Annotated in this window: 45 protein-coding genes and 6 pseudogenes (1 of these 51 running past the window's edge); 26 read left to right on the forward strand and 25 right to left on the reverse strand. The window is 42.1% G+C overall.

Annotated elements, in window-relative coordinates:
• Positions 1-133: 133 nt before the first annotated feature.
• Positions 134-319, forward strand: a pseudogene (locus JIE71_RS07865) (transposase); the annotation flags it as partial.
• A 117-nt stretch (positions 320-436) separates the two neighbouring features.
• Here the strand turns inward: JIE71_RS07865 and JIE71_RS07870 are convergent.
• Both JIE71_RS07870 and JIE71_RS07875 read right to left on the reverse strand, forming a co-directional pair.
• Positions 437-1,093, reverse strand: a complete 657-nt coding sequence (locus JIE71_RS07870; RefSeq protein ID WP_045455674.1) for an IS1595 family transposase — start codon at positions 1,091-1,093, stop codon at positions 437-439.
• A 405-nt stretch (positions 1,094-1,498) separates the two neighbouring features.
• Entirely contained in the window at positions 1,499-1,735 is a 237-nt protein-coding gene (locus JIE71_RS07875; RefSeq protein ID WP_199508187.1) for a hypothetical protein, read from the reverse strand.
• Positions 1,736-2,476: 741 nt separating this feature from the next.
• Between JIE71_RS07875 and JIE71_RS07880 the strand changes: the two are divergent.
• Positions 2,477-3,169, forward strand: a pseudogene (locus JIE71_RS07880) (IS5 family transposase).
• An 18-nt stretch (positions 3,170-3,187) separates the two neighbouring features.
• On the opposite strand, the gene JIE71_RS07885 reads toward JIE71_RS07880, so the two are convergent.
• From JIE71_RS07885 to JIE71_RS07895, 3 genes are read right to left on the reverse strand one after another with little or no spacing between them, the layout of a single operon-like run.
• Complete coding sequence (locus tag JIE71_RS07885; protein ID WP_199508188.1) at positions 3,188-6,442, reverse strand: site-specific integrase; 3,255 nt, start codon at positions 6,440-6,442, stop codon at positions 3,188-3,190.
• Positions 6,435-8,759 (reverse strand): hypothetical protein, encoded by a 2,325-nt coding sequence (locus tag JIE71_RS07890; RefSeq protein ID WP_199508189.1) that lies wholly within the window; start codon positions 8,757-8,759, stop codon positions 6,435-6,437. The genes JIE71_RS07885 and JIE71_RS07890 overlap by 8 nt, the downstream gene beginning before the upstream one ends.
• Positions 8,759-9,322: a hypothetical protein gene (locus JIE71_RS07895; RefSeq protein WP_199508190.1), complete on the reverse strand. Its 564-nt coding sequence runs from the start codon at positions 9,320-9,322 to the stop codon at positions 8,759-8,761. Before JIE71_RS07895 ends, JIE71_RS07890 begins: the two co-directional genes overlap by 1 nt.
• A gap of 894 nt (positions 9,323-10,216) precedes the next feature.
• On the opposite strand from JIE71_RS07895, the gene JIE71_RS07900 reads away from it, so the two are divergent.
• From JIE71_RS07900 to JIE71_RS07925, 6 genes are all read left to right on the forward strand, one after another.
• On the forward strand, positions 10,217-10,702 hold the full coding sequence (locus tag JIE71_RS07900; RefSeq protein ID WP_199508191.1) for a hypothetical protein: 486 nt from the start codon (positions 10,217-10,219) through the stop codon (positions 10,700-10,702).
• A gap of 69 nt (positions 10,703-10,771) precedes the next feature.
• Entirely contained in the window at positions 10,772-11,338 is a 567-nt protein-coding gene (locus JIE71_RS07905) for a hypothetical protein (protein ID WP_199508192.1), read from the forward strand.
• 350 nt (positions 11,339-11,688) lie between these two features.
• On the forward strand, positions 11,689-12,711 hold the full coding sequence (locus JIE71_RS07910) for an HNH endonuclease family protein (RefSeq protein WP_199508193.1): 1,023 nt from the start codon (positions 11,689-11,691) through the stop codon (positions 12,709-12,711).
• Between the two features lie 2 nt (positions 12,712-12,713).
• Positions 12,714-15,860: a type I restriction endonuclease subunit R gene (locus JIE71_RS07915; RefSeq protein WP_199508194.1), complete on the forward strand. Its 3,147-nt coding sequence runs from the start codon at positions 12,714-12,716 to the stop codon at positions 15,858-15,860.
• Positions 15,860-16,588: a M48 family metallopeptidase gene (locus JIE71_RS07920; RefSeq protein WP_199508195.1), complete on the forward strand. Its 729-nt coding sequence runs from the start codon at positions 15,860-15,862 to the stop codon at positions 16,586-16,588. The genes JIE71_RS07915 and JIE71_RS07920 overlap by 1 nt, the downstream gene beginning before the upstream one ends.
• A gap of 364 nt (positions 16,589-16,952) precedes the next feature.
• On the forward strand, positions 16,953-17,285 hold the full coding sequence (locus JIE71_RS07925; protein WP_199508196.1) for a YnfA family protein: 333 nt from the start codon (positions 16,953-16,955) through the stop codon (positions 17,283-17,285).
• A 353-nt stretch (positions 17,286-17,638) separates the two neighbouring features.
• Here JIE71_RS07925 and JIE71_RS07930 read toward each other — a convergent pair whose 3' ends face one another.
• The 15 genes and pseudogenes from JIE71_RS07930 to JIE71_RS07995 all read right to left on the reverse strand — a co-directional run bounded on the left by JIE71_RS07930 (position 17,639) and on the right by JIE71_RS07995 (position 31,940).
• Complete coding sequence (locus JIE71_RS07930) at positions 17,639-19,120, reverse strand: leucine-rich repeat domain-containing protein (RefSeq protein WP_199508197.1); 1,482 nt, start codon at positions 19,118-19,120, stop codon at positions 17,639-17,641.
• A gap of 110 nt (positions 19,121-19,230) precedes the next feature.
• A complete protein-coding gene (locus tag JIE71_RS12560; RefSeq protein ID WP_416232024.1) occupies positions 19,231-19,461 on the reverse strand; it encodes an ion channel in 231 nt (76 codons plus the stop codon).
• Positions 19,462-19,777: 316 nt separating this feature from the next.
• The gene (locus JIE71_RS12430; protein ID WP_226945081.1) at positions 19,778-20,107 is read right to left on the reverse strand and encodes a DUF6122 family protein; all 330 of its coding nucleotides are present in this window, start codon (positions 20,105-20,107) and stop codon (positions 19,778-19,780) included.
• Between the two features lie 101 nt (positions 20,108-20,208).
• A complete protein-coding gene (locus tag JIE71_RS07940; RefSeq protein WP_199508199.1) occupies positions 20,209-21,501 on the reverse strand; it encodes a hypothetical protein in 1,293 nt (430 codons plus the stop codon).
• A gap of 175 nt (positions 21,502-21,676) precedes the next feature.
• Entirely contained in the window at positions 21,677-22,510 is an 834-nt protein-coding gene (tatC, locus tag JIE71_RS07945; protein ID WP_198336786.1) for a twin-arginine translocase subunit TatC, read from the reverse strand.
• Positions 22,507-22,836, reverse strand: a complete 330-nt coding sequence (locus JIE71_RS07950; RefSeq protein ID WP_416232022.1) for a twin-arginine translocase subunit TatB — start codon at positions 22,834-22,836, stop codon at positions 22,507-22,509. The genes tatC and JIE71_RS07950 overlap by 4 nt, the downstream gene beginning before the upstream one ends.
• 284 nt (positions 22,837-23,120) lie before the next feature.
• Positions 23,121-23,282, reverse strand: a pseudogene (gene tatA, locus JIE71_RS07955) (Sec-independent protein translocase subunit TatA); the annotation flags it as partial.
• Between the two features lie 84 nt (positions 23,283-23,366).
• Positions 23,367-26,003, reverse strand: coding sequence for a copper-transporting P-type ATPase (locus JIE71_RS07960; protein ID WP_199508200.1), 2,637 nt, complete (start codon positions 26,001-26,003; stop codon positions 23,367-23,369).
• A 290-nt stretch (positions 26,004-26,293) separates the two neighbouring features.
• Positions 26,294-26,758, reverse strand: a complete 465-nt coding sequence (locus JIE71_RS07965) for a DUF305 domain-containing protein (protein WP_226945083.1) — start codon at positions 26,756-26,758, stop codon at positions 26,294-26,296.
• A 57-nt stretch (positions 26,759-26,815) separates the two neighbouring features.
• Positions 26,816-27,949, reverse strand: coding sequence for a copper resistance protein B (locus JIE71_RS07970; RefSeq protein ID WP_199508201.1), 1,134 nt, complete (start codon positions 27,947-27,949; stop codon positions 26,816-26,818).
• Positions 27,950-27,971: 22 nt separating this feature from the next.
• Positions 27,972-29,669 (reverse strand): copper resistance system multicopper oxidase, encoded by a 1,698-nt coding sequence (locus tag JIE71_RS07975; protein WP_198334103.1) that lies wholly within the window; start codon positions 29,667-29,669, stop codon positions 27,972-27,974.
• A 67-nt stretch (positions 29,670-29,736) separates the two neighbouring features.
• Positions 29,737-30,366: a DUF411 domain-containing protein gene (locus tag JIE71_RS07980; protein WP_071001781.1), complete on the reverse strand. Its 630-nt coding sequence runs from the start codon at positions 30,364-30,366 to the stop codon at positions 29,737-29,739.
• A gap of 139 nt (positions 30,367-30,505) precedes the next feature.
• On the reverse strand, positions 30,506-31,075 hold the full coding sequence (locus JIE71_RS07985; protein WP_199508202.1) for a c-type cytochrome: 570 nt from the start codon (positions 31,073-31,075) through the stop codon (positions 30,506-30,508).
• A gap of 125 nt (positions 31,076-31,200) precedes the next feature.
• Positions 31,201-31,479, reverse strand: a complete 279-nt coding sequence (locus JIE71_RS07990) for a hypothetical protein (protein ID WP_199508203.1) — start codon at positions 31,477-31,479, stop codon at positions 31,201-31,203.
• A gap of 134 nt (positions 31,480-31,613) precedes the next feature.
• Positions 31,614-31,940 (reverse strand): hypothetical protein, encoded by a 327-nt coding sequence (locus tag JIE71_RS07995; protein WP_093068413.1) that lies wholly within the window; start codon positions 31,938-31,940, stop codon positions 31,614-31,616.
• 227 nt (positions 31,941-32,167) lie between these two features.
• On the opposite strand from JIE71_RS07995, the gene JIE71_RS08000 reads away from it, so the two are divergent.
• Together JIE71_RS08000 and JIE71_RS08005 are read left to right on the forward strand one after the other, a co-directional pair.
• The gene (locus JIE71_RS08000) at positions 32,168-32,902 is read left to right on the forward strand and encodes a heavy metal response regulator transcription factor (RefSeq protein WP_025645672.1); all 735 of its coding nucleotides are present in this window, start codon (positions 32,168-32,170) and stop codon (positions 32,900-32,902) included.
• On the forward strand, positions 32,892-34,445 hold the full coding sequence (locus JIE71_RS08005; RefSeq protein ID WP_199508204.1) for an ATP-binding protein: 1,554 nt from the start codon (positions 32,892-32,894) through the stop codon (positions 34,443-34,445). Before JIE71_RS08000 ends, JIE71_RS08005 begins: the two co-directional genes overlap by 11 nt.
• Positions 34,446-34,731: 286 nt before the next feature.
• Here the strand turns inward: JIE71_RS08005 and JIE71_RS08010 are convergent.
• Positions 34,732-34,995, reverse strand: a pseudogene (locus JIE71_RS08010) (transposase); the annotation flags it as partial.
• A 708-nt stretch (positions 34,996-35,703) separates the two neighbouring features.
• Entirely contained in the window at positions 35,704-36,711 is a 1,008-nt protein-coding gene (locus JIE71_RS08015) for a LysR family transcriptional regulator (protein ID WP_199508205.1), read from the reverse strand.
• A 48-nt stretch (positions 36,712-36,759) separates the two neighbouring features.
• Here JIE71_RS08015 and JIE71_RS08020 point away from each other — a divergent pair, with 48 nt between their 5' ends.
• The 3 genes and pseudogenes from JIE71_RS08020 to JIE71_RS08030 form a co-directional block, all read left to right on the forward strand.
• Positions 36,760-37,824 carry a TIGR03571 family LLM class oxidoreductase gene (locus JIE71_RS08020; protein ID WP_199508206.1) on the forward strand — a complete coding sequence of 355 codons (1,065 nt, stop codon included), beginning with the start codon at positions 36,760-36,762 and terminating at the stop codon, positions 37,822-37,824.
• Between the two features lie 17 nt (positions 37,825-37,841).
• Positions 37,842-38,450 (forward strand): FMN-dependent NADH-azoreductase, encoded by a 609-nt coding sequence (locus tag JIE71_RS08025; RefSeq protein WP_199508207.1) that lies wholly within the window; start codon positions 37,842-37,844, stop codon positions 38,448-38,450.
• Between the two features lie 44 nt (positions 38,451-38,494).
• Positions 38,495-38,839, forward strand: a pseudogene (locus JIE71_RS08030) (transposase); the annotation flags it as partial.
• Between the two features lie 86 nt (positions 38,840-38,925).
• On the opposite strand, the gene JIE71_RS08035 reads toward JIE71_RS08030, so the two are convergent.
• From JIE71_RS08035 to JIE71_RS08045, 3 genes are all read right to left on the reverse strand, one after another.
• Entirely contained in the window at positions 38,926-39,879 is a 954-nt protein-coding gene (locus JIE71_RS08035) for a DMT family transporter (protein WP_323126920.1), read from the reverse strand.
• 223 nt (positions 39,880-40,102) lie between these two features.
• On the reverse strand, positions 40,103-41,566 hold the full coding sequence (locus JIE71_RS08040; RefSeq protein WP_199508208.1) for a sodium:solute symporter family protein: 1,464 nt from the start codon (positions 41,564-41,566) through the stop codon (positions 40,103-40,105).
• A 280-nt stretch (positions 41,567-41,846) separates the two neighbouring features.
• Positions 41,847-43,103: a M24 family metallopeptidase gene (locus JIE71_RS08045; protein WP_199508244.1), complete on the reverse strand. Its 1,257-nt coding sequence runs from the start codon at positions 43,101-43,103 to the stop codon at positions 41,847-41,849.
• A 227-nt stretch (positions 43,104-43,330) separates the two neighbouring features.
• Here JIE71_RS08045 and JIE71_RS08050 point away from each other — a divergent pair, with 227 nt between their 5' ends.
• The 13 genes and pseudogenes from JIE71_RS08050 to JIE71_RS08115 all read left to right on the forward strand — a co-directional run.
• Positions 43,331-44,311: a GlxA family transcriptional regulator gene (locus JIE71_RS08050; RefSeq protein WP_199508209.1), complete on the forward strand. Its 981-nt coding sequence runs from the start codon at positions 43,331-43,333 to the stop codon at positions 44,309-44,311.
• Between the two features lie 564 nt (positions 44,312-44,875).
• On the forward strand, positions 44,876-46,225 hold the full coding sequence (gene urtA / locus JIE71_RS08055; RefSeq protein WP_199508210.1) for an urea ABC transporter substrate-binding protein: 1,350 nt from the start codon (positions 44,876-44,878) through the stop codon (positions 46,223-46,225).
• A 229-nt stretch (positions 46,226-46,454) separates the two neighbouring features.
• On the forward strand, positions 46,455-48,170 hold the full coding sequence (gene urtB / locus JIE71_RS08060; protein WP_416232023.1) for an urea ABC transporter permease subunit UrtB: 1,716 nt from the start codon (positions 46,455-46,457) through the stop codon (positions 48,168-48,170).
• A 10-nt stretch (positions 48,171-48,180) separates the two neighbouring features.
• Positions 48,181-49,260 carry an urea ABC transporter permease subunit UrtC gene (urtC, locus tag JIE71_RS08065; RefSeq protein ID WP_199508211.1) on the forward strand — a complete coding sequence of 360 codons (1,080 nt, stop codon included), beginning with the start codon at positions 48,181-48,183 and terminating at the stop codon, positions 49,258-49,260.
• Positions 49,261-49,399: 139 nt separating this feature from the next.
• Positions 49,400-50,161, forward strand: a pseudogene (gene urtD, locus JIE71_RS08070) (urea ABC transporter ATP-binding protein UrtD); the annotation flags it as partial.
• Positions 50,162-50,207: 46 nt separating this feature from the next.
• Positions 50,208-50,906: an urea ABC transporter ATP-binding subunit UrtE gene (gene urtE, locus JIE71_RS08075; protein ID WP_199508213.1), complete on the forward strand. Its 699-nt coding sequence runs from the start codon at positions 50,208-50,210 to the stop codon at positions 50,904-50,906.
• 71 nt (positions 50,907-50,977) lie between these two features.
• Positions 50,978-51,967 carry an urease accessory protein UreD gene (locus JIE71_RS08080; RefSeq protein ID WP_199508214.1) on the forward strand — a complete coding sequence of 330 codons (990 nt, stop codon included), beginning with the start codon at positions 50,978-50,980 and terminating at the stop codon, positions 51,965-51,967.
• 307 nt (positions 51,968-52,274) lie between these two features.
• Positions 52,275-52,577, forward strand: a complete 303-nt coding sequence (ureA, locus tag JIE71_RS08085) for an urease subunit gamma (RefSeq protein WP_025643648.1) — start codon at positions 52,275-52,277, stop codon at positions 52,575-52,577.
• A gap of 32 nt (positions 52,578-52,609) precedes the next feature.
• Positions 52,610-54,754, forward strand: coding sequence for an urease subunit alpha (ureC, locus tag JIE71_RS08095; protein ID WP_228284594.1), 2,145 nt, complete (start codon positions 52,610-52,612; stop codon positions 54,752-54,754).
• A gap of 81 nt (positions 54,755-54,835) precedes the next feature.
• Positions 54,836-55,450 carry an urease accessory protein UreE gene (ureE, locus tag JIE71_RS08100; protein ID WP_199508215.1) on the forward strand — a complete coding sequence of 205 codons (615 nt, stop codon included), beginning with the start codon at positions 54,836-54,838 and terminating at the stop codon, positions 55,448-55,450.
• Positions 55,443-56,279, forward strand: coding sequence for an urease accessory protein UreF (locus JIE71_RS08105; protein ID WP_199508216.1), 837 nt, complete (start codon positions 55,443-55,445; stop codon positions 56,277-56,279). Before ureE ends, JIE71_RS08105 begins: the two co-directional genes overlap by 8 nt.
• Positions 56,280-56,364: 85 nt before the next feature.
• Entirely contained in the window at positions 56,365-57,018 is a 654-nt protein-coding gene (ureG, locus tag JIE71_RS08110; protein WP_199508217.1) for an urease accessory protein UreG, read from the forward strand.
• A gap of 181 nt (positions 57,019-57,199) precedes the next feature.
• Positions 57,200-57,671 carry the 5' portion of a HupE/UreJ family protein gene (locus JIE71_RS08115; protein WP_199508218.1) on the forward strand. The gene runs 227 nt beyond the window's last position, so only the first 472 of its 699 coding nucleotides appear in the window; it begins with the start codon at positions 57,200-57,202; the stop codon falls past the right edge of the window.

The raw sequence follows: 57,671 nt of genomic DNA on the forward strand, positions 1-57,671 counted from the left end.
ATTCTTGCCTTGTTCATACTCAGGTTTTGGGTTAAAGTTTCACTAAGTCTGTTAAAGTTTGGCATGGTCTGATTCGTCTTAAAAATTACTATTATGCCTTTGCTTTAACAGACTTTTTTGTTTTTTTGTCGTGTGCAGAGACAAGTTACGGCATTTAGTAGAAAATATGTTTGCAAGGCTTAAACACTTCCGTAGTATAGCCACTCGCTATGAGAAGTTGGCTCGCAACTTTAAGTCTATGCTTTACCTAGCGTGTACCATTATTCATTGCAAGATGAATAATGGTACACGCCCTAGTAAGGTTACAAGCCTGCTTTAACTTCATTTTTGCGTCCTACCAGTCCATGGTTTAAATGCTCTTACAATGTAATTATTTTATTTTTTAAATCCGCCATTCTACTGCCTATTAATATTATGGGGCTGTAGTAGATAAGGATTAAATATCACACCATTTTCTCAAGGTTTTCAGCTGATTAGATGGTGAGCCATAGTTGAATCTAAACTCGCACTCTTTTAAAAACAAATGGAAGTTCTTCTTATTAATCCCATTATACTTTCTGAGTGTTCGTTTGGACTGATTCCAGAAGTTCTCAATGCCATTGATGTGATTGTTCTTACCGCAAATGAACTCTATAGAGTGATTGACTCTGAAATGTTTAAACTCACTCACATCTAATGCATTGTAACTTCGATAGCTATCCGTATAAACAAAGCTGTCAGGCTTGATTTTACGCTTAATAACAGGCATTAGGGTAGTCTGTTTGGTGTCTGCTACGACAATGGTATAAACCTTACCGTTTCGTTTTAGAATACCAAATACAGCGGTTTTACCAGCTGCCCCGCGACCTCTTTTGCCTTTGCGTACACCGCCAAAGTAACTTTCATCTAATTCGACCTCACCATCAAAAAGCTCATCAGCTTCTAATGAGAGATGGTAATCTATCACAAGTCTTATTTTATGATAAAAAAGTGCAGCAGTATTAGGCTGAATATCAAGCAAATCTGCGGCTGTTCTAGCAGTCACTTCAGCCGTAAAAAACTCTAACAGTCGTCTCTGTGCTTTTTTACTTAGTTTACAACGGGTTATCTTCATAAAAGTAGTCTAGCATAGTGCTTATCTACTACAGCCCCAATATTATTAATGGATACTATTTTTATCTTTGCTAAGATGGGGTAATTAATATTAAGGTTTGCACCTTTATACGTGACAACGTGACATGCTATTAGATACATACCTTTCAGCACATTATAAGCTATGGATAGCATTAAAAAGTCACGAATATAAAATGACTGGACGCTATATAGTATATAGCTTGTCACGTTGTCACCCTAAAACTACCTACGTCTACACTTCGCTGCTATCATTACCGAAGACTTAATATTCTAAGGAAATGCAAAACAACAATGATATTAAAAATAAAGCTCAACCCTCTAACCATGAAAGCGATTAGAGGGTTGAGCTTAACGTTTAATCAAACATACAAGTAATTGTTTTGTTTTAAGGTCTGTAAGTTAATCCTATATCTGCCATTTCACCCAAGTATTCTATAGTGCGTGTAGTAAAGTTCGGCCCAATAGGCGCCACCTCTGCATTTAATGCAAACTTTAAAACATCTTCAGCACCTGACGATTCACCTCTGAATTTAAATATGTATCCATCTAGTAGCTGATTACGATATTTTATACCATCTACAAAATCAACGTAATGTTCAACATACTCTGGCCCCTCAATCATTTTTACATTTTTGATGTTATCGCTATGCTTTTGTGACCATTGTGATCTAGGATTTATAAAGTAAGTATAGTCTTTTAACCCTTATAATACTACTAACAGTAAATAAGGATAACTTACATGTTGACTTCATAATACTGGCTCTCGCATGATTAGATAATAGCAAATATTTGCCGATAATTTAACTATTTATCTACTAAAGCTCAACTTTATCTTCGTGATATTTACTTTGTTCTAATTTTGCTGTTTAATCTGAATTTAGTTTTAGTCTTGACTTAAACAAGCCTTTCGTAACATGCCAGCAGATGCATAAAGCGTGCGTTGTGATCATCAAGTACAATATCTAACTAGATAGGATGTTATAGTCATCATTTGTCTCTACACCCTTTTTTACCGTGACAACGTGACAACCCTTATGCTCTATAGCATTCAGAGCAATATTATTCATGACAACCTTTAGGTCGAAAAAGCTAAAAATCAGGTTATAGCCCCTTCAAAATATGACTTGTCGCTCTGTCACATCACTAATAGACTTATTAATGCTCATATGATCAATTCGGATGAGTCAGCTTGATAACTACTACGAGTTACATTCAAGAAAATAGTCATTTAAAATTGTAAAAGGATCTAGGGCGTGTCATCAATTAGCAGAGATATTTCAGAATAAGCTGTAGTATACCTAGAAACTTGAGCTCAACGCCTATGACAAGACGACATGCCCTGCGAGATGACCAATAGAAGAAAATTAAAGGCATCCTACCTAGACAACCCAGTGACGTTGGTGTTATCGCAAAAGATAACTAGTTATTCGTGGAAGCCGTTCTTTACCGCTATAAGATGGTGTTCCTTGGCGTGATCTACTTGAACGCTTCGGTGACTTTAGAGTAGTTAATACATGTTTTAGCCGCTGATTAAAAAAAGAGGTATGGAAGCATGTGTACTCAGCTGTCTGAGGGGTCTGTCAACGAATATGCCATGTTAGATGCCACCATAGTTAAAGCCTATCAACACAGTGCTGGAAAAAAGGGATCAAGCCATTGGACGCAGCAAAGGTGGACTGACGACCAAAATACATACTCGAACAGATGCGCTAGGCAATCCTACTGGCTTTTATCTAACCGGTGGCGCGGCTCATGACCTGTGTGGCTCAGATAAGCTATTAGATGTCAGTATCACTCAGACATGGCTGCCGATAAGGCTTACGATGCGGATGCCCGCGTTATTGAACCGATTGAAGCCGTACAAGGCCATGTAGTCATACCATCTAAGTGTCATAGGCTGCAGCCAAGAGACTTCGATAAAGAACTTTATAAAGAGCGGCATCTGATCGAGAACTTCTTTGCCAAGATTAAGCAGTACCGTGCAATTGCTACTCGCTGTGATAAGTTAGCCAGTTATTTCCTCAGTGCAATTCATCTGGTTTCTTGTGTCATTTGACTTAATTGATGACATGCCCTAGTTTTTAATTAGCACCATTAGTAAGCATCCCAAATATTTTAGCACCCCCGATGATGCATAATAGTGATCAGTGGTAGCCAAGTTTTTGTCAGAGTGTTTACGTTTTTTCTGTACTACCCTTACCTCATAGCCATGAAAACTCTCACGAGCACCGACACGTATTGAGCTATTCAGACTCAAGTCTTTTTTAACATCACTTACAACTTGCTCGCTATATGCCCTGACCTGCCAATGACTGGCATCAATAAGCTGACAACCTACCAGCATAAAACTCTGTAGCATTTCAAGCTGGGCCTCCTTAATACCAAAATGAATCGATGAGTTATTTAAGTTATGTTTATGTGCAAATATTTCAATAAACATTCTCAACTTTTCAGGATCATTTATAGACATCTGATACGCCCTATCTAATGCTCTAATTATTACTTCCTGGTTTTTACTACCTTTAGGCCTACCTAGTAATAGCCTGTCATCGTTGAACAGCTCATTAGCGCGCAGATATAAACATTTAGACTCATTTAGACTTATACCATGTCTAATAGCAATCTCAGGTAACATCTCATCTCGAGAGTTTATGCCTAACTCCTGCAGCTCCTCTAGAAAACCTATGACGTCCGCATATTTAGGATGAATGAAAATTGAATTTGTATTTGACTCATTAAATCCATCCAAATTACTATTTAACAGTTGCTGGCTAGTATTGTTATCAGGTTGATCTATATTCTTAAATAATGGTGTTTTATTAACAGCTGTTTTTTTAAGAAAGTATGATCTTATCTTATTTAACTTTACAGTCTTGGTCGTTGCATCATAAGCAGTTTTGTCTTGCCTATAAATGATAGAGTAATCTAATCCTGTTATTAGCTCTAAAACTGTTATAGGTAACTCTAAGCAAGCTCTGTTAAGCTGCTCCCCTGCCAGCAGATGAGCAGTATGAATATAATGCTCGAAGGTTGTGTCGCACGTTAAATGCCCTGCAAGACTCGCCAGCCCAAACCAGGAGCCTTGATCCTTGTGATAACCAAGGACGCCTTTTATTACTTTTTCGCACTGCTCATTATCATAGTCAGTCATCACCTGTGCCAATGGCGACTTACTTAGTACTAACGCCAGCTGACTAATCGCAGTATGCCTAAAGCTGTGAAATGTGAAGTCATGCTCTCCTAGCAATCTGTCCCAAATTAACTTCATGAGATTACTAAAAACCACACTGGGTAACGGCTGATCACCTGAACCTTGAGAAAACAAGTAACGACGCTTCAATCTTTTCTGCTGATGATATAACTGAGTAAATTGTTTTAGCTCGTCTTTCTTAAGTAGGCAGTTAATCGGTATAAGGCGGCTTGCGCTGCTACTTTTCAACCTCCGATAACGATTCGGTCTTAACCATATTTGTGGCTGTTCTATTCGTTGTCCATGCTCATCAATATAGATGTCCGCTATATCACGAACTTTAACACCGATAAGTTCTTTAATTCGCAACCCTGTTCGATACGCAAGACTTAACACTACTAAGCAAAGGTTTTTCTGTTCATAGTCTAAGTCCGAGTTGACCAGATACTCTTTCATCGCATGATATATCCGAGGTGATATCATGTTCGCATTTACCACTTGGCGTTTATTACCCCATGGGAAATACACAAATGGCGCATTATAGTACGCTCTCTGATAATCATGGAAAGCTCGTAGTCTGCCGTAAGTAAATTTTTGAGTATCTTTGAGCTTATCCAGATATGAAACTTTGTTTTTGTTTATATGCTCATTCTTTAAGCCATTGAGACTACATTGACTTATCACATCGTCTGCACAGCCAACTAAATCATCATCTGTATCTAGATTGTCTTCACCAAAGCCTGAGTTTTTGTTCAAAATAGACCGCTTTCTTCCATCCTTAATCTTACTTTGAATGATCTCCTCATATACAGCTTCAAAGTCCTCACCAGACCATTCATCAAGATTCTCATCCATTGTTAGCATCAGCCAATCCCGACCAATACATCCCAGATATTTACTAATGGTATCTAACCTGTTATTACTATCACTCAACAAGCTATTGACCCATCCTAAAAGACGCGTAGCATTAGGTTGAGTAAACTCCTGCTGCAACAGCTCTAGTTTTACAATAGCTGGGGCTTTACTGCCCTTAAGGGCATCTTGAACCTCTTTAATAAGATTCTTACTAAAACTTGGATACTCCCTACTATTGGTGCCTTTTTCGTCAGATTCTGAAAAGCTTGCTACAAATAACTCTTCCCAAGTAAGCGGCTGTAGATTTGAGTTAATCACCTCTTGATTATAATTAATAAGCTTATTTGTGGTTAAGCCCGTCGTTTTAATCTTGCCCTGTCTAACAATAGCCAGTGCAGTGTCTATATCGCCTCCCTTCATCTGCCGCCAATGATAGTCAGCGTACTTTATTAACTGTGATAAATGCGGTTTACTTTTATCTTTATTTTGTAGTTTTAGCTTCTTACAAATCTCATTAATAATGATTTCAAACGACTTCACATCTTCTTTTTTTAACTTTTTATCTTTTAGCACGTATAAAAAGCAAAGTGTCATATCATCAGGTATGTACTCTACATAGCGCTGTAAGCTTGTAGCAGATACATCCTCTGAGGTATGACTTTGCGTATAAGAACAACCGTAATTGTCATCATCAATACTGAGCAAGATTAGCGCCAAACTCTCGCTGCTGACACCTGAATCTGGTAATTCATCAGTTGCTGGTAGCTGCAATTGATATATGTCACGTTCGCCTAGGAGCCATTGATACAGTGCTTTTAACACATCTATGTCATTCAATCCCCCATACATCACGCTACAGTAGAGCACTGACTCAATCAAATCATTGTTTGAGAACCTTCTTTTCCGTTGCCATATCTCAATTATTTGCTGGCTAGCAAGGCTTACTTGAGCACCACTTACCATCCAATCATAGGATATTGTTAAATGATCACGCTCTGCTATGACTGGCACAACTGGTTCATCCATACTCAGTTCATGAGATTTGTTATAACTCCGTATGTATTCTAAAAATCCTTGTCTGGCTAAGTGATAGCTATGCGCAGTATCAAAATGCACCTCAAGTATGCTACCAATGGTTTGATAGTATTCAGTTAGGTCTGTTCCTGTGAGTATGTGATTGTCATCAACATACGAAGCTATCAAAAATTTTGCCTCATTTTTGATACTCTCATGACTCTTGCTTTTATTTTCTTCTCTTAACTGATGAGCAACGGCATTATCCATATATATTCACCTCAACTTGTCGTAGGTTAAGCTCAACTGCAACTTTCTCTAAGTCAGCGGATAACGCTTTTAGCTCATTAATGGATAATGACGACATGGGATGCATAGCCTCCTGATCTGGATGTTCATGACCATATAGGGCGCAGATCAAATGCTCAGGGGACCTATTCGTTAGTAGTGAGCGTAATTGATGTCTAAGCCAGTTGTCTTGGTGACTAAAAAAGTGTTTTATCTGATAGCGAACCTTACTAGGTTTAATACCGGTAAAGCCTTTGGGATTTTGGCTAAATAGCTGAATGAGTGGCTGACTAGAGTTCAAAATTTTATTTATAGGAAATTGGTCATTGGGATATATAGAATTATGCATGACCGCAAATTGCTTGATATATTTAATATAATTTTGAATCGCTGTGATTAAGAAATCACTAAGAGGAATAAGCCTTCCCTGCCCTTGTCCCTGACGCTCTTCTTTATCCGACACCCATAACAGCCTTTGCCTAAAATCAAATTGATTTAAAAGCCCAGGCGCATGCTTTACGGGTCTAATCCCAGTCTGAATAAAGATGATGTGCCATAACCAGACACCATAAGCATTAAACTGCTCAATATAACGGTCCTGCCTTATGCTTACGTTCCGCTTTAATCGACCGTTATAACTCTCAGTTGCTTCAGCAAGCTCATCAAAAAATCTTTGGCAGATATCAATATTTAAAGTCATGTCACTACCAATATATTTTTTATAACGATTGCTTTTCGTGCTAGACATACTAAGCTGTCGTAGCTCACCTTGGCTGTCCGCAGTACAGTATTCGGTCAATAGTTGTATGGCGCTGTAGTAAGTCTTCTCTAAGCTTATTGTCTCAATACTGGTGTAGTACAAGGGCGAGCTGTGTTTCACATCAACTCCAGTAATCATGTCGGCATGTAATGGCTCTTGCAGCTCATTCTTTATAACTGTATATAAACAAGCGTCAATATGCTGATTTGATAACACCGGTAGCTCTAGTTGCACTTTCAAGCTTGCCAGCACTTCAGACACTTCATCGCCATCCACCGAAAACTTATTTTCAATAACTGCTTGTAGCCTCGCTGGCAGAGGTAATTTAAATTCATTATCATGGCTTTGACGATGTGGCAATAAGTGGCTTCTACGATTTGAAGTTACGTTAATAGTATTACTCATAGCATAACTATCAGCAGCCGAACCGCTTTCATGACTCAACCACTTGCGCTGACTTTTATCCAATGCCAGCTCACAAATCACGTCTTGGACCTTCCGACCACTTAGCATTGATAGTAATATAACGGCATAAACCCGACGCTGTTTATAGCTGACAACGCCAAAAAGCTGCCACACCCGAGCAAATAACATCTGATAGCTCAGTAGACTTAGTTGACGTAAATTAGTAGGAAAATGAAACTGGTTACGGCGGGCATGTCGATATTTATTTTTTAGCTTCCATTGCTGTAATTCTGAGGATTTAGCGGTTGTACTGGAAGGCTTAAAATCATTATCTAAGAGCGCAGGCGGGTCATCATCAGCAATATTCTCAGCGTCCGATACGTTATCATTTTTGTGGATACTACCAAATATTTTGACTTGTATTGGCTCATTAGCACTACTAAGGTATCGCTTATTCGCGTGTTCCTTACTAAGCTCATTGTTTTGTGAGTTGGTATAGGTTTTACCTACAAACGCTTTGTTCTCTGCAACCACCTCATAGGCAAGTCTTATTTGACCAATTTTACCAGCCAACTTTTGATTAACCACTTTGCCTGACTCTTCATCACTTCTTATCTTAGCTTCATATACGCGTAATGCTGCTAGTGCCTTCGTCAGTGAAACATGTTGAGCATGGATATTAATCAGTTTTTTAACAATCTCAGATTGTGGATTATTTTCCTTTAAGCCCATCCTTAGACGCACACTTAGCTGACTGACTTTGGCAGAGTGCTCATCCTTACGTATAGCAATCATAATAATTATTTGCAGATATGCACTCATAAACTGCCACGCTTCATCATCACTACGTGCTTGATCATACCTCTGGTAAAATAAGACCAGCATATAAGTGACTGCCCAATCTTCAATCTTTTTCTCTTTGACGACTTTCCTGGCGATAGCTTCACATTCAGACGATGTAAATACTGGCATATTTAGGTTGGCCTGCTCACCAATATGTAGGCAGAAGCCTGGATTAATATAAAGAGTATTAATAATTAGACTTTGTATTTTTATACAGTACGGTGAATCAAGTGGCACTAGATGATCTAAAACCCTCTGTAATTCGCTGTTATCAAACTGCTTTACATTCATTAGGGTGCACCACTCAACCAGCTCATACTTTGAGGCATACCTAGAACTCGATCTTCTAGTGCAAACTTACATTGGCGATATTCATAACTACTCTGGCTAATACCTGCAAAATGGCAATACTCCTTTACAGTCAGTTGCCTAACCCCCATGAGCTGGCATATAACACTTTGAGGTGCAGTGCTTTTAAGCGCTTTAAACAAATCAGGATGGTGAATACCTTTCAAGAACATCAAGTTTATAACCTCCATCCATGCGAGCTGCTGAACATTTTTAATACTTTCAGGGATTATTAAACATGGGTAATCACTATCACTCTCGAACCTTAAAACCTGATCGACTCTTTGGAAATCATTAAAGAAATAGAAAGCACCGTCTCCTCCATCAACCAAGCGCAGTGGTGGACGGTAGAAGTTATCTAAAAACTTCGTATTGATATAAGTCGTTTTAGGTCTCAATCTCTGCCAAACACATAACGCGGCTCTAGCATACGGATGTACATACAAATCATCCTTACTAGGATTAGTAAGTTTTTGCCCAACCTTAATTTTATTATTTTTCATCATATATAAAATAATAGTGAATATAATTCATGTTATCCAATAAACATATAGGTGTCAAACGCTTTAGTGTTGTGGGGCTTAATATCGCAAAAAAATCAATTCTATTAGATAGTTAAAATGATTCTAAACACAAAAAAACCTCTTAAAGCCATAATCAATATAGCTGTAAGAGGTTCTTACATTTTATATTTTTGTCAGGTACAAAGTACAAACTCGGGGTTTGAATATCACTACAAACCTATAGGTACTATAGAATTATCCACTTCTACTCATTTGTTAATTTACTTAGGTGATGCTGTTAATATCGGGGTTTCCATATTAATGTAGGTAGCCTCGGGTTCAAATATCTGCTAAACAAATAAAGACTTCTCAGTATAGCGATGTATAAGCAAATTACTTTTGCCTAGGACTATAAGTTTTTTTATTGGCTTAAGATTAATATTTTTCATGTTTTATGATTAAATAGTGATTATAATTCATTTTTTCCAGTAATGACTTAGGTGTTAAACGCTTTAATGTTTTGGGGCTCAAAATTGGATAATGGTTATGGATTTTAAATCTTTCAGATTATTTTAAGCACAAAAAACCTATTAAAGCCACAATTAACATAGCTTTAATAGGTCATTATTTTGTAGGATTTTACTAGATGATGAGCTCAAAGATGGGGGCTTGGGGTTTGAATTTTTACTTTAGTATTTTTATTCTTAACCTCTTAAGCTCTGAAACCGACTAATAGCCTTAACTACTAAAAACGGGGATATGCTTTAGAAGTTCAAATTCGATTAGCAACCGTTCGTCAGTTAAGAAAATAACCGGTATTTTAGACGCTATAATCAACTCATCAGCAAAGCACTCATTTACTTTGTCTGAAATTAAAACTCACAAAAGGATATATTTATGAAGCTAACAAAAATACTGATGATTACTCCATTATTATTACTTTCTATTAACGCTATTGCTAGCATGGGTGATGTTAATGGTAGTACCAAATGCACCACCGTTGATTCTATTAGTAAAAAGAAGGCTATCGTAAAAGCTTGTACTTACGATGGCGCAGTAGGAGGAAGTATGAGTTATGCAATTAGCCAACTAAATTTTAAACTGCCTAATGGTAGTACTTATCGTACCGTCAATAATGCTACGTTTGATTTTGATAAAAACGGAAACCTCCAAAATTTAAAAGAAATTATTTCAGTAAATGGTAAAGCAGCAGAAATTGTAAATTTACATCATAAAACATTTAAAAAAATCTCTGACAAAGAAATAGAAAACCGTTATGAAAAGAAAAGTCCTAACTTTTCTGATGTTTTACAATGTTTCAAATACATCAAAAAAGACACTGCTTTCTGCGTACCTTATGAATTTATTAGCAGCATCTCATAACAAGTATTTGAATATAATACGTTCTTTACTCTGTACTTTAACTACCAACATTTATCTACTGGAGCAATTATGAAATCCATATCTATAACTTCTTTGGCCTTATTAGCGACTGCATCTCTACTATCTACTACTACTCTAGCCGCCCCCATCTCTTCTAAAAATATAAGCAGCTACAAAAGCAATGATATGGTTCATGTGTTTGGCTGGATGGAAGATGCTTGTTCTGGTGAAAAGCCACCTTATAAAAAGATTGCTGCTAAAGACACAGCATTTACAGACAGCATCAGAGGCCAAAAAGCTTATGACAATTTCGTAAAGCCAAAAGCGCAGTGGTTATCAGAATATCGAAATATGATAAAAGATGTGAAAATGAAAAAAGGTGAACCATACACTGAATACCGGGTAATTTTTAATAAAGGCGTTACCTACCGCAGTCAGCCTCTAGAGGAGTATATATTCAGCTTTATACCTGAATCATCAGGGGGTGAAACTGTTTTAAAGTTTGCATCGACTGCGACTGTACCTACCATTATGCCGAATTTTCAAACTCGAACCATGGAATACTGGGGTGAAATGGAAAAAAGAGGGGCTGAATACGACTCTAAAAATAAAACGGTCACCTGCGAGTTTTGGTAAATAGGATTTTTGAGTAATGACCTTTGCTGTCAAATCAGTAGACATTAACTTGGGAGATTATAATTTTAAGAAATTTTGATCTGCAGTTTATTTTTATTAAGGTATAGTTTTAAAATTAATATCGATAGCGAAGAATTATTCAATGCTAGAGTAGACCAAATATTAATTTAAACTATACCTTAGCAGGGGGCATATACCCCAAAAACCATGGTGTCCAAAATATCAATAACATCTCCATATACCATGGATTTATTTACTCTGATGAGTCTAAAAACCCCTACATACTATTACTTGTATAGCATGAAAGGCTGAGGTATGAAATCCGATTTTCTCAGGTGATGTTGTTAATATTGGGGTTTGATGACAAACAGCTGCTGACTCAGTTTGAAACCTATATATTAGCGCCTTCTGTTTCAAAAATGAGCCAAAACGTAGTAACTGAAGATAAGATAACACCTTTATCTCAAGTCAAGACCTTTATATATGCCTTGCTTAAAAGTAAGTTTATCTTTGATCACTTCATAATCAAACGCAATATGCAGGACAACAAAGGGCAATGGACACTTAATAAACTAACCAAAGGTGAAGACAAAAAAAATAGCTATTATAAAAACAGCTTTGAAAATGACAACAATGATTTAGTGATGCTACAAAGCGCCTTTCACGTTTCAACCCCTACCACAAACTATAAGCACTGGCTCAATGCGGTTTTATATTATGCTTATCAGCATTATCAATATAATGACATCGGACTTGATAGCACAGCTTATCTGAGTCATATAGAGGCAATAGCCCGCGCCTTTATGCTGAGGCGTTATTTAACAGATGAGCCTGACGACTATCATCACATTATTTATCAAACCCCAGACTTTAATCAAATCTCGTTCACAAATACTGACGCTAGTCTCACACCCAATCATTTACGTACACAAATTAAGCAGTACCTTAGATATAACAATATTCGCAATATTTTTGTGTTTAACTATCTAGACTATCTGCTTTGGAAAGATGAGGAACGTCCTGAATTTACCTTTACTGCTCGAAGCTCAATTGAACACTTTTATCCCCAAAACAAGCGAGATGATAAGCTTTTTATAAATGATAAAAATGTAGAGGATACGCTGCTTCATTCTTTTGGCAATTTATGTTTGATTAGCCATAGTCTTAACTCTCGGGTTAGTAATGACATGCCTGATGTGAAGGTAAAATACTTTCTTGAAAGCAAACAAATTGATAGCCTGAAACTATCTAGAATGATTAAGTGTATTAGTGGTCAAGAAGCCACGTGGGATAAAACAATGATCGCGCAGCATGAAGAACAAATGCTAGAAATCATGATGAAAGGTCTTAACCTAATGTCAGAGGGCGCTTAAAAATGAGTAACGTCAACGATATTGAAAGAATATCCCAAAACCGTGTTGTACAATTTTTTCAAGACGAGCTTGGCTATCGCTATTTGGGCAACTGGCACACACGGGCCGATAATAAAAATATTGAACGCGATATACTAGCGCAATGGCTAAAGTCTCGTAATGTCAGTGCGCCACTGATAGCGCGCGCGATTAGCACCTTAGAAAAAGCTGCCGCCCTAGGTAGTGGCATCAAGCTTTATGATGCCAATAAAGAGGTCTATCGACTACTACGGTACGGGATAAAAGAAAAAGAAGGCTCAGGCGAACATACCCAAACGGTTTGGTTGATTGACTGGGACAACTTTGCGGCAAATGACTTTGCTATTGCTGAAGAAGTATCGATCAAAGGCGAACATAAAAAGCGCCCTGACGTGGTGTTATACGTCAATGGTATCGCCCTTGGTGTCTTAGAACTAAAGCGCTCTACCATCTCAGTCTCTGAAGGCATACGGCAGAACTTAGACAATCAAAGCAAGGATTTTATCCGTAACTTTTTTACCACCATCCAGCTAGTCATGGCCGGTAACGACAGTCAAGGATTGCGTTATGGGACTATAGAGACCCCAGAGCGCTACTATCTGGAATGGAAAGAAGCAAGCCCTCAGCATACCAGTACGACGCAGCAGGCAAGTCAACAAGCTTATGCTGAACCATTAGACCGTCACCTCTATCAGTTATGTAATAAAAAGCGCTTACTCGATGTTATTCATAACTTCATCGTTTATGACATGGGTGTCAAAAAAACCTGCCGGCACAATCAGTTCTTTGGTGTGCAAGCCGCCAAAGACTACCTAGCAAAACGTAAAAACGGCATTATCTGGCACACCCAAGGCTCAGGTAAAAGTCTCACTATGGTATGGCTGGCTAAGTGGATACGTGAGAATATTAAAAATAGCCGCGTACTTGTCATTACGGACCGCAAAGAGCTAGACGAGCAGATTGAAGGTGTGTTTTCAGGTATTGATGAAAATATATATCGTACCAAGAATGGCGCGGATCTAATCCGTCAGCTTAATCATCCTAACCCAGCACTACTATGCTCATTAGTACATAAATTTGGTCGTCATACTAATGACAATAAGGATGAAGATAGCGTAGCGGATACTGACGAATTCATAGAGGATCTAAAAAGTAGTCTGTCTTCAAACTTTAGCGCTAAAGGGGATATTTACGTCTTTGTTGATGAATGCCATCGCACGCAATCGGGTAAGCTGCATAGTGCGATGACTGCCCTGCTTCCTCATGCGACGTTTATTGGCTTTACAGGAACGCCACTGCTCAAAAAAGATCAGAAAAAGTCTATCGAGGTCTTCGGTCCCTATATTCATACTTATAAATTCGATGAAGCAGTCGCTGATGGCGTCGTGCTTGATCTGCGTTATGAAGCACGCGATATCGATCAACAGCTACTATCACCAGATAAAATTGATAAATGGTTTGATGCCAAAACTCGCGGCTTATCCAATGTTGCTAAGACTCAGCTAAAACAAAAATGGGGCACGATGCAGCGCGTGTTATCGAGTCACTCTCGCCTAGAGCAAATCAAGAACGATATCTTATATGATATGGAGACGCGCCCGCGACTGGCTGATGGTCGAGGTAATGCCATGCTCGTATGTGGCAGTATCTATCAAGCCTGCAAAGTCTATGAAATGTTTAGCCATACGCACTTAAAAGATAAAATTGCTATCATCACCAGCTATCAGCCGACTGCCGATAGCATTAAGGGTGAAGAGTCTGGCGAAGGTACGACTGAAAAGCTATTTAAGTATGCCACCTATCGTAAGATGATTGCCGAATATTACGATATCGATGAACAAGAGGCTGGTTTGAGGGTTGAAGACTTTGAAAAAGAGGTCAAAAAACGCTTCATTGACGAGCCGGGGCAGATGCGCTTACTGATTGTAGTAGATAAGCTACTGACGGGATTTGATGCGCCTTCAGCAACCTATCTATATATTGATAAAAAAATGGCCGATCATAACTTATTTCAGGCTATTTGCCGAGTGAACCGCCTAGATGGTGAAGACAAAGAATATGGTTATATCATCGACTATCAGGATCTGTTTCAGTCTTTAGATAAAGCCATATCAAGCTATACACAAGGCGCATTCTCTGATTATGACAGCAAAGATATTGAAGGCTTATTAAAAAACCGCCTTGATTCTGCTAAGCAGGACTTAGATAATGCGCTAGAGATGGTTCGAGGATTGTGCGAACCCGTTAGATACCCTAAGAACACTCAAGACTACTATGCATATTTTTGCACCACAAATGACGCCCCCATTGATGAAAAACTAGAAAAAGAACAGCTACGGGTCACTTTATATAAAAGTGTCGCTAAGCTACTGCGAGCTTATGCAAATATTGCTAATGAGATGGTAGAGTGTGGCTACAGTCCAGAGCAGATCGATCGTATTCAAACCGACGTGAAGCACTTTGAAAGCGTGCGTGAGAGCATCAAGATGATGAGCGCTGACATGCTCGATATGAAACTCTACGAGCCAGCCATGCGTCATTTATTGGATAGTTATATCCGTGCTGAACCTAGTGATACGGTCATGGACTTTGAAGAGCTTGGCTTAATTGAGCTGACTGTAGACAAAGGGACTGATGAGCTGATTAAGGCTTTACCTGATGATATCGCTAATGACGAAGGAAACGTGGCTGAAACCATCGAAAATAACGTGCGCAAAACTATTGTAGATGAAAACCCCGTTAACCCTAAGTACTATGAGCACATGTCAGTCTTACTTAACGAGCTTGTCACCTTGCGTCGCCAAAAGGCCGTAGACTACAAAGAGTACTTACACAAAATACGCGAGCTATCTGCCAAAGTGTTAAGACCCAATAGTGCAAATAACCATTATCCAGACTCTATCAATACCAATGCTAAACGCGCATTGTACGACAACTTAGACCAAAATGAAGAACTGGCCGATAAGCTTGACGCGGCTGTCAGACTTAATAAGCAAGCTGACTGGCAAGGCCATCTATTAAAAGAGCGCAAAGTTGCAAATATCGTCAGAGAAACATTGTCTTTGTATGAATTGGACAGCAGTACTGAAGAGGTCATGAGCCTAGTCAAAGCGCAACCGGAATATAAATAATGCAACTAATGATCGGATCACTAGACATTCAATTGCAGCGCAAAACCATTAAGCATTTGCATATCAGTGTGATGCCGCCTAATGGTGAGATTAGAGTGGCTGCCCCTGAAGCAATGACCGAAACTGCAATTCGAATGGCAGTGATTCACCGCATACCATGGATACGCAAGCAGCAGGCAAGCTTTATTAAGCAAGCGCGTCAATCCACTCGAGAAATGATCAATGGCGAGACACATTATTTATGGGGCAGACGCTATCGGCTTGAAGTGCTTGAGTTAGATACCGCTCAAAACTTTGTACCTAACGTCAAGCTAAAAGGTGGCAAACTCATTTTATCCGTGCATACTAAAACGTCGACTACTGATAGATTAAAGCTGCTCAATGAGTACTATCGTACTCGACTAAAAGCACGTATTCCTACTTTGGTTACGCAGTGGTCTAAGCAGCTCAACGTCAACGTCACAAGCTGGCAAGTTCAAAAAATGAAGACTAAATGGGGTAGCTGTAATATAGAGGAAGGTCGTATCCTACTTAACTTAGAGTTGGCAAAAAAGCCCATACCCTGCTTAGAATATATTATCGTTCATGAGCTACTACATTTCAAAGAGCGCCAACATAACGATAGATTCAAGGCTCTGCTAGATACTCAAATGCCTGACTGGCGATCAAGACGTGACCTACTCAATCGCATGCCTTTGGGTCAAGAAAACTGGAAGCAGCGAGAATAGCTTATTTAAATCTACTTTGAGTACTACATTTTATTCAGACAGAATGCTGTGTAATGCTAATTTCGGCTTGATTCATACTTATAATATGAGAGTTACTAGGTGCTAGTACCTCTCATATTGCGGGTATATGAAAGTCATTTATAAACCTGCTACTGTGAACCAAAACATGAAATAGCTGTGCTTATAGACGCTTTAAGCTAGTGCTCATAGTACGTGTATGGTAAAGCACTAAAAAAATACTTGTCAGGTGGCTTTGTGAAACTCGGGGTTTCTAACATGAAAAAATAGCTTCCTTTGAGATGTTTTTTATAGTGGCATGATAAACTCAAACGCTGCATTATAAATGACTAAAGGAGTAAGTTTTTTGTCTGAATTAAAAACAGCTGGGCTTTTTGCCATTACTGCACTAGCAGAGATTGTAGGTTGCTATTTGCCATACTTATGGCTAAGAGAGGGTAAGTCAATATGGCTTCTTGTCCCCAGTGCGCTTAGTTTGGTTGCTTTTGTATGGTTACTGACTTTACATCCAACCGCTGTTGGCAGAGTTTATGCCGCTTATGGTGGTGTGTATGTAACGATGGCAATTCTATGGTTATGGGCTATTGATGGTATTCGACCAACGACATGGGACATATTAGGTACGTTAGTAGCACTTCTAGGCATGGCTATTATTATGTTTGCACCGCGCAACACATAGGTTGTAACTCTGGGGAGGCAACTATTTTTGTTCCTTAATCAATTAATAGACTATTCAAAACAAACCACTGTACTAGAACCATCTATATTAGACTGCCAAGATCATCACATCTACCAAGGCTAGTTATGATCATATAAATACTCGACGCAGAAACTATAGGATTTGATGAACCATACATAACTGAGAATGCCTACTCCATTATTGACATACAAATACGCTTACTGATAATTAAGAGTTAGTAGCAGCCCTACTTATTTCACTTTATCAGTATTATGATTTAATAAGCTAGTTAGAGTTAGATTTTGCGACAATTGGATTTTGCTCATAATATGATATGAATGACCCAATAATCACTAGTAGTATGATTGTTTATCCCAACCATATACCGTATCTACAGAACGTAAATACTCTTTTACCTTCGGAGAAAGTCTATCGAGAGGATTACCAGTAAGATTTATACATCTCAAATTATTCAGCTGTGTAAAATTATCTGGTAGGTTTCTAAGATTACAATAAACAAGCTCAAGCTTAGCGAGATTATTAAGCTCACCAATACTATTAGGCAGCTTGCCCAATTTACAATAACTGATGAAAAACTCAGTCAGGCTCTTAAGTTGCCCTATGTTTTCAGGCAGCTCTTTAAGACTACAATGGTTAATATAAAGCTTCTCTAGATTAGCAAGTTGACCTACGCTATCAGGTAGCTTATCAAACTTACCATGACTAATAAAAAGCTCAGTTAAGCTCGTAAGCTGCCCTATGCTATCAGGTAGGACTTCAAGCTTGGAGTGATTAAAATTGAGCTTAGTTAAGCTCGTAAGCTGTCCGATGCTGTCAGGCAACACTCTAAATTTACAGTTAATAATATTCAGCTCAGCAAGGTTGAGGAGATGTCCAAAGCTATCGGGTAGCCCTGTCAGTTCAAGGTGAAGCAGGTCAAGGTGAGTTAAGCTCAAAAGCTGGCCTATGCTATCAGGTAGCGCTTTGAGCTCACAATGAGTAATAAAAAGCTCTGTAAGATTGCTTAGTTGTCCAATGCTGGCAGGCAACTCTTTAATACTACAACGATTAATATAGAGCTTTTCGAGGCGAGTGAGCTGTCCAATACTATTGGGTAAGTCTTTAAGATCACAGTTAATAAGATCAAGCTCATTTAAATTTTTGAGTTGCCCTATGCTGTTAGGCAAGTGCTTAAGCGGACAATAACTAATAAAAAGCTTAGCGAGGTTAATAAGCTGCCCTATGTTGTCAGGCAGATGTTCAATCTCACAGTGAACCAGATCAAGTACCGTAAGCTTAGTAAGCTGTCCTACGCTCCCAGGTAGATAACGAAGTTTACAGCGACCAATAAACATCTTAGTAAGGTTATGAAGTTGTCCAATACTATCAGGTAGCGCTTCGAGCTCACTTTCATCAATGAAAAGCTCAGTGAGATGACTCATCTGGCTGATGCTATCAGGTAATGTGACAAGTTTAGAGTGACTAATAGACAGTTTGGTTAGGTTAGTGAGCTTACCGATATTGGGCGGTAGCTGGCTTGAAGATATGCCACTGATAGTTATATCTACTAGATTTGTAAGCTTGGTGAGCTCATCGGGTAGATAGGCTATTCTATAGACGTCTCTTGAGTGCTGCTCATCGAGTTCAGGCTCTACGATCTCTAGCTTTTTTAGGGCTAGCAATGGCTCTTTGTCACGAGGAATTTCAGAGTCCTTAAGCTCAAACTCATCTGCCCACGCCCATATTTTCTTAATCCAGTTGTCATCAGTATTTAACGTTTTATTAGAAGTATCAGACTGATGAATGTCTTGTTGGTCTTTATTGTTTGGATTCATAGCTTTATTCCTTATAACAACTTTAACTATTTTTTCTGAGTCAGAGTAGTATCGGTATCCTGACATGAGTTATGGATCTCAGCGCGACCTATAGTTGAGAGAGCTTGTAGCTAACTTGAGAGAGGTTTTTTACCACTCATGACCTGAAGAACAAAGCTTCCAGAGGCTGTGATCAGTAGGAAACCGTGAAAGGCTTCCATCGCGGCCATAAATCGTAGATGTCCAGTAGGCATGAGATCGCCTCGCCCAAGCGTTGTGAAGTTAACTAGCGAGAAGTAAAAGTAGTCCATAAAATTAAGGGAGCTACTATCGCTAGATGAGGACGATACGAGGTTACCGATTTCAAAGCCTTAAACAGCAATCCAAAAGCCAGCAGCGTAAAGCAAGGCCTCGAACGTGTGAGCAATTACAATTGAGCCGACTGCGACTCCAAGGCAATGTCCTATATGGCGAGACGGCGTCACAAACTGTGACGAGAGTTTTAATGCGCCGTAATGTATTGCTGTGCAGACAGCGATCAGAATTGCTGCCATTATAATTGCCAGAATCACTTTTTATCCTTTTTGAGGAAGGAACGACATTAAAGGAAGATTACCCTATTTATTTTAACTAATCCTGTATAATTTTTTCACTATAGCTAACGACTACGCATAAGCACTAGAGTCTATTCAGATAGGTCATTACGCAGTCATTTGAATCAGTCAGCATATGTAGTAACAATCCTAGACCAATTATTCTATAGGGCTTTGGTAGAAATAGCATAGCCGCATAAACTGCCATTGCATAGTAAGTATGTAATGGATGAAAATTAATACTACAGCGATCAGGTAAGAAAACAGGTGTTGCTAGCAAGTGATCTAAATCTACCAGCATGGTTGCTAAAAGAATCAAATATACTCGTTTGTAATCATCACGAAAAAAAGTATAGGCAATAATCAACGGCATGCCAAAATGCAGGAAGTAGTGGATAACGGTTTGGATCATCATCTTTCCAATTCAGCATGATGTTTTATTGATAAGTTGGTATGCAGAATAATTAAACTAGTAAACGTTACTTAAGAAGCCAAAGCTACATGTTCATGCTATGTTCAGACTTGAAAAACAGGCGCAAAGCCACCCCCTGGTGTGCGAAAGTTAGTCGCTTGGCCTTGATAGATACGCCCAGCAGTTAGTAGCAGCTGTCCTGCATAGGTATAAAGACGTATATCTACCTTTCTAGTCGTCACCACATCATCAATCTTTATTGATCGCTCTGTAGCAGGGATAAAGGTCTGCGCAATATAGCTTTCATCTAAAATAGTCTCGAATACGCGGCGGGTAATCTTGCTGCCACGGTAAACGCCCTTACTACCATAACCAGCTACTGGCTTAAAAAACAATTGTCTCCGAGTACGCCATAATTCTGCTGCATCCTCTTTTGTAACCATTCTGGTAGTTGGTACTGACTTTTTTAGATATTCTGCATCATCATCACCTAGTCCCCACGACTGCAAAGTTTGCGTATCGGATAGTAAAGTCAGGTTGCGCTTATTAGCGAATATAGCATGGGCATGCGGATTGGGGGTTACTACTACCGCACCCTCTAAATAGGCACTTTTAAGCACGGCGTGGTTGGGGTTTTCAAAGGCGAAATCGACTAACCGATTATAGATCATATCAATGGGCTTGCTATGAGCTGTCAGTACACCATCAGCATAGTTAAGCTCAGACGGATCGAGTATAACGGTATCAATGCCTTTAGCTTGAAGTAGTTGGCAGGCCAGCTGAAACTCCAAATACATGAACTGGCTTTTGGGCTCATTATCCACAATAGCAATGCGATTGGGCATGCTAGTTGCCGATTGTCGCTGCCATTCTTGTATGAACATATTAGCGACCGCTTCTTCAAACCCATCAAGCATTTTAGTAGTAGCAACACTTTGCTCTGAGGGGCGACAGCAGTGTTTTTGTGCGCGGGCAAGTGCTACGTTTAAAAATGCGCCTCCAGCATTGGTATTGATCTCAATAAGCTTGGGGTCATCGCTCCCTAAGTGAAAGTCATAACCCATAAAGACCCCTATTGGCCCCGGATCGAAAGCCGCGATATTGGGTGCCCACGACAGTACTTGCTGTTGATATGACGGTAGTCTAGCAGTCGACTCAATAGCTGCGATGATTCGCACCATTGCTTCTATCTCTGTCTTAGGGACAAACACCGGTGTCGCTGAAAACAGCTTATTAAGCTCATTGGCTCCTAGTGGATTATCTCTTGTGTTTACTAATTGATCTTGCAGGCTGTTATTAAGCGCTTTACGATCTAAAGTACGGCAATAGCACTCTTGATTAAGCTGATTTGCCAGATTATCATTCGTTTTGTTTTTATTATTAATTAGGGATTCCATTTAAATCTCATTACTAAGTTGAATGTACTGATAGGGTTTAGGGGACAGCCAAAATAAAAAAAGTGTCTTAAATGTTTAAGATAAGGTTATTTTTATAGTTACTTTACGAAATAGTCATTTTGCAAGATACTTAATTTGCAATATATCTAGTTTATAAATTAGCTACTTTGCAAGGTTATACGGTTTTACGCTCTTCTTTAATGAGTACTTTCGCTAAAAACAAACCTAACTCGAACAGTAGCCACATTGGAATCGCGAGCAATAGCATTGACACCCCATCGGGCGGTGTGACTACCGCTGACACAGCAAAACAACCGACGATGATATATCGGCGCTTACTCTCTAGACTCTGAGTGGATATGATACCGACCATTATCAATAATAAAGTAACCACTGGAATCTCAAAAGTGAGTCCAAATACCATAAATAACTTTAGCGCAAAGCTTAAATAACTGTCGATATCGGTCATAGGTATAACGTTTTGCGGAGCGAATAAAATAAAGAACTTCAATACGCCTTTGAGTACCACAAAGTAGGCAAAAGCGACACCAGAATAAAATAGGAATATCGAAGATATCAGCACTGGAATAGTGATTTTTTTCTCTTTTTTATATAATCCAGGCGCTATAAATGACCAAATTTGATACAGAATATACGGCATCACTACAAAGGCAGCAACGAAAATCGTCAAGCGAATAGGTGCCATAAAGTTCGAGGTAATATCAGTAGCAATCATAGTCGAATTCGCAGGCAGCTGCGCAACCAGAGGGTCTGATAAAAGATTGTAGAGCTCACGCGAAAACCCTACCAATGCTAAGAAGACGATCAAAACGGCTACGCATATTTTGATGAGATGCTTGCGTAATTCAATCAAATGCTCAGTAATAGGCATGTCGCTAAGCGCATTCAGCACATTATCAGTCTCAACATTATGGGTAGCATCTGACGCCTTAGCATCTGTATTTGCTAACTTTCTTTGGCGACTTTTTTGGCGCTTAAATAAGCTCATTTATCCCCCTTCTCTATAGCTGAAGAAGAGGAAGTATCTGGCTGATGATTTTGCTGCTGAGGAGTGTTTGACTGATAGGAAGTATCTAAGCTTTGGTTTTGCGAGTTTTCAAACTTATCCATACTACCGCGCATCTCGGCTAACTCACGCCGCATGTCTGTCTCAGTCTGACGAATCTTTGCCAGCTCATCTTGCATCTGTTTCCGTGTCTCAGCCAAATCAAGCTCAGACTCTATATCAGACTGTAAGGTTGAAATCGTGCGACGCAATTTGGCATACCATTGCCCAGCGGTACGTGCAGCTTGTGGTAGTTTTTCTGGGCCCAAGACAATTAAAGCGATGACTCCAAATAACAGTAATTCGGAAAATCCAATATCAAACATAATGGGCAAATATATTAGTTAGTAGATTATTAAATACGGTTAGCGAAATACCTCAAGCTCTACACTTTGTTGTTATCATCAGCGATAACAGGCCTAACTTCTAAATCATCAGCCTGAGTGCTGCCCCTAGTATTTAGGCTATTAGTATCTAGGTTATTAGTACTTAAGCTGTTAGTATTTAAATCATTATTTACAGTTGAAGTAGTGGCTTCATGGCTAAGTGCTCGATTCTTGCAGGCATGTTCAGTTTCTTCATCTTTGACCGCTTCTTTAAAGCCCTTTACCGCACCGCCTAAATCTTTACCCGCATTTTTAAGCTTGGCAGTACCAAACACCACTACTACGACTACTAATAAAATCAGCCAATGCGTAATAGAAAAGCTACCCATAATATTATCCTTATTCCTAGTTTTTAAAATGCTCTATACTCGTCGTTGTGCTTTAGCTTTAGTGGTCAATTTATAACATTTACATTACAAATCTAGCCGACGTAATCTAAGCGCATTACCAATCACCGATACTGACGATAAGCTCATCGCCGCTGCTGCTATCATCGGGCTTAGTAGTAAACCAAAGGCAGGATAAAGCACACCTGCAGCTATCGGTACGCCAATAGCGTTATAGATAAAGGCAAAGAACAAATTCTGTCTAATATTACGCATGGTTGAATGGCTGAGCTTATAGGCTTTGGCAATGCCCATCAGATCGCCTTTAACCAAAGTAATGCTGGCGCTTTCCATCGCCACATCGGTCCCAGTACCCATAGCGATACCGACATTAGCCTGTGCTAGCGCTGGTGCGTCATTGATGCCATCGCCTGCCATAGCGACCAATTTACCGCTATCTTGCATCTCTTTGACAATACGGTTTTTATCTTCTGGTGACACATCGGCATGGACTTCATCAATGCCTAATTTATTAGCGACTGCTTGTGCAGTTTTTTCATTATCACCCGTTAGCATGACAACTTTTAGACCCGCGTCATGTAGCAGTTTTATGGCATCGGCAGTGCTGGGTTTGATGGGATCAGCAACTGATATTATCCCAGCAGCCCTACCGTCTATAGCGACAAACATCACCGTTTCGCCATCTTTTCGACGAATATCAGCTTTGCTTAATAATTCACTATCGAAACTGTTTAAGCTTTGCATTAGTTTTGAGTTACCAATAGCGACTTGTTTGCCATTAACTGTAGCTTGTACGCCTTCACCCGTTGTTGAATTAAAGTCAGTAGCTTTGGGAATAATAAGTGCTTTGTCCTCAGCCGCTCTAACGATAGCTTCTGCTAAAGGGTGTTCGCTAGCAGTCTCTACTGCGGCTACTAAGGCCAAAAACTCATCTTTATCCTGCCCTGCCAGCGCGTCGATCGCGGTCAGCTCAGGCTTACCAGCCGTCAGCGTTCCTGTTTTATCAACGACGATAGTATCGACTTTTTCCATACTCTCAAGCGCTTCAGCATTTTTGATAAGGACGCCATTTTGCGCGCCTTTGCCAGTGCCAACCATAATGGACATGGGCGTCGCCAATCCAAGCGCACAAGGGCAAGCTATAATGAGTACCGCGATAGCGTTAACTATCGCGAACGCCATCGCGGGAGTGGGTCCAAAAATTGCCCAAACGATAAAGGTTATAACTGAACAGATAAGTACAATCGGCACAAACCAACCCGCTACTTGGTCGACTATTTTTTGTATTGGCGCACGGCTACGCTGAGCTTCAGCGACCATTTGTACGATTTTGGATAATACGGTATCGTCGCCGACATTGACCGCTTCGATTAATAAAGTGCCCGTACCATTAACAGTACCACCAGTAACCGGATCGCCAGTCACTTTAGCAACAGCAAGCGGCTCACCCGTGACCATCGACTCATCAACATTACTACTACCCTCGATGACGGTGCCATCTACGGGTAGTTTTTCGCCGGGTTTGACGCGCAGTTTATCGCCACTGACCACTTCTTCTAAAGGAACTTCTACCTCAGCGCCGTTTTTATCCACTCGCCTCGCGGTTGGCGGAGCCAGCTCAAGTAACGCTCGAATCGCGCCTGAAGTTTGACTTCTGGCTTTTAACTCCAACACTTGGCCTAACAGCACTAAAGTAGTGATAACTGCGGCAGCTTCATAATAAACCCCAACTTGACCCGCCGAGTCTCTAAAGCTATTGGGGAAAATATCAGGAAAGAAAGTTGCCACAATACTAAATCCATAAGCGGCGCCAACACCTATGGCAATTAAAGTGAACATATTAAGGTTGCGGCTTTTTATCGACTGCCAACCGCGCACGAAGAATGGCGCTGCGCCCCAAACGACAACAGGAGTTGCGAGCGCCAGTTGTATCCACTGCGCTACTTGTGATGAGATATCATACTCACCGATAGTGTGCAGATTAATCCCAACCATATCGCTCATGGCATACAAGAATAGTGGGATAGTCAAAACCGTACAGATCCAGAACCGACGTATCATATCATCGAGCTCTGAGGTATCCTCTTCACCGACAGTAATCGTTTCGGGCTCTAACCCCATACCGCAAATCGGACAGCCACTATTCTCAACGTCTCTGACTTCAGGATGCATAGGACAGGTATAGACCGTACCATCATAATTAGCGGGTACTTTATCGTATTTGCCGCCTTTGACTGATTTTACTTCGCCGCTTTTAGTATGATTTCCATGACAATGCGCATGAATGTCTTCATTGTTGCTTGCTTGATCATCTCTTAAACTAGCGACCTCATTTTCAGGTTTAAGAAACATACCGCATATTGGACAGTCGCTTTTTTCAGTATCTCTAACCTCGGAGTGCATAGGACAAATGTAAATCGTACCATCATAATCTGCTGGCACTTTATTGTAATTGCTGCCCTCGATGACTTTTGCTTCGGCGTTGCTGTTATTAGTTGAATTGGCGCTGTGACCCTGTGTATGGTTGTCTTTATCATCGCTTGAGTTAGCTACTTCGTCTTCATGTTTAAGAAACATGCCACATATCGGACAATCACTAGCTTCAACATCACGAACCTCAGGATGCATGGGGCAGATATAGACTGTACCTTGATAATTTTTGGGTACTTTGTCGTACTGACCATCTTTTACAGATTTTGACATCGTCTATTACTCCCTTACTTTTAACTTCTAACTTTAATATTTAATGATTATTATTATGTTAGTGTTAACAGATTAATTATTGACAACTAAGTATAGGATTTAAGCAACTATCAAAACTTAATTTGGTTTACGCAAATACTTAAAAAGAGCCATAACAGCTAATACTAATAGAGCGAGAAACAATAGCGCGATGACGACGCAGATAATCATCATGCCCTAACCCATACCCTGCATCATTGATCCATTCATCATGCCATGCATCACAAGAATTACTCCTTACTTTTTAGTACTTACTCCAAGTCATCAATCAGCTGCTGCATTTCACCGATTTCACGTCTTTGGGCTTCGATAATTTCATCAGCCAATTGACGTACACGTGGGTCTTCAATATCAGCACGCTCACTAGTTAAGATAGCAATAGAGTGATGCGGAATCATCGCTTGCATCCAGTCAACTTGGTCGACCGTTTGTTGCGAGCGTACACCCCAAAGACCAAAGGCAAATAAAACTACGCTAACCCCATAAACCATCAAGTTTATTTTGGTCTTTTTATACATATTAGTCATAAAGGCGAGCATAATTATGGCCATTACAGCACCCATGTATAGAGCCATATAGGCGCGGGTTTCACTAAAGTAGATGTGATCCCACTGATACGTATTGAAATACATCATGATAAACATCACCACTGTGGATGTTAAAATCATTAGGGTAAATTTCACATATGGATTCATCTGATTTTTGTTGTTATTCATATTATCCCCCTATAAAAATATGTTATTAATTCCTTTATCAACTCACAATGTACAATCTTAGAACCAAAACATCACACCAGCAGTCAGACTATTAGAATCAACGTCTTCGTCCTCTTGACGACGTAAGTCTCGCGCATCACCCAAGGCGCTCTCGTAGCTGAAACCAACATAAGGCGCTAGCTGACGACTGAATGTCTCATAAGCCAGCCTAACTTCAGCTTCAAACTCATTAAATCCTTTAGTAATACCGTTATCGGTATCATCTTTACTAAAGGCAGTCAGCTCCAGCTCTGGTCTGACCATCCAACGCTGATCTAAGCGCCACTCGTACGCTGCCCCAAGATCAAGCTGGACTTGACCATCAGTATATAGATAAGCTCTTGCGTCAGTCTCAACGAAGTACGGCGCCGTACCAGCAATGCCTGCCATGATTGCGGACTTATCGTTTTCAGTATTATAAGCAATACCCGCTTCTCCATTCCAGAAGATACCGAGCGGCTTCCAATAAGCGAGTGAGCTTAGACTATCGATCTCTTTATCATCGTTAGTTTGAGCACTACCTTCACTGCGTAGAGTGACACGATTACTATCAGTACCGTACCAGCCTTCAGCTTCAAAATCGATTTGGTCATTCTCAAACTGATAGCCCAAAGTTTCTACTGACACACCCCATAACGGTAAGCTACCCATCATTACCGGTTTACCATACTGTCCATAGTCAACACCATTTGAGTAGTCGGGACTACGAGCATTAGGAGGTGGTTCGCCGCCTTGCATTCCAGACATATCCATATTCATACTGCTATGATCCATACCTGACATGTCCATACTACTGTGATCCATACCTGACATGTCCATACTACTGTGATCCATACTCGACATATCCATATCTGACATATCCATGCCACTGTGATCCATGTTCGACATGTCCATATTCGACATATCCATGCCACTATGATCCATATTCGACATGTCCATATCTGACATATCCATGCCACTGTGATCCATATTCGACATGTCCATATCTGACATATCCATGCCACTGTGATCCATGTTCGACATGTCCATATTCGACATATCCATGTTGCCGTGATCCATATTCGACATCTCAGCAGCGTTTGCTACAGGTGACAGTAATAACAGCAAAGATGATATGCCAATAAACGGTAGACCTACTTTATACATTTTCATAATAAGGCTCATATTTAAAGGGTTAAATGACGGCAACTTCTCGAAACATGCCCGCTTCCATGTGATACAGCAGATGGCAATGCCAAGCCCAGCGCCCCGCCTCACCTGTGACATCGAAACTAATCTTTTGCGCTGGCTGCACCATTATCGTATGTTTGCGAACTTGAAAATCGCCATCAGGCGCGCGCAAATCGCTCCACATACCATGCAGATGCATAGGGTGGTTCATCATAGTGTCATTGACTAAGGTAATACGCACACGCTCGCCCGGTTTGATATTAACAGGCGGTGCGTCCTTAAACATAATACCGTCTAACGCCCAGATATAGCGCTCCATATTACCTGTCAGATGTATTTCAATCTCTCTGGTAGGTTTGCGCTGCTCGGCCATTATTTCATTGCCAACAGAATGCAGTTGGTTATAAGTTAAAACCTTACGATTAATATCACGCAAATTAATCCCCGGATCATCGAGATTCATCCGTGGACTATCGACGCGCATATCTGTCTTAAAGTCATATTCGGTCTTAGCATGACGGGAATCATAGCCATTAGCACCCATAGCCCCCATCATGTCGGACATAGTTAGCCACTCAACATCATCCATAGCAGGTATGGCAGCGCGAGCGCCTCTTTTAGTGGCAAGCGTGGTTGCGACAAAGCCGGTGCGATCGATGTTTTGGGCAAATATGGTATGCGCGTCACGGGTTGGGGTGACGATGACGTCATAAGTCTCAGCCACACCGATGCGAAAATCATCGACATCAACGGGCGCGACATCATTACCATCGGTGCCGACCACTTTTATTTTGAGCCCTGGAATGCGCACATCAAATATGGTCTGCGCGGAGCCATTGATAAAGCGTAGTTTGACCGGCTGACCGGCTTTGACCAATTGCGACCAGTTAGCCGCTGTCGTTTTACCATTCATAAGATAAGTAAACGTGGTCTCACCAGATAAATCAGTAAAATCAGTCGGCATCATGCGCATCTGGTTCCACATTTTACGCTTATCATAAGCGGCTTCTAAATCCGTTGCTGCAATATCAGATAACAGTTTTTTAAAATCTGGCAAATGGTAATTATCAAAGTCAGCACGCTGCTTAAGCAGTTTTAGCAGATTATGCGGATCGCGATGCGTCCAATCACTAAGCAGGATAACGTGATCTTCCTCGATAGGGTAGCGTTCGCGCCCTTTAGGTTCAATCACAATAGCCCCCCGCATACCGGTCTGCTCTTGGAAGCCAGTATGCGAGTGATACCAATAAGTGCCTGACTGTGTCAGTTTAAATTTGTACGTGAAGGTGCTACCCGCAGGAATACCATCAAAGCTGATACCCGGTACGCCATCCATCTCAAACGGCACTAAGAGGCCATGCCAGTGAATAGAGGTCGACTCATTCAGCTGATTATGGACTCGAATGGTGACCGTATCGCCTTCTTGCATCTTAAGCGTTGGTGCAGGCAGTGAGTCATTTATCAGCGTTGCCATGCTTGACTTGCCGTTGACCGTTATCATCTTCTCACTGACATAAAGATCAAATTCATTACCCGTTAGTATAGGTACAATGTGATCGGCTCTATCACTATTGACTACAACATTTTGGCTTTTAGTTAAAGCACTATTAGCCATCGTCGGTAGTGTGGATAGCATCGACGCGCCGAGCAAGGTGGATGACCCTGTCAAAAAACGCCTGCGGTTAAATCTGTTTTTATTCATAATATTGCCCTAAGTTAATCCATGAAATGAGAGTTGAACTTATATATCTGATAACTTATTAATAGAACTACATCTGCTGCGCTGGCGACTCAATAGCCGCATACACTTGAGTGCTGCCATCCTTGTTCAATTGCATGACTTTATAGGGCATAAATTTATCTTGATATTCCATGCCCGGACTACCAACTGGCATACTCGGTACCGCAAGACCGATGGAATCAGTTGGCGGATTCGCTAGAAACTGTGCCATGTATTTGGCAGGAACGTGACCTTCAAAAACATAACCATTAGTAGTGACGGTGGTATGACAAGAGCGCATTTGCTGCGGGACACCGTAACGCTCTTTAAATAAAGATAAATCTGTAACGTCTTGCGCAGTTGCGCTTAGACCATGACCTTCGGCATAGCCTACCCATTCTTTGCAGCAGCCACAATTAGCATCTTTGTAAACTGTAGCCGAGACGTTTTGTAGAATTGTCGACCCAGTACCTGAATTAGCACTGACAGACATCATTTGCGGTTGTGGTTGCTCTATTTGAGCACTTTTGGTGGCAAACGCTGGCTCAGTTTGAGTAGAATTTGAAACACTAGTATCGGGCTGACTACAAGCCATTACTGTTGACGTTGCTACTAGTAAAAGAGCAGAAGCTGATACCTTTTTATGTCCATTGCCCATTATATTTATATAGCGTCTCATAACTTACTCCTAAGCGTCTGCTTATCTGTTGAACCTTCTAAAGATTTATACCCTATAACTAAGTGTAGTATAGGCAAAGTTTAAATCCCAAAAGGCAGCACTATTTAGCACTGCGCTTTTATAAAGGAATATGGAAGAATTAATGCTGCATTCCAGCTCCACCTTCTGACATATCCATCATGTCATCATCCAGTCTAGTGGTTAGCATGGTATACTGATTCTCATTTAACTCAGGTAGTGATCTAATAAAAGCGACCATTGCCCACATTCTATCGTCGTCATGAGAAGCACCCCATGCTGGCATGCCTGATGCCATAATACCGTGCTTAATCGCCCAAAAACTTTGCTGAGCTCCTGCATCCGTTTTATAACGATCAACTACTTGCGCATTAGTGAAATTAGGTGGCTTAGGGTATAGGCTCTCACTAAAATCAGTGCTCTCTACCCCAGGAGACAAATGGCAGCCTGCGCACATATCTTTGTAATCGGCACCGCCTGAGCTAATCATCTCTACTTTTTCTAAATCTGGAACAATAATGTCCTTGCTAGCGTAGGCTATTGAACGGGTGCGAGCCGTCTCCAAGAAATTATAAACCAATGGACTATGTCCTTGATCAGCGCCAATATTAATGACACCACTCATAACCACAGTAAAGACACCAACAATAGCGACCACGACAGTGAAAAGTACTCCTAGTAAAAACTTCATGGGTTTATCCTAAAATCTATTTTCTTTAATACCCTACTCTTAGCGTCTACAAATATTTCCTACAAACCCTTATTACTGATTGATGAAACTATCTAGCAGTAATAAAGGATTTATAAAATCAATGTTTAAGAGTCACTTTTATCTGTTACGCAGTGCTTTTGATACATTTGTTTCATTTTACCCATGTTAGCCACCATTGATTTCATAGCGGGATCGTTCATATCCATTTTGCTATGATCCATTTTTTGCATCATTTGCATATGCTTTTCCATTTTTTCACAGTTCATCTGATCTTTTTCAGCGTGCATTTTAGGATCATGTGCTAGAGCTGAGGTTGAAACGACTAGAGCGACGGCAGTGGCTACGATTGCTTTAGGTAAAGACTTTGATTTAAAGAGTGACATGGTTAATCCTTAATTGATTTAGTTGAGGGTACATAAAGCTTTAGGATATTAATTCAGTCTAAAGCATAACTTATTGATTCTGACAGAGAGATGACAGCAAGATGACAATATTGTCATCTTGCTACTTTTATATTTTAATGCTGCACGTATTCATTTAGTATGGCATCAGCATTTCTATCACGATCGCTACCATATTTTTTTATGAAATACTTTTCAGACTGCAGATGTTGATCTTGATGCTGAACTTGGCAAGCGACTCGTGCATCAACATAGCTTTTCATTTGAGCATCAGACATCTGCGCGTTATTGTGATCTAGATTTCTGGCAAACGTAGTTAAGTTATCGCAATTATCGATAATTGAAGTGCTTAGATTGGTAGTATGCGCATTAGCTGCTGATATACCGATAAGCATCGAAGCGGATAGCAGCACCACTTTTTTGAATGAACGATAGCTTTTCATATAACATCCTTAATAAATTATTAAATATTGAAACTAATTACCTGTAGTAATAATTCATAGTAGCTACTCGTATCAAGAATGAGCCGCTATGTACTATAGGTATAGATTAACAAACGAAGACTGACCATTTGATGACGAGCGCATGACATCTTTGTCAGATACCAGTCCGTTTTGTCATTTATATTGATTTGGGTATTATAAAATCATAATTATATTGAAGGATTACTATGAAAGTACTACTAGTAGAAGATGAATTAAAACTCGGCGAATATGTAAAAAAAGGCTTAAGTGAAGCAGGCTTCATTGTTGATCATCAGCTGACAGGTTTAGATGGCTACCATGCTATGATGACTGAAGAGTTTAGCGTGATACTCATGGATGTTATGCTGCCTGATGTTAGCGGTTTTGAGCTAGTACGTAATTACCGAGCGGCTGGCAAGCATACGCCAGTGTTATTTCTAACCGCAAAAGATGATTTAGATGACAAAATCAAGGGGATTGAGATTGGCGGTGATGATTATCTGACCAAACCTTTTGCCTTTGCAGAGTTAATAGTCAGGATAAAAAGCTTATTACGACGCGCCAATCAAGCCGACTATAAAAGTACGCTCATGCAAATAGCGGATCTCAAAATGGACATTGCCAAGCGCACTGTACATAGAGGAGACACGCCCATTAAACTAACCGCAAAAGAGTTCTCCCTATTACAGTTTCTATTAGAGCGCCGCGGTGAAGTATTACCACGCTCAATCATTGCTTCACAAGTATGGGATATGAACTTTGATAACGATACTAATGTGATTGATGTGGCAATAAGACGTCTGCGTATAAAAATAGACGATGAGTTTGATACCAAGCTAATTCATACTGTGCGTGGCATGGGCTACCGATTAGATGCTGTCGACGTTTCAGCTAGTAATAAAGCTGCCAGCGAAACGGAAGATAGCCAATATGATAAATAGATTGGACAATCGACGCTTACCCTTACTATGGCGAACTGTGTTTTTATTGACGATATTTGTCGTTTTATCGCAGTTGATAATCTATATCTGGGTACAGCACTCTGTTAAAGGCCATTTTGAGCAAATGGATGCTGAAATCATTACCCACGCAGCCTTTAATCTACGTAAGCGCGTAACAGAGGCGGATAACCAAATAGCCTCTCAGACACTACCTAAGCCTCAAAGTCCATCAAACACTCAACAACCGTTAAGCTCGAAAGCTTCTTCAAATCTACTTCCTACAATAGCCACAGAAAATGATGATCACCTGCATTCATCAGCGCTAGATTACGATCTAAAAACTATCATTGCTGATAAAGAGGGGCGATTGCTATCTAGTACTCCCAAAAACTTTGCTAATGAATTAAGTGCCGACTTTAACCTATTATCATTACAGCAAAATCATGATGACAGACAGTTTGTAATAAATATTAAAGACAGACGTTATCGAGCTATGGTTATTGGAGACGATGACATGCTTGCCCTTATCGCCTTACCCATTGACGTGCATCATCAGTATTTATTACAGTTTAACCGTCAAATTAGTCTGATCCTATTTGCCATCACACTACTGTTGGTTTCAATAGCAGCCTTAAGCGTGTATTGGGGTTTTGCCCCTTTATCCACTATCATGCAAAGGATGAAAGGTATTCATCCTGAAAGATTGAGCGAAAGAGTAATAGTTAGTGATATGCCATTAGAGCTAAGACCTTTAGCAGAATCCTATAACTCGATGATGGCTAAGCTTGAAAGCAATTTTGAGTCGTTGTCGCGATTTTCAGACAATATCGCGCATGAGCTACGCACGCCAATAGCGACGCTGATTACGCAAACGCAAGTCATGTTAAATAAGCCTAGAGAGGAAGAGGAATATGTCGAACAATTACATCAGCAACATGACACCTTAGAGCAATTATCGGCGATGATTAACAACATGCTACTGCTAGCAAAAACCCAAAAAGGACTGAGTGATTCGCAAGTGACTACTGTAGATACTGAGGTCCTAATCAATAAGCTGTTAGATTACTTTGAAATGATTGCCGAAGATCGTAAAATAACTTTTGTAAAATTAGGAGATTTTAAGGCAGTATTAGGCGATGAGGGTTTATTGCAAAGGCTATTTGCTAATCTGCTATCAAACGCGATCTACTACGCCGCTAGTAATAGTGTCGTCACAATATCAGCCACTGTCAACACTCCAAATACTTCCGTTAATAATTATAAGATGCTTGAAAACGATCAAAGTAACACTCAAACCGCGAAGCAATCTTGGCTAGAGATAACTTTTACTAACCTTCTAGAAAAACCTCTAAACCAAAGCGAAGCAGATCGATTGTTTGAGCGCTTTTATCGTCATGATAAAACTAGCCAGCACCATTCAGGATCAGGTTTGGGTTTATCTATCGTTCAGGCTATTGCTAATGCTCATAAAGGGACGGTCAATATCACTATCAAAGATGAGTATTGTTTTGAAGTTACTGTAGGATTATTGATTGCTAAGTAGCATACACCTCAATATCCTAGTGTTCAAAATATTAATAATATGTAGACCTACTATAGGTCTATTTTATTTTGATAAGTCGAAAAGGCTCTGAATGCTATTATTCATATAGTGTATAAGGCTAGATTATGAAGTCTAGTTTTCTTAGGTGATGTTGTTGATATGGGGGTTTGATAAAGGCGTACTTTACTAACTGCCACTTCGGGCATAGCCCTACGCCTTGCGTCACTAAAACAGTCTCCCAGACTGTTTCTTAACGTTCCTCATTCGCGAAGTACGCCGTCGCATTTTTTAGTATTTCACGCTCCTCTTCAGCCACTTTGAGCTGACGCTTGAGCTGCTTTATTTCTTGAAGAGCACTCATAAGGTCAGGATCATATTGCTCTGTGCCGACAAGCTTGCCTTGATTGGATTTGTTATTCCAGTTTGAGAGCGTTTGCATGGCAATACCAAGCTGCTTTGCAGTCGCTGAAATATTGCCATTATTATCTGCTATTTTCTTGACAGCTTCGGCTTTAAATTCGTCACTATAAGTTCTGATTTTCTTGGTCATGGTAAACTCCTGTTATTGTGCTTAGTTTACCAAGTTTAGCTCTACGTTTTATTCAGCATAGCTCAGGCAGCTTAATTCCATTTATAAGGTGTCTTAGGTTTGGGAGGGTTACCCATATTTATTTAATGTGTAAATATTAGCTAAATATTTACAAATAACTTCCCAGTCATAATAACTGTTTACTCTTAACTCATTAATATACATTTATTCATCCAGACAAAAGACTTCTTTTTTAGATTATATCAACTAATGATATTATTCATAGTAAACACTAAGCAGCTCAAACCTGATAAATGTAAATTAGCAGCCTAATATAACAAAAGATAACAATATTTTTTATGAATAATATATCTTCAGGATCAGCTATCTAACTCATAAGATTGTTGGTATAAATGTTGGTATAATAAAATTAATATTTATAAATATCTTTTAATATCAAAAACTTAATCAATAAGCATGGTTGATACTGGGCCCACCATATTCAAACCCTTACAAGCATTGACTTGTAAGGGTTTTTTATTGTCTAAAATTTATGTAAAAGCATGGATGTAATTAATTTTTTGATACTATCTTGATACTTTGACCTTTGTAGTAATTAAGGGGCTGTAGTAGATAATCACTATGCTAGACTACTTTTATGAAGAAAACCCTCCCTAAATTAGATACGCATAATATTCTACTGCTTTTCACAATATCACCATCTACAGTTTAACCTATCAAACGCTGTGCTAAAAAATTCACCAACACGCCAATTTTTACCACATTACGGCTAGTGGGCGGATACACCAAATAAATCCCGTCATCTGTCGCCAAAGACGGGGTCACTTGCCAATCAGACAACACCTGTACCAACGCCCCAGACTGCAACGCTTTCTCAATCAGCCAGTTAGGTAAATGGCTAATCCCTTGTCCATCAAGCGTGGCTTGTTTCAGCATTTCTATATTATTACCCATCAAATTCCCTGTCACCCGCAAACTTTGCGTTTTACCCGTTTGATGGAAATACCACTTTGACGCATAGCCTTGATACATAAACGGCAAACAATTATGCTCGGCTAATTGTGACGGTGTTTGTGGTGTTCCATGCAATCGTAGATAATCGGGACTCGCACATAACAGCCGTTGCTGAGAGGCAATAAATTTTGCTACCAAGCGGTCATCCTCCACACGCCCTAACCGCACCCCTACATCATATTTCTCATTAAATAAATCTACAAATTCATCACTGGCAAATAGCTCCAATTCAATTTTTGGGTATAAATGGGCAAATTCGGCAAGCAATGGGGCGATTTTTTCAATCCCATAGGAACTGGGAAAAGTAAGGCACAATCGCCCTTGTGGTTCAATTTGCTCCTCTTTAATCGCTTCATTTACCTGTTGTAATTCAGCTAATATCGGCTCGGTCTGTTGTAAATAACGCATCCCTGCATGGGTCAAATCCAAATGTCTGGTTGAGCGATTCAATAGCTTAACTTGCAAGGATTGTTCTAAGTTATCAATTTGCCGAGTGACAGACGACACCGCCAGCCCAAGCTGACTTGCCGTGGCAGTAAAGCTATTAGTATTCGCCACATGGTGAAAAATAGTGAGGGCATAGAAGTAATTGATGGTCATGGGTTTGTTAGCAGTTAAGTGTATTTTTGAATAAACATATTTTTGCAAAAAAAGCAAAACTGTTTCCAATTTTACCCCAATTGTCATTAAAAATAAAAGCATTATACTAGGACTATATTTTTTAATGCTTAATTTAACGGAGTGACTCTCATGACCACAAGCTCACAAACTGCTGTACCAAACCTCTCTGTTCTTGGACAAGACAATAGCCAATTATTTCACACCGCTCAGACGAATGAAAATATAACCCCGCAACAAAAACAACTACCCCCTCATCTTGCCAATCACCCTGCATTTAGTGAGGTGTTTCAAGCGGATAAACTCACCTTGGGATTGATTGCCCCGTTTAAAGGCTATCCCAATAGTCCGATTCCAAGCTTAGAAGACTTTGGGGAAACCGCTGTCTTAGCAGAACAGCTTGGATTTTCTGCACTATGGTTGCGAGATGTGCCATTTTATGACCCAAGTTTTGGCGATGTTGGACAAGCATTTGACCCCATGGTTGCCATGGGCTATTTGACTGCGAAAACCCAACGAATTGCGATAGGTTCAGCAGGCATCGTTGCACCTTTGCGGAGTCCCATTCATATCGCCAAAGCCTCAGCAAGTACGGCAGTATTAAGCAATAATCGCTTTATTTTGGGGATGTCGAGTGGCGATAGACCTGTGGAATACCCTGTGTTTCAGCAAAACTTTGACAATCGTGCCGAGCGTTTTCGAGAAAGTTGGGACATGATTCGTGCCTTAACCACCCAAAAATTTCCGCAGTTTAAAGGGCAACATTATGGGGATTTAACAGGCAATATTGGCTTTATCCCTACCCTTGAACAACGCTTACCGATGGTTGCTATTGGTCGTGCCAGACAGGAACTAGATTGGCTTGCTAATACTGCCGATGCGTGGATTTGGCATGGGGTAAACCCAAAAGATACCAAAAATATCGTGCAAACCTTGGCGGATTTAAATCAAGATGACGCTTGGCATCCTTTTGGTTATGCCAATTTTGTCGAACTTAGTGAGAATCCGAATGAGCCTGCTCAATTATCTCGCAATATTTATCTACGAGGCGGGGCACATAGTTTGCTGGAATTTTGGCAAGAGCAGAAAGAACAAGGCTTATCTCATATCACCATTAATTTAAAGCCTACCAAACGCCCTGTCAAAGAAACGTTGCAAGACTTAGCAGAAAATGTGTTAGCCAAATTAAACCAATAAAAATGGGGTATAAAGCCATGAAAACGCTTGTCATTGATACCACAATCAATGCCCATACTGAGTCATTTTCGGCTCAGTTACTACAACAAATCAAACAGCAATTTGCTGAAAGCACAACCTATTTGCCATTAAATGACATGGATTTACCTACCTTGGATAAGGCAACCCTAACGGTCATTTATAAACAAAAAGCAGGGGAGGCTTTGAGTGTGGCGGAGCAAGCTATCGCCGACACTCGGCAAGCGATGTTACAGCAGTTTAAAGCGCATCAAAAAATCGTTATTATCTATCCGATGTATAACTACAATATCCCTGCTCGACTCAAAGATTATATGGATATGGTGTTGGTGCCACGAGAGACTTTCCAGTACAGCGAGGCAGGTAAAATTGAACCCTTATTGACCGATAATAGAGCCGTGTTGTTTCTACAAATTAGTGGGTCGATGTTCTCATTGGATAAAGAATGCCAACAAATGGAATTTGCTTACCGTTATTTGGATATGATGTTTGCAAAAATGGGCTTTAAAAAACGCACCTTGATTCGAGCAGAAGGCACAGCCATTTGTGATAAAGAGGCAATTTTACAAGCCACACTAGAAGATTTTAACCAATGGCAAGTTAATTAAATTTTAGGGGCTGTAGTAGATAAGCACTATGCTAGACTACTTTTATGAAGATAACCCGTTGTAAACTAAGTAAAAAAGCACAGAGACGACTGTTAGAGTTTTTTACGGCTGAAGTGACTGCCAGAACAGCCGCAGATTTGCTTGATATTCAGCCTAATACTGCTGCACTTTTTTACCATAAAACAAGACTTGTCATAGACTACCATCTCTCGTTAGAAGCTGATGAGCTTTTTGATGGAGAAGTCGAATTAGATGAAAGTTACTTTGGCGGCGTACGCAAAGGTAAAAGAGGTCGCGGGGCTGCTGACAAAACCGCTGTATTTGGTATTCTAAAACGAAACGGTAAGGTGTATACCATTGTCGTAGCAGACACCAAACAGACTACTCTAAATCTTTTTTGTGTGAGAACTTAAAGATTAACCGTTCGCTATTTTTTTTGCCATCAATTTGTCGCCAATGTTCAACACGCCCTAAATTACGATAATTTTTGTCTTCTAAACCATCTCGGCAGTTGTACATTGGTCGAATTTGTTAGCCCATTTAATAAAGCAACGAGCAAAATCAAAAAAACGCCTATATATTGAATACCTGATAACATTTGATGCAGGAGCAACACTGCCAAAAATATCGCGGTCAAAGGTTCAAAGATAGTAAATACTGACGCGCGTGTGGCTGGTAGTTTTTCTAATGCTTTCATATATAATGCAAAAGGTGCAATCGTACCTACCAAAGATAAGCCCAGTACATATATCCAGCTAATAACGGGAAGCTGTATCAGCTTATAATAAGTTGTATACGTGGTAGGAATGAACAATAATACAATGCCACTGAACAAAATTGACGTAAAAAAGACAAGTGGTGCAGAGTGTTTATGATGCATGGCGCGTTTACCAAGCACACCATATAAAGAGTAACAAACGCCAGAAAGCAGCCCAACGGCAATACCCAAGTTCCCTTCAGTAGTGCCACCCATCGTAGTCATACCAACGCCAATCACTGCTACAACTGCTAACAATGTAGCTTTATAAGTAATTCGCTCATCTAATAATAGGTGCGAGAATATCAAGCTAAAGACTGGCGCCGTATAGAGTAATGCGACTGCTGTGCCTGCTCCCACATGAAGCACTGCAAATAAGTAGCAAACCGTCATACCCAGTACGCCAATTAGGGATTGTAGACCAAGCCCAAACCATTGACCGAGTGTTAGCCTACTTAATGGTTTCCAGATCTTAGGCAACATCGTTATAGCAATAATAGCTGCCGTTATGATACGCAATATCGTAATTTGCCAACTACTAAAACCTAATTGACTAAGATAAGTCGAAAATATACCAAGTGTGCCCCAACATATGGCCGCCATGACAATTTGTATGGTGCCAATCCATGGCTTGACATCAACCGCTATAGGTCTGGTTTTCAATACTTCCACGACTAGTCACCTCTATTATTAAACATAAAATGTTCGTAATATCATTGAGTAAATATAAAACTGGTACAAAATAACCGAGTGTTAATCAGCATTAGCTTATCTATACAACTCATACTTGCCAGCCTTACTGAATACGTAAACCGCTGAATTTATGACTATCAGTCAATAAACTCAGCGGTTAGTTTAGGCTCTGTTAAGTATTCATAAATATAAGTATCTATATCTAAGCGCTGACAGCTTCTTCTGATATGGCTTTGACTCTATTAGGAACCAATACACTAACGATCACGTAAGTGATGGCTGATGCAGCTGATCCGATAAGAGGTCCCTCTACCCAGCCGACAAGACCTGATGTTAAGAGATAACTACTGCAAACAGCACCGACGATAATAGAGGCAATAGCAGCCATCGTTGAGCCTTTATAAAAGATAGTCACCAAAAGTACACCAGATAGAGCTGCCATTAAAGTACCGCTAGAGAATATGCCTAGATAGCTAAGCATCGCTTCAGGTAAGAAGAAAGTACAAATGAAGGCGATAGCAGCCACAATAGCGACCCACAATCTATTCAGTTTCAATAGTTCAGCCTCAGTGCGAGGTTTATTGTCAAATACAGCCAAACGCAAATCATGTGAGGCAGCAGTTGATAAAGTATGCAAGATAGAGTTTGCCGTAGACTTCATAGCAAAAAGAATAAACAAAGTGATCACACTACCCACCACACTTGGAATAGCATTGGCTAAATACCAAGGCATTGCTTCATCGGGATTGATCAGACCTGGGTTTTTGATATGAACATATAAGCCAACGATAGGCACCAAACTCAAAACACACCCTAGAATGGCCGTATAAAAGCCTGTTTTGGCAATACTAATATTAGATTTCATCGCCAAAAAACGTACTGACATATAAGGCAATGCAGTACTAAAAATAAGCGCATAGACAAATACTAGAAAAACAGAAGCTTTGGCATTACCATATGGGTTAGAACTCTCTGGATTGACAAGGTTTGGATCTATCGCATTCAGCTGCGTCATCATATCTGCTAACGGAATGTCAGTGAACACCTGAACCACTATATAAATGGCAGCAGTGGTCATCCCAATCACCATAAAAGTATCAGTCCAAGCAACAGCGAGCAATCCGCCTGCCATGGTATAAACAGTAATAATCACCAATAAAAGCGCAGAAGCCAGAAGAGGTGAAATACCGAGCCAGCTACTACCCAACATACCAAGCGCTCTAATCTGAGCCGTCAAAAATACGGTCAAAAATATAATCATGCCCAAAGACGTGATAATACGCAAAGTGCGAGCAGATATTGAATTTCGATCATTACAGTGCAAGTTGACAATAAATTCAGGAATGGTACTACTACCCATCTTCATGGCTCTATTACGCAAATAGACCGCAAAGAATAATACGGCGACGACCATGGCTGGTGCAAAAAAGAAATTACCTAAAAGCTCAATCGTCCCATATTGGTATGCGGCACCAGGTGAACCCATAAAGCCCCAACCACTAAACCCAGTCGCCACGACAGTACCTGCTATAACAAAAGGCCCTAATGAGCGACCGGCTACTAAAAAACCACTTTCCTCATCTGCTGACATGACTTTTGACGCTTTACTAGCCAATACAATGAGAAGTGCAATTGCTGCTAACAATATCATCCAATTAATAAACATGTCGATTCCTCGTATCATTTACTACATTACTTGTTATGACGCTCTACGAAGAAATAACTCACTGCCAGTAATAGCGTCAGTACATTAATGGTCAAAAACCAAAATAACGTCCAGCTGTTAAGAAACAGGTCCATAATGTTATTTCCTTAATAAGTAAAATATGAAAATAATTGCATTGTGCGAGGCGCATCATCATCTATATTGGCGGGCTTAAAATAAGAAACTTATTCATGGTAGCCCACTCAATATAGACAGTATTTATTGATGACACTCCCCTACATTAACGACCGATAATATTATGCTCAGGGCCGTACTTAAAGCCTGTGATATTATCAGCGCCCGTCTCATTGATGACTAAAATGTCATGCTCTCGATAACCGCCAGCACCCGGCATGCCCTCTGGAATCATAATCATCGGCTCCATAGAGATGACCATACCTGGCTCAAGCACTGTTTCAATATCTTCACGTAGCTCAAGTCCTGCCTCGCGTCCATAATAATGGCTGAGCACACCAAAAGAATGTCCATAACCAAAGCTGCGTTTTTCTAATAAGTCGTATTTTGCATAAATTTTATTCAGCTCATGTGCGATATCGCAGCAGCGCACGCCAGGTTTTATAAGCTCAAGACCTGCTTCATGCACTTCACAATTTATCTGCCAGTAGCGTAGTGAATCTGCATCACATTTATCCAAGAACAATGTGCGTTCAAGCGCGGTATAGTAGCCTGCTATCATAGAAAAACAGTTAAGACTCAAGATATCACCCGACTGGACACGACGATTGGTTACTGGATTATGGGCACCATCCGTATTAATACCTGACTGAAACCATGTCCATGTATCCATGAGTTCTACTTGACCAAACTGCTCCCCAATAGCCTTCACCATCGCTTGTGTAGATGCCAAGGCAACTTCGTATTCGGGCACGCCATCATAAACAGCCTGTACCAATGCCGCCCCACCAATATCACAGACCTGAGCGCCCTTTGTTATTAGCGCTATTTCTTCAGAGGACTTAACCATTCTCATGGTCATACATGCTAGGCTAATATCAACAAACTCTACATTGGGTAAAATAGCTTTGAGCTTAGCAAAGCGATCCATTGGTAAATGATCAAACTCAATACCTACACGGCCGTGATGAGGAAGTTGTTGAGCAACGGCTTTGAAATAGTTATCACGCTCCCAATCAGTGTAAACAATATTATTGTCGCCCACAGTACGCCGCCAAGGCTGTCCACCATCGATATTGGCAGAGATTGACACGACTTCTTTTGAAGTAACGACTAGTCCATAAGGTCGCCCAAAAGAGCAATATATAAAGTCAGAGTAGTAATTGATGTTATGTATCGAGGTGAAAAGCGCCGCCACAATGCCATGATTATCTAAATACTCACGAAGTTTCTCATGACGATTTGCATATTCTTGATGACTAAAAGTCGGTTGCACTTTCTGGCCGTTTTTAATTTCGATTAGACTTGGGAGATGCGGATTATCTAATGAGCCATCTAAAGAGGTTAGGTTTAATGAATTCATCGATTTTCGAGAAAAATCTGTAGAAGATAACGCGCTAGTAAGGTCTTTTAGTGCTGACATGGAACGTCTCCAAAGTAGGTAATAATTAACTGAGAACACGTTCGATAATAGAGGTAAAATTAATAAGGTATTTTTTCATAAGCGACATTTTATGTTTATAATCGGACATATGGACAAACAACTTAACATTAGCCAGAACTTTAGGTATGTTCTAAAGGCGACAAAAAATGACTCAGATAACGGAAAAGATGATAGACAAGCCTAGGCGTATTGGGTTTCTACTGATTAATGGCTTTACCATGCTGGCGTTCAGCAATATCATTGAGCCACTTCGAATGGCGAATTATGTGAGCGAGCAACTCTTATACTCGTGGGTGGTGGCAGGGTTCGATGACAATAAAACCAGTAGTAGTAACGGTATTAAGTTAAGTCATACTGCACCACTCGACTACTTATTAACCTGCGACTTGGTATTTGTATGCGGAGGACACCAAACAGATTACTTGGAATCTAGTAGGCTCATTACCTTAATTCAGCGATTGGCAGTACGGGATATTGCACTTGGCGGTTTGTGTACAGGAGCGCTAGCATTGGCTGCTGCGGGCTTACTTGAGCAGCAAGCAGCCTCATTGCATTGGGAGAACATCAGCGTAGCCCAAGAAAACTATCCAGGTGTTATTTTTAATGACCAAATATTTACAATAGCACCGCAGCTATATTCTTGTTCAGGTGGAGCTTGCGCATTGGATATGACTTTACATATCATCAATAAGCATCATGGTCATCATATCGTTTCCAAGATACAAGACATGTTTATTATCACCTCTATACGTGAGCCTACTTATGTACAGCATATGCCCAAGCCAAAAATACTGAGCAGTAGCTATACCAATGTAATAGATGCTATTGCATTGATGAAAACCAATCTTGAAGAGCCTTTAAGCGTTAAGGATATTGCCCATCATCTTGGATTATCAAGTAGACAATTACAGCGCATATTTAAGAAAAATTTTAGTTGTTCACCGCAACAGTATTACGTGCGATTGCGCCTTGAACACGCCAAATATATTCTTAAACATACTACGCTGCCTATTAGCCAAATCGTACTAGCAAGCGGCTTTATCGATAACAGTGCATTCTCTAGCGCCTTCAAAAAAAACTATGGCATGACACCAAGCCATTACAGGCAAGAGAATCAGCTGATATAACCTATTTCTTATTGACGCAGTAACTAGGATGGATTAACGGTATTCTTTGACTACCCTAAAGACATCAGAAAATCACTTTATGATTATGTTTGATGATCGTGTTAGTAAGCCTTTAATCTAAATGGCAGTTACATAGAATGTGGGATACTCTCATTACCCCTTATACGCCTTGAGCTATAAGGGTTTTTTTATTGCCGAATTACAATTAACTAAACCTGTCAACAGCGCTTCTTTACCAACTTAAACCTATTTTGATATTTAGACTTATCAAGACAGTAGAACCCTCTACCCTTCCAACACATTTATTCTGCCCAGTTTTAGCCCCTTAAAGAAACAATGGCTTTTATTCACAAGTATTAATAAACCATCGTGGTGCATAGGAGCCTATAGGTCTGGTCTATTTTGGTGCAAAAAAAGAAGGCTTCGTACTCAACAAAGAACCACAGTGGTGCAATTTTCTATATTTTTGGCTGGCATAGATATTGAAGTAATAAAAATAGTAAAACAGTCAAAGCCAATTGATTGACTCACCTTGTTGCTATTTTACTCTTTTTGGAGAAGTTTATGTGTTTATTGCTGACCCTTGCTACCGCTACCCCACTGAATAGCGCCCCTCATACCGACTTACGATTGACCTCACGCTTATCTATAGTGGCGCTTGCCGTTGTAGGTAGTTTGAGCCTTGCTGGCTGTCAAAAGCCAGCCGAGACGAGCTCGGAGACGACAGCTAGCGATACCACCACTCAAAGCGCAGCGGCGGCTAATGGCGATACTATTAAAGTCGGTATTTTGCACTCTTTATCAGGGACGATGGCCATCTCTGAGACCTCGCTAAAGGACACCGCGCTAATGACGATTGAGGAGATTAATGCCAACGGCGGGGTGCTCGGCAAGCAATTAGAGCCTGTCGTCGTTGACCCTGCCTCTGACTGGCCGTTATTTGCTGAAAAAGCACGCCAGCTCCTCACACAAGATAAAGTAGATGTCATCTTTGGGGGCTGGACCTCAGTGTCGCGTAAGTCGGTACTGCCCGTCGTTGAAGAGCTCAATGGCTTGATGTTTTATCCGGTGCAGTACGAAGGTCAAGAGCAGTCCGAAAACATCTTTTATACTGGTGCGGCGCCCAATCAGCAAGCTATTCCTGCCGTTGAATACTTGATGAGTCCTGAAGGCGGTAGCGCTGAGCGCTTTGTATTATTAGGCACAGATTATGTCTATCCTCGTACCACCAACCAGATACTACGCGCTTTTTTACAGTCTAAAGGCGTTGCCGATAGCGACATTATGGAAGAGTACACGCCATTTGGTTTTAGCAATTATCAAACCATCGTCTCTAATATCAAAAACTTCGCTACGGGCAAAAAGACAGCAGTCATATCAACCATCAACGGCGACTCCAACGTGCCTTTTTATCGCGAGCTTGGTAATCAAGGTATTGACGCCGCTGATATTCCAGTCATGGCATTCTCAGTTGGTGAAGAGGAGCTACGCGGTATCGATACTAGCGCGCTGCAAGGGCACTTAGCGGCATGGAACTACTTTATGTCGGTCAAAAACCCAACCAATAACGACTTTACCAAAAAGTACAAGCAGTATGCGCTCGATAACAACTTACCCAATGCCGACAATGTCGTCACTAACGACCCTATGGAGGCCACCTACGTCGGTATCAATATGTGGAAGCAGGCGGTGGAGGACGCGGGTAGCACAGATGTGGACAAAGTCCGTATCAGTATGGGCGGTCAGACTTTTGCTGCCCCTTCAGGCTATACGCTAAAGATGGATGCAGAGAACCATCACTTGTGGAAACCGGTCATGATCGGTCAGATTCGCCCCGATGGTCAATTTGATGTGGTCTATAAGACACCCGAGGTTATCCAAGCTTCACCGTGGAGCCAGTACATTCCTAAGTAAGGATTATCCTAAGCTTTACTTTCTTATTGGTATCAATATCAGCAAACCTTGATAGTCCCGCCAAGCTATAGGCTAGCTTGGCAGGGTTGGAGGAGTGTTGACTATAAAAAAGGATTCCACTATGTCGCCTTATCCCTCTTTTATATATGACGCCCAGGCTAGCGGCTTTAACAAGGCCTTTAGTGCTGTTAGTCTGAGCCTATCATTTGTGCTTCTTTGCTTAGCATTTATGCTCGCTTTAACCCCGCTTCCCGCTTCGGCTGCCGACACCGCAGTAGATAGTCATTCCCCTGCCAATACAGTAACCAATACAGTAGCGACCACCTCTAATCTTGCCAACGATGATAAGAGTTTGCTTACGCAAAATGCGCAGTCTTTGACTACGCCTGCCACGCTTACCAGTCCAGTTACCAGTCCAATTAACAGTCAGGGCGATGCCATTGAGCAGTTTGTGGCTGCAGACTTTAGTCAGCGCCAAGCGATGCTGGGTCAGTGGCCAGGCTCCGCTGAGAGTCTCGATACGTTAGTTGAGCTGATTGATAATGATGAGCTGTATCAAGGCAACGGTGGGCAAACTTATTTGCTAAACGCTGATGACGAGCTGTTTACCTATCCTGATAGAGATCTGACGGACGAATGGCCAAGCGATCTGGCGCAAGTAACATTGACTAATGCCCTGCGCTCCGCACTGGTGTTTGGGCAAGCAAAAGTAAAGCTGGATTCAGACGATCCGGCGCAGCGCTTGCAAGCGGTGAGTATCCTTGCTGATAACATCGAACAAATAGACCCTGCAATAGTCAGCGCAGCAGCCGTGCGCGAAGATGACGCGGAGGTGAGCGCCGCGCTTAGTACCTTGCAGGCGAGGCTAGACTTTCGCGATGGCGACGTGGCTACCCAAATCGCCGCGCTTGACGTGCTCGCTGACAGCGATAGCCCGCAAGTGTTAATCGATGTCAAACAGGCGTTGGCAAACGACAATCTTGACCCTAATCTTAAGGCGGCGTTGCTGGCGGCTGAAGCAAGTATTGAGCGGCGCATCTTGATCAGCACGTGGACGGGGCATCTGTTCACTGGTCTTAGTACTGCCAGTATCTTACTACTAGCAGCGCTAGGGCTTGCGATTACCTTTGGGCTGCTTGGCGTCATCAATATGGCACATGGCGAGCTGATTATGATTGGCGCGTACACCACTTATGTGGTGCAAAACCTATTTCAAGCCTATCTGCCTGAGATGGCAAGCTGGTACTTACTCGCCGCGATACCCAGTGCGTTTTTGGTCAGCGCTGTGATCGGTATGGTCATCGAGCGTATCGTGATCCGTCCGCTCTATGGGCGTGAGCTTGAGACCTTACTGGCGACGTTTGGTATCAGTTTAATTTTGATGCAGCTGATACGCATGGTGTTTGGCGCGCAAAACGTCGAGGTCAGCAATGTCTCATGGCTTAGCGGCGCGTATCAAGTGTCCGCAAGCCTTGCCCTTCCCTATAACCGCATCGCTATCATCGGCTTTACGGTCGTTATTCTGCTGCTATTGGTGTATTTACTTAACAAAACGCGCTTTGGGCTATTTGTACGCGCGGTAACGCAAAATCGGCAGATGGCACGCGCGGTTGGTATCTCCTCTGCGCGCATCGATATGCTGGCCTTTGGGCTTGGCTCGGGGCTGGCAGGATTGGCAGGCTGCGCACTCGCGCAAGTCGGCAACGTCGGACCAAGCTTAGGTCAGACGTATATCATCGACGCGTTCTTAGTTGTCGTTGTCGGCGGTGTCGGTCAAGTATGGGGCGCAGTGCTCGCCTCTTTAGGTTTAGGCGTCAGTGGTACGGTGCTTGAGATTGGTATTGGCGCGGTGCTTGCCAAAATTGTATTACTGGTTCTTGTGATTCTGTTTATTCAGAAGCGGCCACAAGGTTTATTTGCACTAAAAGGCCGTTTTGTTGATTAAGGAGAAGGCTATGAGAATCATCACATTATTATCTGATACTCCGCGCAGCGCTGTATTTATCGGCTTATGCTTTTTGCTATTACTTATCGTACCGTGGCTGCATCTGCTGCCTATCACCTCTCCTTTTCACCTCTCCGCTTACTGGATTACCCTTATTGGTAAGATTATGGCGCTAGCAATGGTGGCGCTGGCCCTAGATTTAGTCTGGGGGTACGCGGGTATTTTGAGCTTAGGGCATGGGCTGTACTTTGCGCTTGGCGGTTATGCCTTTGGTATGTACCTCACGCGCGAGACCGCAGGCGACGGTATCCCTAATTTTATGCGCTTTTTGAGCTGGACTGAGCTGCCGTGGTATTGGGCAGGGACGCAGCACTTTTGGTGGGCGAGCGCTTTGGTGCTATTGGTGCCAGGTATCGTTGCCTTTATCTTTGGCTTCTTTGCTTTTCGCTCAAAAATAAAAGGCGTGTACTTCTCGATTATTACCCAAGCTATGACGTACGCGGCGGCCTTACTGTTCTTTCGTAATGAGACAGGCTTTGGTGGCAACAATGGTTTTACCGGTTTTACCACTCTTTTGGGCTACGACATTACTGCCGCCTCCACGCGCGCTACCTTGTGCTTTGTGACCGCACTGGCACTACTGCTATCTTATGCTGGCCTGCGTTATTTGATGGGTCAGCCTTACGGGCGCGTGCTTGGCGCTATTCGCGATAGTGAAAACCGCTTGCAGTACTTAGGTTATCGCACGCTTTGGTACAAGCTATCGGCATGGGTGCTATCAGCGGTTATCGCTGGTATCGCAGGGGCGCTGTACGTTCCGCAAGTGGGCATCATTAATCCTGGCGAGATGAACCCGATTAACTCCATTGAGATGGCCGTGTGGGTCGCTGCTGGTGGCCGCGGTAATCTTATCGGTGCCATCTTAGGCGCAGGCGTAGTCAACGCGCTCAAGACTTACTTTACCGTCGCCTATCCTGAGGTCTGGCTATTAATACTTGGCAGTCTGTTCGTCGTTGTCACCCTATTTTTACCAAACGGCATTATTGGTCTGCTTGGACGCTTTAAAAAGGAAAAATCTGATGCTCAATAATCATTTATCAACATCGCTTGTCTCTAAGCTGTCTAGCAATTTACCTGATAAAGCGCCTCAGAGGTCGCTAGCTATGACAGCTAAGGCGCTTGATGAATACGACTACGATGACGACCATAGCGACGGTTTGAGTTACCCTAAGCCTCGCGGCGCAGACTTTAGCCACGGTATTGCGCTGTACCTTGAGGAAGTGAGCGTCTGGTTTGACTCATTTCGGGCGCTGAACAACTTGTCCTTGTACATCGAAGAAGGAGAGCTGCGCTGTATTATCGGTCCTAATGGCGCGGGCAAAACAACCTTGATGGATGTGATAACCGGTAAGACCCGTCCTACCGAAGGTAGCGTGTTCTTTGGGCAAACCTATAATCTGGCGACTATGTCAACAGAACAAATCGCAGAATCAGGTATCGGGCGCAAGTTTCAAAAACCGACGGTGTTTGAGAACTTTAGCGTGCTCGATAATTTACTACTTGCCGCGCCCAAGGACAAACGCGTAATGGGCAGTTTGCGCAGTAGGCTTGATGCCGATACTCGAAACACACTTGAGGCGACCCTTGAGCAGATTCGCTTGACAGACAAAACCCGCCTGCCCGCAGGCCTCCTCTCGCATGGGCAAAAGCAGTGGTTGGAGATTGGTATGCTGCTGATGCAAAGTCCTAAGCTTATCTTGCTCGATGAGCCAGTCGCTGGTATGACGGACGCTGAAACCGAGCACACCGCTGAGCTATGTCTGCGCCTCAAACAAAATCATACCTTAATCGTCGTCGAGCACGATATGAGCTTTATTGATGCCATTAGTGAAAAGGTCACGGTACTTGCCCAAGGGGCTATTTTAGCTGAAGGTACTTTAGCTGAGGTGCAAGAAAATGAGGCGGTCATTGAGTCCTATCTTGGACGCTAACGGCTTGACTTTTACTGCTTAAAACCATTTAAACATAGGAGCCTCTATGCTAGACGTTAAGGCAATCAATCAGTACTACGGCGGCAGTCATATTTTGCGTGACGTGTCATTTACTGCGCCGGTTGGCGAGTGCAGTGTAATACTCGGGCGTAACGGCGTTGGCAAAACCACTTTACTTAAATGTCTGATGGGCATACTCCCAATCAAGTCAGGACAGGTTGTCCTCGATGGTACAGACATCAGTAAGCTCACTCCTGAGCAGCGCGTGCGCGCCGGACTCGCTTACGTGCCCCAAGGGCGCGATATATTCTCAACACTGACGGTAGAGGAAAATATTTTGATCGGTATGGCCAAGTTCTCCCACAGCAAAGCGGGGCGCGTTCCCAGACACTTATACGACATCTTTCCGGTACTCGATGAGATGAAGCACCGGCGCGGCGGCGATCTGTCAGGGGGTCAGCAGCAGCAGTTGGCAATCGCACGCGCACTGGCCTCAGAGCCGCGCGTGCTGATACTCGATGAACCTACCGAAGGTATCCAGCCCTCAATTATCAAGGATATCGGACGGGTCATTAAGGATTTAGGCTATCAAGGGGATATGGCGATTGTACTGGTTGAGCAGTTCTATGAATTTGCAGAGGAGCTGGCGGATAACTACACCGTGCTCTCGCGCGGACAAGTGGTCGCTCAGGGCGCAGGAGAAGATATGGCAGACAACCACATTCAAGAATTGGTAGCCATCTAAAAGCATACGTTTCAAGAATGCTTTTAAAAGCGCTTTTTTAATAGCATACGTCTCAAAAGGAACATTTTATTTTGACTTGGCAATCTACGTTACATCTTTATTTTGACCATACAGCTGACGCGGCAAAAACTCGGCTGTATCACCGTGCCCATACTGGGGCACTGGTGGTACAACGCGCACTGTATCCTGAGCCTGATTACCAAGCAGGGATTTGTCATATCTATGTGTTATATCCTCCCGCTGGTATCGCGGATGATGACCGCTTAACACTGGAGTACAAGCTAGAGGCAAATAGTCACGCGGTGATTACTACCCCAGGCGCGGGCAAATGGTACGGGCAACGACAGGCGCAGCGCCAAGCGCATTATGGCGAAGCACAAAAATGTGGCAAACCAAGTCAGCCTATAGACAGCAGTAGCAGCACTTTGCTTGATAAGCGCTTATTAAGCGCTACGGTTGAGGCCGTACAACATATCAGCGCCTACCTCGATGACCACGCTATCCTTGAGTGGCTGCCCCAAGAGAGCATTTATTACGATCACTCTGTCTCTAACGCTACTAACCGCTTTTATTTAACCCAAACCGCCAGTTTGCTCACTTGGGATATCGCCGTGTTTGGTCGTCAAGCGTACCGAGAGACTTTTGCTCATGGTCACTATGCCAATCGTTTAGAGATATGGCGAGATAACGTGTTATTGGTCAAAGAGCATACCGCGCAGCAGGCCGATACCCGCTGGTTTACCTCAGCACTCGGGCTAAATAATCAGCACGTGCATGGCTCGTTTTGGGCCATACCCAGCATTGATACCATTGAAGCAGAGCTACAAAAAAACCCATTAAAGCTGGGACAGTATTTAGATGAGACGATCAGCGAGATACGCAGTCTTATCGATAAACAGTCCCTACCCATTTATTGTACGCACAACTATCAAGGGATCAATTGTCGCTACCTAGGGTCTGATGTACGAGCTTGTTTTGAAGCCTTTTACCAAGCCCGCGAGCTTATCAGGCGCAAATGGTATGCGCTTGAGCCGCATCGACCAAGGATTTGGGACACTTAGTTTTTAACTCTGACCTATTCTAAAGCGATAGCTTTTGACAATAGACTCTATTGATCAACAGCGATGTGACTAGGGCGTGTCCCTATTTTAAAAATGGTGATAAAAATGAGATAAATCGAAGGCAAACAAGGAAAATAGCGCAGGTAATATCAAGATATTGGCTAGCTATTTGACACCGTTTGCCAAAGATTTAGCCATTTTTAGCCCATTTAGTCATAAACGCTTGAATTAGGGACACGCCCTAATGTGATAAGTAAATAAACAAATAACATGACCACTCATTATTAAGGCTATTAAGGATAATCCGATGCAACTAACCCCTACCGAAAAAGACAAACTCATGCTATTTACCGCCGGTATGGTCGCTGAACGTCGTAAAGAGCGCGGCGTCAAGCTCAACTATCCAGAAGCCATCGCTTATATCAGTATGCTGCTTATGGAAGGCGCCCGTGATGGCAAAACCGTAGCACAGCTGATGAGTGAAGGCGCGACTTATCTCTCAACTGATGATGTCATGGACGGTATTGCTGAGATGATTCACGATGTACAAGTCGAAGCCACCTTCCCTGACGGCACCAAACTTGTGACCGTACACAACCCTATTGTCTAGTAAGACCTATAGAACAATGAAGGATGACAAAAATGAGCAAAAATAAAAAGATAAAAGCAGGCGAATATAGAATCAAAGCAGGAGATATGGCCCTAAATTCGGGGCGCTGCGTGCAAAGCGTAGAGGTCGTCAATACAGGTGACCGTCCCATTCAGATCGGCTCGCATTATCACTTCTTTGAGGTCAACGAGGCATTAAGCTTTGATCGAGAACCCACGCTTGGCTACCGTCTCAACATCGTACCCGGAACTGCGGTACGCTTTGAGCCGGGGCAAGCGCGTGAAGTAGAGCTGGTTGCCATCGCAGGTCGTCAGCATATATATGGTTTTGCAGGTAAAGTGATGGGAGCGGCCGATATCAAGCGCACGCCACACACCTCGCAAAAACGCGTGGATAGACGCATCCATGCTGAGCACTTTGGCCCGACCACAGGCGACAAAGTGCGCTTGGCCGATACCGACTTATGGCTTGAAGTAGAGTATGATTTGACCAGCCACATCGACCAGCGTCCTAATACGTGTAGCGTCAGTATCGGTGAGGAGGTGAAGTTTGGCGGCGGCAAGGTTATCCGTGATGGCATGGGCCAATCACAGCTGCTTGGTAGTCAAGTAGCCGACACCATTATCACCAATGCTTTGATTGTTGACTATACCGGTATTTATAAGGCCGACGTGGCTATCAAAGAGGGTCGCATTAGCGGTATTGGCAAAGCCGGCAACCCTGATATTCAGCCCAATGTAACTCTGCCGATTGGCGCAGCGACTGAGATTATCGCTGGAGAAGGCAAAATCCTAACTGCTGGTGGTGTTGACAGTCACATTCACTTTATTGCTCCCCAGCAATGTGAAACGGCCTTGATGTCTGGAGTCACCACCATGCTTGGCGGCGGTACTGGGCCTGCCGAGGGCACTCTAGCCACCACTTGTACGCCAGGCGCTTATCATATTCAAAGTATGCTAAAAGCCAGCGATGCCATTCCTATGAATATCGGGCTGCTCGGTAAAGGTAACGTTAGCTTACCTGAGCCTATTATCGAGCAAGTTGCAGCGGGGGCTATCGGTCTAAAACTGCATGAAGACTGGGGCTCAACACCGCAGGCTATTGATAACTGCTTGAGTGTGGCTGAAGAGTACGATGTGCAGGTCGCCATCCATACCGATACATTAAATGAAAGTGGCTATTTGCATAGCACGTTAGCTGCCTTTAAAGAGCGCTGCATCCATACCTTTCACACCGAAGGCGCAGGCGGTGGTCATGCGCCAGATATCCTAAAGGCCATTGGTGAGCCTAATGTCCTGCCGTCGTCAACCAATCCGACGCGTCCCTTTACGGTCAATACCATCGATGAACACCTCGACATGCTCATGGTCTGTCACCACTTAAGCCCAGCCATCGCCGAGGACGTGGCTTTTGCTGAGAGTCGTATCCGCCGCGAGACTATTGCTGCTGAGGACATTTTACAAGATATGGGCGCCATCTCCATGATGAGCAGCGACTCGCAAGCGATGGGGCGCGTAGGAGAGGTCATTGTTCGCACGTGGCAGACCGCTGATAAAATGAAAGCGCAGCGTGGTCACTTAGCACCTGACCAAACGGCCAAAACGGAGCAGTCCTCAGAACATATCACCTTAAGTCATGCCGACTTTGATAGCGGTAATGATAACTTTCGTATCAAACGATATATCTCTAAATACACCATCAATCCCGCTATTACCCACGGTATCAGCGATGAGGTCGGCTCTATTGAAGTTGGCAAATGGGCGGATCTGATTTTATGGTCACCCGCGTTTTTTGGGGTAAAACCGGACAGCATTATCAAAGGCGGGTTGATAGCTGCCGCGCCTATGGGCGACCCTAACGCCTCCATTGCTACCCCGCAGCCTGTCCACTATCGCCCTATGTTTGGCAGCTTCCCTAAAACGGTAGCGCAAACTTGTATCACCTTTATGTCGCGTACTGCCTTAGAGAAAGGTGTTGATAAGCAGTTGGGACTAAATAAAGTCATCAAAGCAGTACACAACATTCGTCAAATGCGAAAACAAGATATGAAATTTAACAGCTACTGCCCGATTATGGAAGTCAATCCAGAGACTTATGAAGTGCATGCTGATGGGGAGCTGTTGACCTGTGAGCCTGCTGACTATTTACCAATGGCTCAGCGTTACTTTTTATTCTAAAGGTCTTTTATAGTAGTGCTAATTCAGCTCACTAGACATCAACCCCCTATTCCCCTATTTGAACGGACGATAAAGCAACTTATGAAAATATATACACAGCGTCTCGACCCAGCAGCGCTTAGCGCCGAACAGCAAGCCGTTATTGATGATCAAAAACAGGCACAACACTTTTTATATCTGGATTTCGATACCCGTCAGCGTAGCCGCTTTAAAGCGCAAACGCAGCAGCAACAAGCCGTTGGTATTGACCTACCGCGCACAGAAACCATCAAAAATGGCAGTGTGTTGGCTAATAATCAAGGCGAATTGATACAGGTGATGGCCGCTAAGCAAGGGTTAATCAAAGTCACCGCTGATAATAGCTTCGATCTTATGAGGGGCGCTTATCATCTAGGTAACCGTCACGTGCCTTTAATGATTACCCCTGACGCCCTGTACTTTGAGCCTGACCACGTGTTAGAGGCGATGCTGGGTCAGCTTGGCCTACATACTCAAGCGGTACAAGCAGCGTTTGAACCAGAAACGGGAGCCTATAAAGGTGAGCACGGGGGACACGCTCACGGTCATGCGCATAGCCATACTGATAGCCATGGACACAGTCACGCTCATCACAGCCATGCTTATGCATATGCTCATACTCACAGCGCTCAAAGCGATAACGGACATTCGCATAGCGATGGCAACGCTTATGACTAATCATGATACGTCCTTAGCGCAATCGAGCGCAAACACGGTAGACGCAATAGACGCGATAACTGCGCTACACTCTATAGATATAGACGTCACCGGACGTTTGCTTATGCTGGCGTCAAGTAACTTGCCGATCGGTAGTTACACCTATTCACAAGGTATAGAACCGGCTATTGAGTCTGGGCTTATTTGTGACGAGGCCAGTAGCTTGGAGTTTATGAGCGACTATCTAGCACTGGCATTATGTCGTTACGAGCTACCGCTATTGGCGCTTATGATGGCAGCGCTTATGAGTGATGATAGCGCCCTGGCTGATGCTTTAGGTGCCGATTACCACGCCAGCCGCGAAAGCAAAGAGTTTGTCTATGAGTCGAGCCAACTGGCGCTGTCTTTATCAGCTTGGCTTGGTGATGTGCTTGAGCTTGACGTGCCTAATCGTCTGCTTGCTCATGGGTTTTTACCCTTATTTGCGCATATCAGCTCGTATTGGCAACTTGAGCCTGCGCAAGCTATGACTACCTATGCTTTTGGGCAAATTGAGAACATGGTGCTGGCGGCGGTCAAGACTGTACCACTTGGACAAATGGCAGGCCAGCGTATCATCTGGCAGTTGCAGCAGTTATTAAGTGAGCGCATACCGCCCTTAGCGGCTAGCGTTCAGCAAAGCTTTTTGCAGGTGCAAAAACTATCGTTAGCGGCTAACAGCCTAGAGGAGACTAGCATCTTAAAGCTAAACCTGCTTTATAAAGAGCTGCATATGTCAGCTAACTTGCCGAATTTAGCGATACTATCGTGTCAGCATGAAAGACAATATAGCCGCTTGTTTCGCTCTTGAGTGCTAACTCACACTATTTCACTTAAACACTATTTATTTGTACCAAACTTTTAATTACTCACGACTTTATTGAGGATATTTATTTATGGCACTTACACCCAAAGCCGACCATACCCATTCAGAGACTGGCCTATCTCCTCTACGCTTAGGTATTGGCGGTCCCGTTGGTTCAGGAAAAACCGCACTCACGCTAAGATTGTGTCAACGCTTGCGTGATGACGTCAATATGGCAGTGGTGACCAACGACATTTATACCAAAGAAGACTCTGAATTCTTAACGCGTCACGAGGCCATGCCAGCCGAGCGTATTCGCGGTGTCGAAACGGGCGGCTGTCCGCATACTGCTATCCGTGAGGATGCCTCCATCAATTTATCTGCCATCGCCGAACTACAACACCAATTTGCAGGGCTTGAGCTTATTATTATCGAATCTGGCGGCGATAATTTGGCGGCGACCTTTAGCCCTGAATTATCTGATTTAACCCTATATGTCATCGACGTCTCAGCAGGCGATAAAATCCCTCGTAAAGGCGGACCTGGCATTATGAAATCTGACTTACTTATTATCAATAAAACCGACCTTGCCCCCTTAGTAGGCGCCTCACTTGAGGTGATGGCGCGCGATGCCAAAAAGATGCGCGGCGATAAGCCCGTGGTCTTTAGTAACATGAAAACCGGCGAAGGTCTCGATGATATCGTTACCTTTATCCTAGATAAAGGCATGATTAGCGCGGCATAAGGTGCTGCGTATAAATAGATATTCTACAAACCCCACCCCTGACTTTAGTCAATCAATATTAAAAGTGGTACAAGACAGACGAGTGCAAGTACTACAGTAGTAGGCTAAACGAGTCTAACGCTGTAACACTTTAATAGTGGTTCGACTCTATATCGACTTATTAAATCATTAAGGACACATCATGAGCACACAAGCTTCAAAAACCATGACTAAAAATAAGACAGCTAAAAATCTAATCGATAAGGCGGCAATGACTCGCACTCTAGCACTGTCATCTTTGTTAACGGGACTGCCAACACTAGTATTTGCTCACCCTGGGCATGGGGTGATGACAGCTGATGGCGCCTTTGGCAACTCAGTACTGTCAGGTATCATGCACCCTTTGACGGGGCTGGATCATCTTGTACTAGCGCTCGGTATGGGCATGCTCTTGACGCAAATGCACAGCTTTAAAAAAGGCTTTGTCTCGTTAGGCTTAGGTTTAGTGGCAGGTTTTGCCCTAAGCTTAAATATGAGCTTAAACAGTACGTTTATTGAGTCCGGCATTGTACTGTCTATCGTCTTACTCACCATGGCACTGATGAGCCGCTACTTTAACCGTGGATTCAATCAAAGCAATGAAGCGTCGGTAAAAACGTGGCATAATTTAGCCA

This window comes from Psychrobacter sp. bablab_jr014, assembly GCF_016464015.1.
Taxonomy (GTDB): Bacteria; Pseudomonadota; Gammaproteobacteria; order Pseudomonadales; family Moraxellaceae; genus Psychrobacter.

Excerpts from the sequence above, each read along its gene's own strand:
- JIE71_RS07895 (WP_199508190.1), bottom strand. The coding sequence starts at position 9,322 with ATGATGAAAAATAATAAAATTAAGGTTGGGCAAAAACTTACTAATCCT.
- JIE71_RS07975 (WP_198334103.1), bottom strand. The coding sequence starts at position 29,669 with ATGAATAAAAACAGATTTAACCGCAGGCGTTTTTTGACAGGGTCATCC.
- urtB (WP_416232023.1), top strand. The coding sequence starts at position 46,455 with ATGCTCGCTTTAACCCCGCTTCCCGCTTCGGCTGCCGACACCGCAGTA.
- ureC (WP_228284594.1), top strand. The coding sequence starts at position 52,610 with ATGAGCAAAAATAAAAAGATAAAAGCAGGCGAATATAGAATCAAAGCA.
- JIE71_RS07905 (WP_199508192.1), top strand. The coding sequence starts at position 10,772 with ATGAAATCCATATCTATAACTTCTTTGGCCTTATTAGCGACTGCATCT.
- JIE71_RS07885 (WP_199508188.1), bottom strand. The coding sequence starts at position 6,442 with ATGGATAATGCCGTTGCTCATCAGTTAAGAGAAGAAAATAAAAGCAAG.
- urtE (WP_199508213.1), top strand. The coding sequence starts at position 50,208 with ATGCTAGACGTTAAGGCAATCAATCAGTACTACGGCGGCAGTCATATT.
- JIE71_RS07930 (WP_199508197.1), bottom strand. The coding sequence starts at position 19,120 with ATGAATCCAAACAATAAAGACCAACAAGACATTCATCAGTCTGATACT.
- JIE71_RS08105 (WP_199508216.1), top strand. The coding sequence starts at position 55,443 with ATGACTAATCATGATACGTCCTTAGCGCAATCGAGCGCAAACACGGTA.
- JIE71_RS08050 (WP_199508209.1), top strand. The coding sequence starts at position 43,331 with ATGACTCAGATAACGGAAAAGATGATAGACAAGCCTAGGCGTATTGGG.
- JIE71_RS08005 (WP_199508204.1), top strand. The coding sequence starts at position 32,892 with ATGATAAATAGATTGGACAATCGACGCTTACCCTTACTATGGCGAACT.
- urtA (WP_199508210.1), top strand. The coding sequence starts at position 44,876 with ATGTGTTTATTGCTGACCCTTGCTACCGCTACCCCACTGAATAGCGCC.
- JIE71_RS07870 (WP_045455674.1), bottom strand. The coding sequence starts at position 1,093 with ATGAAGATAACCCGTTGTAAACTAAGTAAAAAAGCACAGAGACGACTG.
- JIE71_RS08000 (WP_025645672.1), top strand. The coding sequence starts at position 32,168 with ATGAAAGTACTACTAGTAGAAGATGAATTAAAACTCGGCGAATATGTA.
- JIE71_RS08045 (WP_199508244.1), bottom strand. The coding sequence starts at position 43,103 with ATGAATTCATTAAACCTAACCTCTTTAGATGGCTCATTAGATAATCCG.
- JIE71_RS07940 (WP_199508199.1), bottom strand. The coding sequence starts at position 21,501 with ATGGAATCCCTAATTAATAATAAAAACAAAACGAATGATAATCTGGCA.
- JIE71_RS08040 (WP_199508208.1), bottom strand. The coding sequence starts at position 41,566 with ATGTTTATTAATTGGATGATATTGTTAGCAGCAATTGCACTTCTCATT.
- JIE71_RS08025 (WP_199508207.1), top strand. The coding sequence starts at position 37,842 with ATGAAAACGCTTGTCATTGATACCACAATCAATGCCCATACTGAGTCA.
- urtC (WP_199508211.1), top strand. The coding sequence starts at position 48,181 with ATGAGAATCATCACATTATTATCTGATACTCCGCGCAGCGCTGTATTT.
- JIE71_RS07970 (WP_199508201.1), bottom strand. The coding sequence starts at position 27,949 with ATGAAAATGTATAAAGTAGGTCTACCGTTTATTGGCATATCATCTTTG.
- JIE71_RS08015 (WP_199508205.1), bottom strand. The coding sequence starts at position 36,711 with ATGCTTTTATTTTTAATGACAATTGGGGTAAAATTGGAAACAGTTTTG.
- JIE71_RS07960 (WP_199508200.1), bottom strand. The coding sequence starts at position 26,003 with ATGTCAAAATCTGTAAAAGATGGTCAGTACGACAAAGTACCCAAAAAT.
- JIE71_RS07890 (WP_199508189.1), bottom strand. The coding sequence starts at position 8,759 with ATGAATGTAAAGCAGTTTGATAACAGCGAATTACAGAGGGTTTTAGAT.
- tatC (WP_198336786.1), bottom strand. The coding sequence starts at position 22,510 with ATGAGCTTATTTAAGCGCCAAAAAAGTCGCCAAAGAAAGTTAGCAAAT.
- JIE71_RS07915 (WP_199508194.1), top strand. The coding sequence starts at position 12,714 with ATGAGTAACGTCAACGATATTGAAAGAATATCCCAAAACCGTGTTGTA.
- ureA (WP_025643648.1), top strand. The coding sequence starts at position 52,275 with ATGCAACTAACCCCTACCGAAAAAGACAAACTCATGCTATTTACCGCC.
- JIE71_RS07995 (WP_093068413.1), bottom strand. The coding sequence starts at position 31,940 with ATGAAAAGCTATCGTTCATTCAAAAAAGTGGTGCTGCTATCCGCTTCG.
- JIE71_RS07980 (WP_071001781.1), bottom strand. The coding sequence starts at position 30,366 with ATGAGACGCTATATAAATATAATGGGCAATGGACATAAAAAGGTATCA.
- JIE71_RS12430 (WP_226945081.1), bottom strand. The coding sequence starts at position 20,107 with ATGATGATCCAAACCGTTATCCACTACTTCCTGCATTTTGGCATGCCG.
- JIE71_RS07965 (WP_226945083.1), bottom strand. The coding sequence starts at position 26,758 with ATGAATAACAACAAAAATCAGATGAATCCATATGTGAAATTTACCCTA.
- JIE71_RS08020 (WP_199508206.1), top strand. The coding sequence starts at position 36,760 with ATGACCACAAGCTCACAAACTGCTGTACCAAACCTCTCTGTTCTTGGA.
- ureE (WP_199508215.1), top strand. The coding sequence starts at position 54,836 with ATGAAAATATATACACAGCGTCTCGACCCAGCAGCGCTTAGCGCCGAA.
- ureG (WP_199508217.1), top strand. The coding sequence starts at position 56,365 with ATGGCACTTACACCCAAAGCCGACCATACCCATTCAGAGACTGGCCTA.
- JIE71_RS07990 (WP_199508203.1), bottom strand. The coding sequence starts at position 31,479 with ATGTCACTCTTTAAATCAAAGTCTTTACCTAAAGCAATCGTAGCCACT.
- JIE71_RS07920 (WP_199508195.1), top strand. The coding sequence starts at position 15,860 with ATGCAACTAATGATCGGATCACTAGACATTCAATTGCAGCGCAAAACC.
- JIE71_RS07875 (WP_199508187.1), bottom strand. The coding sequence starts at position 1,735 with ATGATTGAGGGGCCAGAGTATGTTGAACATTACGTTGATTTTGTAGAT.
- JIE71_RS07900 (WP_199508191.1), top strand. The coding sequence starts at position 10,217 with ATGAAGCTAACAAAAATACTGATGATTACTCCATTATTATTACTTTCT.
- JIE71_RS07985 (WP_199508202.1), bottom strand. The coding sequence starts at position 31,075 with ATGAAGTTTTTACTAGGAGTACTTTTCACTGTCGTGGTCGCTATTGTT.